Here is a 55,565-nt window from a genome sequence, read left to right as displayed (position 1 = left end):
CACCGCCACGACGCGCGAACAACCAGCTGCCGAGCGCGGCCAGCAATGAACCAGGATGTAACGGGCCGGTGGGCGAGGGGGCAAAACGCCCGCGACGTGTCTGCATGACTTGAATTTAACGCGTTCGCCCCACACTGTGACGGAAATACGAGGAGTCACGTCGACCATGTTGAAGCGCATCACCCTGTTCCTGGCCACCAATCTCGCGGTGATGATCCTGCTCGGGATCGTCATGACCGTGTTCGGGATCAATCCGGCGCGTACCTCCGGCCTGCTGGTGATGGCGGCGATCTTCGGCTTCGGCGGCTCGATCATTTCGCTGTTGATGTCGAAGACGATGGCGAAGTGGAGCACCGGCGCCCAGATCATCGCACAGCCGCGCAACGAGACCGAGCGCTGGCTGGTGCAGACGGTGCAGCGCCACGCCCAGAAGGCGGGCATCGGCATGCCCGATGTCGCCATTTACGACGCGCCGGAAATCAACGCCTTCGCCACCGGTGCCAATCGCAATCACGCCCTGGTCGCGGTGTCGTCCGGCCTGCTCAATTCGATGAACGCCGACGAGGCCGAGGCCGTGCTCGGCCACGAGATCGGCCACGTCGCCAATGGCGACATGGTGACGATGGCGCTACTGCAGGGCGTGCTCAATACCTTCGTGATCGTGCTGGCGCGCGTGGTCGGCCAGGTCGTCGACGGTTATTTGAGCGGCGGTCGCCGCGAGGGCGGTGGCGGCATCGGTTACTGGATCACGGTCAACGTGCTGCAGCTGGTGTTCGGCCTGTTCGCCAGCATCATCGCGATGTGGTTCTCGCGCCATCGCGAATTCCGTGCCGACATCGCCGGCGCCGAGCTGGCGTCGCGCGAAAAGATGATCGCAGCGCTGGAGCGCCTGCAGGCCAACCATGGCGAATCGACCCTGCCCAAGCAGGTCGCGGCGTTCGGCATCTCCGGCAACATGCGCCAAGGCCTTGGCGCGTTGCTGCTGAGCCATCCGCCGCTGCCGGTGCGCATCGAAGCACTGCGCAAGGCGCAGCTCAATCCGAAGGCGCTGCGCGAGGGCGTGGTGGTTTGACGCAACAGCATCGCACGCGCTGGCTTGGCGGGCGTTTACTAAAAGCATCGCCCGGCTTTCCGCCTATCACGGTTGTCTGCAGCCGCCGACACGCCGTGAATACATCCATGTAGGCTCATACGCAGCATCCATGCTGCGTATGGTCGGCGCTACAGACGAACCGCATAGNNAGCAACAACACGCGCGCTCAGTGGGTGGCCAGTCCGGTAAGCGGGCGTTGCGCCGCACGGATGCGGCGCACGAGCCTACATGGACGTATTCACGGCGTTCCGCGCACCGGAGCTGGCTTCCCGCTGAGACAGCGCGTGCTGTGATCAGAAATCGAAGCTGAGATCCGCGCTGGCAGGCGCCAGGAAGTTGCCCTGCACGTATTCGACGCCTGCCAGGAACAGCGTCGTCATGCTGCCGGAATCGTTCACGTCGCAGGCGATCGGCGTGGCGCCGACGGCGCTGCCCGCTGCGGCGAGATCCTTGACCCGTGCCTGTTGCTCCGGTGAACGCGCGTAATCGGTCATGAAGCTGCCATCGAGCTTGATGAAACGCGGCCGCAGGTGCGAGATCAATTGCGCCGAATTCAGGCCGACGCCGAACTGGTCCACGCAGAAGCCGGCGCCGAAGGCCGCGAGCTGCTGGTTGAAGACGGTGGCTTCATTGATCTGGGTCGAGACCTTGGACTCGTTGATCTGCACGATCAGGCGATTGGCCGGGACGCCGTGTTCCTGCAGCACCTGCTGGATGAAGGCCGGCAGCGACGTGTCCTCGATCGACGCGCGGGAAATGCGCACCATGAAGCGCATCTCGCGCTTGGCATTCGCGGCAAGGGTGCGTACGGCCTTGGTGATCACGCCACGGTCGAGGTCGCGGATCAAGCCGTGTTCCTCGGCGATCGGCAGGAAGGCGCTCGGCATCACCACTTCGCCGGTGCCGTTGTCCATGCGCATCAGCACGTCGAAGAACGGCACGTTGTTGCCGTGGAGATTGATGATCGGCTGGTAGTGGAGGACCAGCTGGTCGTTCGCCAACGCGCCGCGGATGCGCTCGATCCAGGCATTGATGCGGTCCTGCTCGGCGCGATCGATGGCGCCGGGATCGTAGAGCTCCATGCGCCCGCCGCCGACGCCTTGCGCGGTCTCGAGCAATTCCTGCGCGCGCGCCAGCACCCGCGGAACCTGTGCGTTGCGTTCGCTCACCTGTACCGCGCCGACGCTGACCGTGACCGTCAGCGAATGATCGCCGGTCTCGAGGATGCGCCCGGCGACTGCGGCGACAATCCTGTTTGCCAACGCCTCGGTATCGGCGTGGCTGGCGCCGCGCGCCAGCACCGCGATGACCTGCTCGCCGAAGCGCGCGGCTTCGACCTGTTCGCCCAATAGTGGTCGCAGGCGTTCTGCCAGCGCCGCCATCAGGGCGTCCGAATTGTTGATGCCCACGCTCTGCAACAAGGTGCCGAAGTGGTCGGGCTGGATCATCAGCAGGCCATGGTGCTCGTGCGCGCTGGCGGAGCGCGCGATGGCCTCCTCCAGCGACTGCAGGAAGGTCGGGCGATTGAGCAGGCCGGTCGCGCCATCCAGGCGGCGCAGGGATTCCAGCTGCTCGATCATCGCCGAATCGACCGTGGCTTCCTTGCGGCGGAAGATGATCTGCAGGCAGGGTTCGCCGTCGTAGGTCGCCGGCGAAAATTCCATCGTGGCCGGGAATTCCTGGCCGTCGGCGCCTTGCGCGGTGAGATGGTGCAGTGGCGGGATCTCGCCACCCTTCGACAGCTGCTTGAGCAGGGCCTTGAACTCGCCGGCGTCCTCGGGCGCGACCATGTCGAGGATCGACATGCCCTCGATCTCGTCGAAGTCGGCATAGCCGAACATCTCGAGATAGGCCTGGTTGGCGCGGATGTGCATGCCTTCGTGGATGTAGGCGATGGGATCGCGCGACGAATCGATCAGCGCGTCGCAGCGGCGCTCGGTTTCGTGCAGGCGCGCATCGAGGTGGCGGAGGTCGCGGCGGGCATTGAGGTCGCGGTATTCGCGCTGGACCGCGCGGCGGACATGGCCTTCGCGATTGCGCAATGCGATGTTGTCGGCGCCGAGGCCGAGCATGGCGGCGAGCCCGGAGTCGTCATGGCCATCGGCGATCAGGATCACCGGCAGGTCGTTGCCGGTCGCGCGTGCGAGCGTCAGCGCCTGCGCGGCCTCGACGGTCTTGCTGGTCGCGGCGGCAAGCACGAGGTCGACCGGCTGGCCGGCGAGCATTTGGCGGTATTCGTCGATGCTGGTGGGACGGTTGGCGCGCACGGCCAGGCCGTCATTGCGCAATCCGGTAACGATGGACTCCGCGTCCTCCATGCGGTCGTCGATGACCAGGACCCGGATCGTGTTGTCTTTCTTCCTTTGCATCCCGCCCTCTGCACCGCGCCTGGGGGAGTGGCGCAGTCGAAGGCAACTATACCCGACGAATCTGAATGGTCATCCGGGAATGCCGGCGAGGTTTGATGCCGGTCACACCAAGGGGCGCTTGCCGGGATCGCCGGCCACTTCGCGCACCAGTTTCGGGACCAGGTAACCGGACAGGCGCGCGGCGAGGTCGCGATGCAGGGCGAGGGCGTCGTCGTCGCCGACTTCGAAATGGGCGGCGCCGCTGACGCGATCGAGCTGGTGCAGGTAATAGGGCAGCACGCCGGCGCGATGGCCGCGTTCGCACAGATCGGCCAGGGCATCCACCGAATCGTTGACGCCCTTCAACAGCACGGCCTGGTTGAGCAGCAGGCAGCCGGCGTCGCGCAATCGCAGGAGCGCGGCATCGACATCGCCATCGAATTCGTTGGCATGGTTGGCATGGATCACCACCGTGACCGGCCACGGCAGGCCGCGCAACCACGCGACCAGGCCATCGTCCACCCGTTCCGGCAGCACGACCGGCAATCGCGTATGGATGCGCAGGCGGCGGACATGGGGAACCTGCTTCAAGGCATCGGTGAGCTCGGCGAGCTTGCCATCGGCCAGCGACAACGGATCGCCACCGGACAGGATGATTTCGTCGATGGAATCGTCGGCCGCGATGATCGCCAGCGCCTCGGCCCACTGGCCGCGCGCGGCGGTTTCGTCCGCATAAGGGAAATGGCGGCGGAAGCAGTAGCGGCAATTGATCGCGCAGCTGCCGGTCGCGACCAGCAGGGCTCGCCCGCGGTATTTGCGGATCACCCCGGCGCCGGCGCGGGCCGCGCTGTCGCCGACGGCGTCCAGCCCGAAGCCGGGAACGACGCGCTCTTCGTCGTCCAGCGGCAGGACCTGGCGCAACAGGGGGTCGTTGGCATCGCCATGGCGCATGCGGGCAACGAAGCCGCGCGGTACCCGCAGGGCGAATTGCGCCGCGGCCGCGGGGGAAACCCGGCTGGCCAATTCCTCCAGCCCGAGCAGGCCCAGCAATTCCATCGGGTCGCGCACGGCATCGCGCCAAAGCTGTTGCCAGCGCGGGGTGGCCTGTCGGGGCGAAATCTGTATGGGAGCGGGGCGAGCAGGTATCATGTCGGGTTTATTCTAACGAGCCCGGTGCCATCGGGCCGCAGCTGAGGAGCACGACCATGGCCACCCTGGGCATGAACGACGTCAAGAACGGCCAGAAGATCCTGGTCAACAACGATCCTTGCGTCATCACCGACACCGAATACGTGAAGCCGGGCAAGGGCCAGGCCTTCACCCGCGTGAAGTACCGCAGCATCAAGTCGGGCCGCGTGGTCGAAATGACCATGAAGGCGACCGACTCGGTGGAGCAGGCCGACGTCGTCGACACCGATATGAACTACATGTATTCGGACGGCGAGTACTGGCACTTCATGGATCCGGAAACCTTCGAGCAGGTCCAGGCCGACATCAACGGCATGGGCGGCGCCGACAAGTGGCTGAAGGGCGAGGAACAGTGCATCGTGACGCTGTGGAATGGCAATCCGATCATGGTGCAGCCGCCGAACTTCGTCGAACTCAAGATCACCGAGACCGATCCCGGCGTGAAGGGCGATACGGCGGGTACCGGCGGCAAGCCGGCCACGCTGGAAACCGGCGCGGTGGTGCGCGTGCCTTTGTTCGTCGGCCAGGAAGAAGTGATCAAGGTCGACACCCGCAGCGGCGAATACGTCAGCCGCGTGAAGTAAGCCTGTCACCACGAAGAGGGATGCATGACGTCGAGCGCAACGCCTGCAACACCCGGAGCCGACATCTTCCCGCATGATCGCGTCGTGTTCTTCTGCGACGCGGTCTTCGCGATCGCCATCACCCTGTTGGCGATCGAACTGAAACTGCCCGGCCATGACGCGACCGATACTGCGGCCGCGATGGAAATCCAGGGCACTTTCATCTCCTACTTCATCAGCTTCATGGTCACCGGCGTGTTCTGGGTCAGCCACATGCTGACCTGGAAATACATCACCAGGGTCAACGGCAAGGTGGTGTGGTCGACGCTGCTGCAGTTGATGTTCGTGGCGCTGATGCCGTTCGCCACCCGTGAATATTCGCTGTCGTTCTCCGGCCATGGTGCCGGGCGCGCGGTGCTGTATGCCTGCGTGCTGACCGCGATTTCGTTCTTCTCGCTGCGCACGCGCCTGCTGGTGGTGAAGCAGGAAGACCTGCGCGACAAGATCGGCGAACAAGGCGTGCGCTGGTTCATCGGGCGCGGCCTGGCTCCGCTGGTCGTGTTCGCGACGACCATTCCGCTGGCTTTCGTCCTGCCGTCCTGGACGATCGGATTCGTGTTCGCCGCGATCTTCCCGTTGCTGGCCGTCGTCCGCCGTCGCATCTTCCGGAACCCGACTCCATGAGCGAAATGCTGTCCTGCGATGTGCTGATCGAAGCCGGCCATGTCGTGCCGATCGAGCCGCATGGCGTGGTGCTGGACGACCATGCGGTCGCGGTGCGCGATGGCGTGATCGTCGACCTGCTGCCGACCGCCGAGGCACGGGCGAAGTACGCGGCGAAGGAAACCGTTTCGCGTCCCGATGCGGTGCTGATGCCGGGCCTGGTCAACGCCCACACCCACAACCCGATGACGCTGCTGCGCGGCATCGCCGACGACCTGCCGCTGATGACCTGGCTGCAGCAGCACATCTGGCCGGCCGAGGGCCGGGTGATGTCGCCGGAATACGTGCGCGACGGCGTGACGCTGGCGATCGCCGAGATGCTGCGTGGCGGCACCACCTGCTGCAACGAGAACTATTTCTTCCCCGACGTGCAGGCGCAGACCTACCACCGCTTCGGGTTCCGCGCGATGGTCGGTTTGCCGGTGATCGATTTCCCGACGGCGTGGGCGAAGACGGACGACGAATATTTCGAGCGCGCCGGCGAAGTGCACGACCAGTGGCGCGACGATCCCTTCATCGGCACCGCGTTCGCGCCACACGCGCCGTACACCGTGAGCGACGCCAGCTTCGAGCGCCTGCGCATGTTGTCCGACCAGCTGGACATCCCGGTGCATCTCCATACCCACGAGACCGCGCAGGAAGTCGAGGATTCGCTGAAACTGCATGGCCAGCGTCCGCTGGCGCGGCTCGATCGCCTTGGCGTGGTCAACGATCGCCTGATCGCCGTGCACATGACGCAGCTGACCGATTCCGAAATCCGCCTATGCGCCGATCGCGGCGTCAGCGTGGTGCATTGCCCGGAATCCAACCTCAAGCTTGCTTCCGGTTTCTGCCCGGTGGAGAAGCTGCATCGCGCCGGCGTGAACGTCGCGATCGGCACCGACGGCGCCGCCAGCAACAACGATCTCGACATGTTCGGCGAAACGCGCACCGCGGCCTTGCTGGCCAAGGCGGTGGCGAACGATGCCGCGGCCTTCGACGCGGCGACCGCGCTGCGCGCGGCGACACTCGGCAGTGCGCGTGCGCTGGGCTGGGGCGACCGCATCGGTTCGATCGAAGCCGGAAAGCAGGCCGACCTGGTGCTGGTCGATCTCTCGCCGATCGAAACCCAGCCGCTGTTCCATGTGCTGTCGCAGCTCGCCTACGCCTGCGGTCGCCAGCAGGTCAGCGATGTCTGGATCGCCGGCCGGCGCAAGCTTGCCGACCGCCAACTGGTCGACATGGATATCGACGCCATCCGTGCCAATGCCCGCCAGTGGCGCGAGCGCATCGGCGCACAGTGAGGGCGAAACGCCGCGTTTGCGAACCATTGGTTCGCGCGGCGTTGAGCGCCCGGCCATGGATGGACGGGCCGGCAGTCGTACCATGGATGGTGATTCCTTGAGGGGTTCATTCGTGACAAACAACGTCCGCCAGTCCGAACTCGACAAATTCGCCGCGCTCGCCAGCCGCTGGTGGGATCCCAACGGCCCGCAGCGCGCGCTGCATGCGCTGAATCCGGTGCGCCTTGCCTATGTCGCCGAACGTGCGAGCCTGCCGGGCGCGCGGGTGCTCGACGTCGGCTGCGGTGGCGGCCTGCTGAGCGAAGCGCTGGCCAAGTCCGGCGCGAACGTCACCGCGCTCGACCTCGCGCCGGAACTGATCCAGGTCGCGAAACTGCACGGCCTTGAGGCGGGCACCAAGGTGGAATACCGCGAACAGTCGGTGGAAGCGCTGGCGGAAGAACAGCCGGGCACGTTCGACGTCATCACCTGCATGGAAATGCTGGAGCACGTACCCGATCCGCAGTCGATCCTCGACGCCTGCGCCACGTTGCTGCGTCCGGGCGGACAGCTGTTCGCATCGACGCTCAACCGCACGCCGGCGGCATTCGGGCTGGCCATCGTCGGCGCCGAATACGTCGCCGGATTGCTGCCCAAGGGCACGCATCAGTATCGCGACTTCATCCGTCCATCCGAACTCGCACGCGGAATGCGCACGGCCGGCCTCGACGTGCGCGACATCAGCGGCATCCTCTACGAGCCGTGGAAACACGCGGCACGACTGACCACGCGCACCGACGTCAACTACCTGATGCAGGCCGGTAAACCGGAATGACCGTGGGCTTCCCCAAGGCAGTGCTGTTCGATCTCGACGGCACCTTGCTCGACAGCGCGCCCGACATGCTGGCGACCGCGAACGCGATGCGTGCCGCGCGCGGCATCGCGGCGATGACGCTCGACGAACTGCGTCCGCATGTTTCGAAAGGGTCGCGGGCGATGATCGGTGCCGCGTTCCCCGGACTCGACGAAGGGGGGCGGCTGGAGCTGGTGCCGGAATTCCTCGAAATCTACGATCGCGAGCTTGGCAGGCACGCGGTGACGTTCCCGGGCGTCGATGATCTGCTCGATGCGCTCGATCGCAACGACGTGCGCTGGGGCATCGTCACCAACAAGCCGGAAGGTCTGGCGAAATCCGCGCTGCAGGCGTCGGGCTGGACGCATCGCAGCGGCGTGTTGATCGGCGGCGATACGCTGGCCGAACGCAAGCCGCATCCCTTGCCGTTGCTGCATGCCGCGGAAGCGATCGGCATGGCTCCGCAGGATTGCATCTACGTCGGCGACGACGAACGCGATATCGAAGCGGCGCGCGCGGCGGGCATGCGTTCCGTGGTCGCGTTGTGGGGATATCGCCTGCCCGGCGACGATCCGGCGGAGTGGGGCGGCGACGTGATGCTGGAGCAGGCCTCCGACCTGCTCGACCCGACGCGCTGGCCATGAGCGATCGCGAGGCACTCGCGGCGACGCTGGATGGCTGGCGCTCACGCTGGCCGGAATGGCAGATCGCCGAAACCTTCATCGCCGAAACCGCGCGCGATGTCGCCGTGGCCTGGTTCATGCTGCTGGGCGAACTCGCCGAAGCGGCCTGGGGTGGCAGCGACCCCACGCCGGGGCTGGCCAAGCTCGGCTGGTGGCAGGAGGAATTGCGCGGCTGGTCCAAGGGCCTGCGTCGCCATCCGCTGGGGCTCGCCCTGCAGAAGCAGCCAGTCGAGTGGTCGGCGTTCGCCGACAGCCTCGGCGTGTTGCGCGATCGCGATCAGGCCCACGCGGATGAATCGGCGGCGGCTACGGCGCTACAGCCGTTCCTCGCGGCGATCGCCGCAGTCGAGCGCCAGTTGTTCGGCGATGCCGCCCGCGACAGCGACCCGTTGCAGCTGTTGCGCACCCTGAAGGTTTCCATCGGGTCGCCGCTGGCGGCGGGCAGGCTGCAACGCGGCGGTCCGCGCCCGCGTCGGCTCTTCGATGCGCTGGCGATGGCCCGTGCAAATGCGGTCCGCAAGGGCGATGCAATCGTTCTCTCGCGCTGGCGCACCCTGGTCTTGGCCTGGCGTGCAGCCCGCGGCCGCTAAAATGGCGCAATGAACTACGAATCACGCAAAACCCCCTTGGCCGACGTCGCCCACGAGACCGCCGCCCACGCGCGCGGGCTGGACTGGGTGGGCATGGAAGGGATCGCCCTGCCGCTGCGCCGCGATGGTGCCACGGTGCCGGCCATGGCCGATGTCTTCGTTGATCTTGTCGCCGGCACCCGCGGCATCCACATGTCGCGCCTCTACCTGCGCCTGCGCGAATCGCTGGCCAATGGCGAGGTCGGTATCGCCCGCGTCCGCGCCTTCCTGCAGGCGTGCATCGATTCACAGCAGGGCCTGAGCACGGCCGCGCGCCTGCGCCTGCGTTTCAGCGCCTTGCTGGAACGTCCGGCTTTGGCCAGCGCCAATGCCGGCTGGCGCGACTATCCGGTCGAAGTGGAAGCGCAGCTCGGCCGCGATGGGCTGCAAGTCGCCTTCACCGTCGATCTCCAGTACTCCAGCACCTGTCCGGCCTCGGCGGCGCTGTCGCGCCAGGTGATCTCCGAACATTTCCTGCAGGCGTTCCCGGATGGCGGCAGTGCCGCCGAGATCGCTGCGTGGCTGGAATCGCCGGCGGGCATGGCGGCGACGCCGCACGCGCAACGCAGCATCGCGCGGGTTCGCGTCGAACTCGCCGAGGATGCCGATGAATTCCCGGTCGCCGCGTTGGTCGATGCCGTCGAACGCGCGCTCGGCACGCCGGTGCAGACTGCGGTCAAGCGCGAGGACGAGCGCGCCTTCGCAGAAGCCAATGCCGCCAACCTGATGTTCTGCGAGGATGCCGCGCGTCGTGTGGCCGCCGCGGTGTCAACGCTGGAGGCATGCCGCCACTATCGCGTGCAAGTCAGCCATCTCGAGAGCCTGCACGCGCACGACGCGGTTGCCGTCGTCAGCGCTTAGCGCGTCCGTTCCAGCACCAGCAGCGGATCGATCTTGGTCTCGAACCAGGTCATGCCCCAGTGCAGGTGCGGCCCGGTCGCGCGTCCGGTCATGCCGACCGCGCCGATGACATCGCCCTGGTGGATCACGTCGCCGGGCTTCACGTCGATCCGCGACATGTGCAGGAAATTGCTGCTGACGCCATGACCGTGATTGATCATCACCGTGCCGCCGGTGAGGAAGAATCCGAATTTGGCCAGCGTCACCACGCCATCGGCGGGCGCGTGGATCGGTGTGCCTTGCTTCGCGGCGATATCCATGCCCGAGTGCGGCGCTTTCGGCGTGCCGTTGAAGATGCGCTGGTTGCCGAAGCGTCCGCTGACACGGCCCTGCACCGGCCAGATGAAGGCCTGCGCGAAGCCGGTGCCGTCGGAATCGCTGCGACGCGCGGCAACGATCTCGGCATTCTCGCGGGCGATGCGCGCGGCGATCGCCGGAGGTGGATTCACGGTGTCATCGGGCACGCCGTTGACGCGCTGGATCGGCCAATCGCGTTTGCTGATGGCGATGTCGACCTTCTGGACATGACCGTCCGGGAAGCGCAGCTCGACCGTCTGCGGACTGCCGGCGTCGCGACCGATGCCGATCACCACGAGTCCCGCGGGCGTCGGGCGCAGGTCGTGGCCGTCGAAACGCGCCTGCGCACCGGCGGGCAGCGTCGCGATCACCAGGCTGCCTGGCTGGACTTCGGAAGGGAAACCGCGCTGGGTGCTGTCGCGTGCGACGATCTGCACGGCCGCGAGCGGCAACGCCATCGCAGTCGCCACCAATGCCAGTACTGCGCGCCGCATCAGCGACCGAACCGCAGGCGCTGGCCGCCGATCGTGCCGATCACGTGGGTGCCATCCCAGACCTGTTGCCCATTGACCCAAGTCGAAGCGATCCGCGAACGGAAGGTCATGCCTTCGAACGGCGACCATCCGCACTTCGACAGCACCGCCTCGCGACGCACCGTATAGGGCGTGTCCTCGACCAGCACGAGGTCGGCGAACTGGCCTTCGCGCAGGAAGCCGCGGTCGATCACTTCGAACAACTGCGCCGGCGCGTGCGCGGTCTTCTGCACCACCTGCGCGCGCGTCAGCAGGCCGTCGTGCACGCGCTCGAGCGCGCACTGCAGCGCGAACTGCGTCAGCGGCAGGCCGCTCGGCGCCTTCATGTAGTTCTGCTGCTTTTCTTCCCAGGTATGCGGCGCGTGGTCGGTGGCGAGCACGTCGATCACGTCGTCGGCGATGGCGCGGATCAATGCGTCGCGATCGCGTGCGTCCTTGATCGCCGGGTTGCACTTGATCAGGTTGCCGAGGCGTTCGTAGTCGTCGCGGGCGAACTGGAGGAAATGCACGCAGGTTTCGGCGGTGATGCGCTTGCGGCTGCCATCGGCGCGGATCAGCGGCCCGCGTTCGAACAGGTCGAGTTCTTCCGCGGTGGAGATGTGCAGCACGTGGAGGCGGGCGTCGTGGCGACGCGCCAGTTCCACTGCCAATCGCGAGGACTTCAGGCAGGCTTCGCGGCTGCGGATATCGGGATGGAAACGCACCGGGATGTCGTCGCCGTACTGCGCGACGTAGCCGGCGAGCGTCTCGTCGATCATCGGCGTGTCTTCGCAGTGGGTGATGATCGGCACCGGCGCGTCGCGGAAGATGCCGTCGAGCACGTCCGGATCGTCGACCAGCATGTTGCCGGTCGATGCGCCCATGAAGACCTTCACGCCGGGCGAGGCCTTGGGGTCGAGCCTGCGGATCTGTTCGAGATTGTCGTTGCTGGCGCCGAAGTAGAAGCCGTAGTTGGCGCGGGCGCGGCCGGCGGCATTGGCGTACTTGGCCTCGAGCGTGGCGTGGTCGAGCGTCGGCGGCCGCGTGTTCGGCATGTCCATGAAGCTGGTGGTGCCACCGGCCACGGACGCGGTCGATTCGGTCGCGATGTCGCCCTTGTGGGTCAGGCCGGGATCGCGGAAGTGGACCTGGGCATCGATCATGCCGGGCATCAGCCAGGCGCCGCGGGCATCGACCACCTGTTCGCCGGGCTTGGCCGCCAGGCTGTCGCCGATCAGGCCGATGCGTTCGCCCTCGATGCGGACGTCGGCGTCGAATTCGCGGCCGTCGCTGACGACACGGGCATTGGTGATGAGGATCGAGGGCATGCTGGGGTCCGGTCAGGCGGGCGGCACGGGATCGTGGCCGCCGGGGTGGAGGGGATGGCAGCGGCCCACGCGCTTGGCAGCCAGCCAGCTGCCGCGGATCGGCCCGTGGATCCGGACCGCCTCCATCGCGTAGGTCGAACAGCTGGGATGGAAGCGGCAGCGTTGGCCGAGCAGGGGGCTGATCAGCAGTTTGTAGGCGCGCAACAGCCCGATCAGCATGCCGGAGACGAGGTCACGCAACAGGTTCACGGGAAATCACCGCATGTCCACGCGATCAGGTGCAGCATCCAGCGCTTGCCGAGGGGGAGTGGGCAGGTTATAACAGCCGGCTTCCCGCGCTCAAGGGATCTCGTAAGGACGTCGAAGTGGCAGTCAAGAAAACCGCAAAAACCCCCGCCAAGCCCGTCAAGAAGGCTGTCGCCAAGAAACCGGCGGCGCCCGCCCCCAAGAAAGCCCCCGTGAGCAAGAAACCGGTCGCCAAGGTGCCGGCCAAGCCCGTTGCCAAGGCCGCCCCGGCGAAGAAGGCTGCACCAGCCAAGGCCGCCGCACCTGCGAAGAAGCCCGCTGCGGCGCCCGCCAAGCCCGTCCCCGCCAAGAAGCCGGCCCCGGCGCCCGTCGCCAAGGCCGCGCCCGTGAAGGCGGCTGCCAAGCCGGCTCCGGCACCTGCCAAGGCCGCTCCGGCCAAGCCGGTTGCCGCGCCCGCGCCGAAGGCGACGCCTGCCAAGCCTGTTCCGACCAAGCCCGCACCGACCAAGGCGGCAGCGAAGTCCGTGGCCGCACCGGCCCCGGTGCCGCCGGCGCCGCGTCCCCCGGTGCCGCGCCCGACCGGCAAGGTCGCGGTCGCGATCACCCCGGTGGTCAAGGCTCCGGTCGTCCGCGGCAAGCTGCGCGTGGTCGAGTACAAGACAGACGACGCCAGCGGTCGCCCGATCCTGCCTGCCGGCTACAAGCCGCAGGCGGACGAGGAGTACATGAGCGCGTTGCAGCTCGAGTACTTCCGCCAGAAGCTGCTGGAACGCCGCGCCGAGCTGGTCGAGGAATCGAAGCAGACCATCGAGAACCTCAAGGAAGAAGTGCGCGATGTCGGCGACGATGCCGAGCGCGCCAGCCGCGAGACCGAGAACGCGCTGGAACTGCGTACCCGCGACCGTTACCGCAAGCTGATCAGCAAGCTCGACAGCACGCTCAAGCGCGTCGACAGCGGCGAATACGGCTACTGCGTCGATACCGGCGAAGAAATCGGCCTCGATCGCCTGGAAGCCCGTCCGCAGGCGGAACGCACCATCGATGCGCAGGAACGCTGGGAACACCTGCAGAAGCAGCAGGGCGATTGATCCTGCTGCGTCCCCGCATCACGAAAAAGCCCCGCCTCGGCGCGGCTTTTTGTTACGCGCCGTCGGCCTCGAAGCCGAACTTGCGATGCGAGCCATCGCAGAACGGCTTGTTCTGGGAATGACCGCAGCGGCATAGCCAGGTTTCGGTGACGCGGTCGATGGTGTGGCCGGTACCGCTGACCACTTCGAGATTGCCAATCACTTTCAGCGGGCCATTGCTCTGCGGTTCGACCGTGAGCTCGCCGTCGCGCGCTGCCAGCGCTTCCGATTTTTTGAGTGGTGGTTCGCCGGTGGCGTGGAAGCCACCTTCGATGTGGCTGTTGTCGCAATAGGGTTTGTGCTTCGACAGGCCGCAACGGCATAGCGTCCGGCGCAGGCCGGCATCCTCGCCGGCGACCTTCAACGGCGCATTGAAGGCGAGCGGCCCGTTCTCGCGCACGCGCACGGTGTTGACGATCGGAGCGGGCTCTTCCTCGCCGCCATCATGGCGCTGGTACTGGATCGCGCCCGACGGGCACATCCGCGCGGTGAGCACCACGTCTTCGACCGACTGCGCATCCGGATGGATCCACTCGCCATCGACATTCGGCACGAAGACGTCGGGGTGGGTGAGGACGCAATTGCGCGAATGGATGCAGCGCGTGCCATCGAAGAGGATGGTGACGTGCTTGCCGCGAACCGTTTCGATGGACATGGTCGACTCCTTCGATATCCGCGCCGAGTCTACCCCTGCGCGCCCCTGCGCAGGCGGCGCTGCAGCCACCAGGCGAACAGCAGGGGAACGCCGGCATTGGCCAGCAGGAAGGGCAGCTCTTCCGTCACCGCGTAGCCGGCACGGGCGACGCCCAGCCACATGTTGTAGGCGCAGACCGCGATCCAGGCGATGGCGAAGGTGACGAAGACGGTGCGCAAGGTGCGGGCATCGCGACGGAACACGAACAACAGCAGCGTGGCCAGCACGATGCCGATGGCGATGATGATCAGCGTGCGCATCCGGTTCTCCTCCCGTCGTCGACGAGTCGTGCCGACGCAGGGACGAGTATGCCTCAGTGGAGGTCGCGCAGATCCAGCTTGCGCAGCTTCGGCGCGCGCCAGGCGGTGATGCCGACCACGCCGAGGGTGACGCAACCGCCGGTGATGATCGCCGGCACCAGTCCGAGCAGGCGCGCCATCACGCCGTCGTAGAACGCGCCGAGTTCGTTCGACGAGCTGATGAAGATGCTGTTGATCGACGAGACGCGGCCGCGCATTTCATCGGGCGTCACCAGCTGCAGGATGGTCGAGCGCAGCACCACCGATACGCCATCGCACATGCCGTAGAGCACCAGCAGCGCGCCCGACAACCACAGGTTGCGCGACAGCGCGAAGGCGATCGTGCACAGCCCGAACCCGGAGACGGCGTACATCAGTACGCGACCGGCATGGCGTTCCAGTGGGTGGCGCGCCAGCCACAGCGCGACCACGATCGATCCCGCTGCAGGCATGCCGCGCATCACCCCGAAAGCTTCGGGACCGGCGTGGAGGATGTCCTTGATGAAGGCCGGCAGCATCGATACCGCGCCGCCGAGCAGCACCGAGAACATATCGAGCGCCATCGCGCCGAGCATGACCTGTTGCGAGAACACGAAGCGCAGGCCTTCGCGGATGCTGGCGAACACCGGTTCGCGCTGCGGTGGCGGTGGCGGTTCGGTCACCGCCAGCGTGAACACCGCGATCGCGGCGACGAGGCCGAGCAGGAACGCCACCAGGTAGGCGATCTCGATGCCGGCCCAGCCGGTGAGGGCACCGCCCAGCGCCGGGCCGAATACCAGTCCGGTCTGGAACACCACGCTGCCGAGGCTGGCGCCGCGCACGAACTGCTCGCGCGGCAGCACGCGCGCGAACAGCGCGTTGTAGACCGGGCCGAGGAAGGAACGCACGATGCCGTTCAGGCCGACGGCGACGTACATCAGGGCGAGGTTGCCGTGCAGCGCCGGGGTGCGCGCGACCAGCAACAGCAGCAGCGGCGTCGCGGCGAGGCCGAGGCAGGCGACCGCGCCGAGCTTGCGTCGCGGCAGGTGGTCGACGAGATACCCGGCGAACGGCGCGACCACGAAGAACGGCAGCACTTCGGCGAGGCCGATCATGCCGAGCGCGAACGGGCTGCGGGTCAGTTCGTAGACATGCCAGCCGACGGTGACCGCGGCGATCTGGTAGCACAGCATCGTGCAGATGCGGTACACCATCAATTGCAGGAAGCCGCGATTGCGCAGGGGCGATGCGGTGGGAGCGGTCGCGGTGTTGTCGTTCACTGGGCCTGCGCTGCGGTGGTCTTGATGAAATCGAGCAGGGCGGCGAGGCCGTTGCTGCGGGTCGGCGACAGATGCTTGGCCAAGCCGATCGTGGAGATGTAGTCCGGCGATGTCGCCAGGATTTCGCTGGCCGGACGTCCCGAATAGACGCGCAGCGCGAGATAGATCAGGCCGGAGACGATCGTCGAATCGCTGATCGCCTGGAAGTCGAGGCGCGCGGCATTGCCGCTGGCGACGATCCATACCTTCGACTGGCAGCCGAGCAGGCGATGTTCTTCGGTCTTCAACGCATCCGGCAGATCAGGGAGCTTGCGGCCGAGATCGATCAGGTACTGGTAGCGTTCGGACCAGTCGCCAAACAGCGAGAATTCGTCGGCGATCGCAGCCTGCGCTTCGGCGGCCGTCGCTTCGAGCGGGAATTGCGATGCGCTCATGCGCGCTTCCAGCGAACGCCCGCGGGCGTATCTTCCAGCAGGATGCCTTCGTTCGCGAGCTGGTCGCGGATGGCGTCAGCGCGGGCGAAATCGCGGGACTTCTTTGCTTCGTTGCGTTCGTCCACCAATTGCTGGATGCGCGCATCGTCGCCGCTGGAGGCGCCACGCGCGAACCACGCCGCGGGATCCTGTTGCAGCAGGCCCAGCGCCAGCCCGGCGCCGAGCAATTCCGACTTCAGGCGCGTGCGATCGTCGCCGCTGGCCTTGCGTGCCTCGCCGGCGATGCGGGCGATCTCGGCAAGCGCCTGCGGCGTGTTGAGATCATCGTCGAGCGCGGCTTCGATGCCGGCAGGAATCACCGGTTGTGCATCGACGTCGGCGAGATCGCGCAGCGTGCCATAGAGGCGATCGAGCGTGCGCACGCTCTGGTCGACCACGGCTTCGCTCCATTCCAGCGGCTGGCGATAGTGGGCGGAGAGCAGGGCGTAACGCAGGGCTTCCGGCGGATGCGCACGCACCAGATCGTGCACCTTCTCGATGTTGCCCAGCGACTTGCTCATCTTGGCGCCGCCGAAGTTGAGCATGCCGTTGTGCATCCACCAGCGTGCGAACGGCTTGCCGCCATGCGCGCATTCGCTCTGCGCGACTTCGTTCTCGTGGTGGGGGAATTGCAGGTCGATGCCGCCGGCGTGGATGTCGATGGTGTCGCCGAGGTGTGCTTCCGCCATCGCCGAGCATTCGATGTGCCAGCCCGGGCGACCGCGCCCCCACGGCGAGTCCCAGCCCGGGAGGTCGTCGGTCGACGGCTTCCACAGCACGAAATCGCCGGGATCGCGCTTGTACGGCGCCACTTCGACGCGCGCGCCGGCCAGCATGTCCTCGGGATCGCGGCGCGACAGCTTGCCGTAGCCGGGGAAGCTCGCCACCGAGAACAGCACGTGGCCTTCGGCGGCGTAGGCGTGGCCATCGGCGATCAGGCGTTCGCACATGGCGATGATCTGCGGGATGTGGTCGGTCGCGGCCGGTTCCATGTCGGGTGCGAACGCGCCGGTCACGCCGAGCGCGGCCATGTCCTCTCGATAGGCTGCGGCGAAACGGTCGGTGATCGCCGAAATCGGCGTGCCCGATTCCTTGGCGGCCGCGTTGATCTTGTCGTCGACGTCGGTGATGTTGCGGGCGTAGCGCAGGTCGCCGAAACGTCGGCGCAGCAGGGACGCCAGGACCCCGAACACCACCGGGCCGCGGGCGTTGCCGATGTGCACGTAGTTGTAGACCGTCGGGCCGCAGACATACATGGTCGGGCCGGAGGGCGATGCGGGCACGAAGGGATCGACCGAGCGGGTCAGGGTGTTGTAGAGATGGAGGCTCATCGGACGGGAAAGCGTGACGAGCCCTGATTTTATGCGATGCGGGGCTCAAAACACCCGCATCAGTTCGATATGGAACTGATCGTAGGAGTAGGCGCCGACCGCCTGGGGGGTATTGGTGCGCAGCAGGCCCGCCTTGAAGTACCAGTCGTTGCGGCTGCGCGGGCTGACCACGTTGGCTTCGATCAGGCGCGACGGCCTCCAGCCGGAATCGGCGTCGCCCTGGCGGCCGTAGCCGACCGCGCCCTGGAGCTGCCAGCGCTTGTAGAAGCGCCGTATCTGCAGCGTCGGAACCGCCTCGGCATACCAGCGCGGCGAGTAGTAGTCGGACAGGTGGGGGTCGCTGCTCTGGAAATAGCGCGTGCGCAACTGCAGGCTGAGGCCCCATTCCGGCTTGAGGACGCGAACGTAGCGGGCGCGCAGGTGCAGGCGGGTGTTGCCGTCGGAAAAATGCTGGGCGCTGACCATTGCAGTGGCGACGTCGCGCTCGTCGAAGGGCAGGTCGTAGGCGGCGCCGACGAACGTATAGGTGTGGTGCGCGGCCAATTCCCGCGGGGACTCGACGACATCGCGTTCCAGGAAATATTCCTGGCGATTGGCGGCATCCTTGAACACGCTGGCCGAGCCGAGCCATGTCCTGCCGTCGCTGCCGAGTTGCCCGTTCCATTTCCAATCGCTGCCACCGGCGAAACGGTAGTACACGCGATCGCTGCTCTGCGCCCTGTTGCCGAGTGGGGAAAAACGCGCCCGTTCGAGGCGCAGGCCCTGGTAGTGCTCGATATCAACGTGTCGGAGATCGAAGTTCACGCCTGTCCGCAGCGAGCCGGAGTGCTCGGAGTCGCGACTGTCGAAGACATCCACGCCGATCGCTTGCTGTGCGCCGACCGGCGCCGCGACGAGAAAGAGCGTGAACAAGATTGCGCGATGATTCATTTGGTGTCCCATTTCTTGCGCAAGCCCATCAGTTCCGCGGCATAGCCCCAGACGCAGACGGGTTGCAGGATGATGCTGTAGAGGAAGACATAAAGCATGACGCTCACGGGTTTGTGGCGCAGCTTGAGGTGCTGGCGTTGCAGCATGCGGTGTTGCACCCGGTAGATGACCCCCGTCCACAGCAATGTCAGCGGAAGGATCAGCAGCGTCCACAGGCTCACCAGCCAGTAGTAGCCGAAGAGTGCCAGGAGGATCCCGGGAACGAAGGCGAAGGTGTAAGTGAGATCCAGCGGCAGGAACAGCAGGTTCCACCAGACGAACAACGTGCTCATCCGTCCCTTGAACAAGAGCCGCCAATGGTGGCGAAAGGCCTCCATCAGGCCGCGCGACCAGCGCTTGCGCTGGCGGGCGAATTGCGCGAACCGGTCCGGCACGTTGGTGAACACCAGGGCGTCTTCGGCGTAACCGATGCGCGCGCCTCGCGCGAGCAGGGCCCAGGACAGCACGATGTCCTCGCCGACGCAGTGGGGCCAGCCGCCGACCTCGAGCAACGCGCTGCGCTCGTACAGGGAGAATGCGCCCTGCGCCACCAGGGTGCCGTGGTACATGCTCTGCATGCGCTTGACGGCCGCGATGCCGAAGAAATAGTCCCATTCCTGCACGCCGGCGATCATGTTGACGGTGGCGTTCCGCGCCAGCACCGCTCCGGCGACCGCGCGTGTTCCTGGCGGATCGCTGATCTTGCGTTCCACGATGTGGCGCAACGCATTGCTGTGCAGCCAGCTGTCGCCGTCGACGGTGACGATCAATTCGTGGCTGGCGATCTCGAGGCCACGATTCAACACGGCCGATTTCCCGGCGTTGGTGGGGTAGTGCTGGATTCGAAAGTGCGCGCGCGGGTTGCCGTAGGCGAGGTCGGTTTCGATGATGCCTCCGGCGACATAGAGCGTGTCGTCGGTCGAGCCATCGTCGAGCACGATGACTTCGTAATCGCCTGGATAGTCCTGTGTCGCCAGGCTGCGCAAGGTGTCGGCGACCGACTGCGACTCGTTGTAGCAGGCGACCAGGATGCTCACCGCTGGATAGCGCGCGGGCATCATGCGCGGCGGTCGCCGGTCCAGTGCGATCGTCGACATCAGGAACATGTTCATGAAGCCGGGAACGTAGGCGATCATCGTGATGATCGTCACCGCAAGCGGGAAGCCGATTTGCCGGGACAAATCGTGCAACCACGGCTGCGATGCCCAGATGCTGAAAAGCATCCAGACGGTTGCGAGCAGAAGCGAGAACAGATATTTGCCGCGCGGGGTGACGTAGAAGAGGGCTCTTCGGCGTGGCAGGAATTCTGCATCGCTCTCGATGAGTCCCGTGCCCCAGCCGTTGGCTCGTATCTGATGCGTATTGAGCGACGATCGGGGGCCGACGAGATCGTCGATGATTTCGATTTTTTTTGGCGCGCGCACGCGCGCCTTCGATGGCCTCGCCACCATTCTGGATCCCCCCCGGGATACAAGTAGGTTGCGAATATGGCCGTGCGTTTGTGAAATGGATGTCGTTCGAAACGACTTTTCTGAAGGGAAATCCGCGAACGAGTCAGGTTCGGAATGCGATGCGCGCATCATGAACATTCATGTGAATGAATTTTTTCGATAAGCGATTGATTTCGATCCAAGCTGTTGCGGGAAATTGTGACGGCTGTTGATTTACACGCGATAGAAGGGGCCATTTTTCAGATTCGAGCCGGTCGAGGGATAATTCGTAGAACATGAATCCTTGGGTCATCGTCTACTCGATCGGGGCCGCGCAAGCGGTCCTGCTGGCATTGGCGCTGCGACATCGACAGGCCAACATGCCTGCCAACCGGTTGCTGGCGGCATGGCTGTTGCTGGTGGGGATCGACCTGGCAACGAAAGCGGTGTTCCTGTCCTCGCCGTCGCCGGAGAAATTCCGCGCATACCTGTTCGTGGCGCAGTTCCCACTGCTGCATGCCACGCTGTTCTATCTGTACGTACGCACCTTGACCACGGCGCGGCCGCTCGGACTGCGCGATGCGCCGCATTTCATCGGATTCGCCGTCGCCCTCGTTTGCTTCGCGCCGGTCATGTTCGCCAGCCACGCGCGTGTCGCGGACCAAATGCAACTGTGGCTGGCCAACCAGGTGCCGCCACCGCCGCGTTGGCACCTCCTGTTCCTCTACGGTTGGAGCCTGGCTTATGTCGCTTCGGCGCTGATCCGTGTCATGCGCTATCGCCGCGACGTGCGCGAACGCCGTTCCGACGTTGATCGCATGTCGCTGCGCTGGCTGGTGGTGGTCGCGCTGGGGCAAGTCGCGATCTGGACCGTTGCCGTGCTGCACGACACCGCGCACTTCTCCGGTGTCGACTATTACCTGATCTACGGAGCCGTCGCGGCTTGGGCGTGCGCGCTCGGCTATTTCAGCCTGATGCAGTCCCCGGTGTCGCCGGAACCCGCGGCGAGCGGCGATCCCGCACCTGCCGCGGAGCCGCCGACGGCTGACGATCCCCGATTGCCCGAGGTCCAGGCCAGGCTCGAACGCCTGATGTCGGAAGAGGCGTTGTACCTGGAGCCGGCGTTGACGATCGCGCAGGTGGCCCGGCGCAGCGGATATCCCGAATACCTGGTGTCGGCGACGATCAACCGCCGCTACGGCTGCACCTTCTGGGATTACATCAACCGCCAGCGCGTCGATGCAGCGCGACGAATGCTTGCCGACCCCGAAGAGTCGCGCACCATTCTCGACATCGCCTATGCCTGCGGGTTCACCTCGAAGTCGACCTTCAATGCCGCCTTCAAGCGTGAGACCGCAAGTACGCCCAGCGCAGCCAGAGCTCGCAGACGGCAAGGTTGATCGACCAGCTTCCCCAGGCGGCGAAGACGTAGACGGCCTCGAAGGGCAATTTCAACGCGCCGGCACCGATCCCCAGGATCAGGCGCAGTGTGACCGCCGCGAAGGTCATGGCCATGGAGCGGGACATCCAGCGGCGATGCCTGACCAGGTCCCCGCGGATGGCGTAGCGAATGCCGTTGGCTGTCGCGCCCAGCCACAGCAAGGCGAGGACAAGGAAACCGGCGCCGGCCGCCCAGCTGCCGAAGGCGTGGAAGGACAGGGAGAGTCCGCCCAGTCCGCCGATCAGGATCGCGGCCGCGGACAACCAGCCGCAGGTCCGATGCACGGCGGGCAGACGCCGTCGTATCCATTCGCTCGCCTGCACGGGTGCCAGCAGTAGCGCCAGTCCGGCACCGAAGAAATGCATCGGCACGTCGATGCCCGACAGCGCGAACTTCCACGCAAACGGGTCGCCCGGATGGAACTCCTTCCGGCCCAGGTAAGTGAAGGCGTAGGCGGCCACCAGCAGGCTGCCGCTGGAAAAGAACAAGAGCCAAGCCCCGTGGGCGATCTTGCGGACGGCGGGTCGTGACATTTCGGGATGACTCCTTCGGATGGGAAGGGCCATGCTCGAGGGGGAGTGCAGGTGCGTCGTCCGAGTCGGCGGATTCGTACGCCTGTGGCGTGGCGATGATCTGCCGCAAACGGAAAAACCGCCTTGCGGCGGTTTCTGCGTACAACTCTCGATTGGTCGGGGAGACAGGATTCGAACCTACGACCTCTACGTCCCGAACGTAGCGCTCTACCAGACTGAGCTACACCCCGATGAGCCGACAAGTTTAACCGGCCATCCCAGGTACGGCAAGTGGGGCAGCCCGGCAGACGGCGTGGCCCGCTAGAATTATCGTTTCCCCTTGTGGAATGGCGTGACCGTGATCAAACCGCGTACCCCGGCCGGCGTGCTGGAACTGTTGCCCCGCGAGCAGGTGGTATTCCAGCGCATGCTGGATGGCATCCGTTCCACTTTCGAATCGTTCGGATTCCTGCCGGTGGAGACCCCGGTGTTCGAACTGTCGGAAGTGCTGCTGACCAAGACCGGCGGCGAAACCGAACGCCAGGTGTATTTCGTGCAATCGACCGGTGCGCTGGGCAAGTTGTCTGAAAGCGGGCAGGACGCAGGCCTGCCGGAAATGGCGCTGCGCTTCGACCTCACGGTGCCGCTGGCGCGTTATGTCGCTGAGCACGAACACGAACTGGTCTTCCCGTTCCGTCGCTACCAGATGCAGCGGGTCTATCGCGGCGAGCGCGCCCAGCGTGGGCGCTTCCGCGAGTTCTACCAGTGCGATATCGACGTGATCGGCAAGGATGCGTTGTCGCCGCGCTATGACGCCGAGATCCCGGCGGTCATCCATGCAGTGTTCGAGAAGCTGGCGATCGGCGAATTCACCATCCAGTTCAACCACCGCAAGTTGCTGCGTGGCTTCTTCGAAGGCCTCGGGATCGAAGGCGAGCGCCAGGACCTGGTGTTGCGCGAACTCGACAAGCTCGACAAGCGCGGCGAGGAAGCGGTGCATGCGACCTTGACCGGCGGCGACTTCGGTCTGTCGGCGGAGACGGCCGATCGCCTGCTGGCGTTCTCGCGCATCCGTTCCACCGGCCATGCCGATGCGTTGGCCAAGCTGGAATCGCTGGGGGCGGGCACGGCACAGTTCGAGGAAGGTCGCCAGGCATTGCGCGACACCCTGGAACAGTTGAAGGCGATGGGCATTCCGGAATCGCGTTACGCGATCAACCTGTCGATCGCGCGTGGCCTCGACTACTACACCGGGATCGTCTACGAGACCACGTTGAACGCGCATCCGCAGATCGGTTCGATCTGCTCGGGCGGACGTTACGAGGATCTCGCCAGCCACTACACCAAGTCGAAGTTGCCGGGCGTCGGCATTTCGATCGGGTTGTCGCGGTTGTTCTGGCAATTGCGCGAGGCCGGCCTGTTGCCGACGCCCGAGAACGGCGTGGACGTGCTGGTCGCCTTGCTCGACGACGACGGCTTCGCCGATGCGTTGGCGCTGTCGCAGCGTTTGCGCGTGGCTGGCTGGAAGGTCGAGACGCAGATGGAATCGCGCAAGATCGCCAAGCAGTTCCAGTACGCCGACAAGGCCGGCATTCGCGTGGTGGTCCTGCGTGGCGACAGCGAACGCGCCAACGACCAGGTCACGCTGAAGGATCTGCGCAGCGGCGAACAGCAGACGGTGGCGATGGCGCAACTGGAACCGGCATTGCAGGCGATCCTGGGAGAGAAGGCATGATCCACCTCGATGGTCATTCGCTGACGCGCGCGCAGCTGGTCGCGATCGCGCGCGGCGCACAGGTCGAACTCGATCCGGCGGCGTTGCTGAAGGTCGAGCGTGCCGCGAATTTCCTCGCCGAACAGGTCGCCCGCGAGGAGCCGATCTACGGCGTCTCCACCGGCTTCGGCAGCAATGCCGACAAGCTGCTCGGCGCGCACCCGTTGCGCGACGAGTTGCCGGATGCGAAATCGTCCGGCCGCTCGCTGCACGCCGAGCTGCAGGACAACCTGATCACCACCCATGCCGTGTGCGTGGGCGAACCGTTCGCGCCGGACGTGGTGCGGGCGATGCTCGGCATCCGCATCAACACGTTGTTGCGCGGTCATTCCGGCATCCGCGTGCAGACCCTGCAGGCGCTTGCGGCGATGCTCAATGCCGGCGTGGTGCCGGTGGTGCCGCAGCTGGGATCGGTCGGCGCTTCGGGCGATCTCGCGCCGCTGTCGCATCTCGCCATCGTCCTGCTCGGCGGCGGCGAAGCGTTCTTCGATGGCGAACGCATGTCGGGCAGCGATGCGCTCAGGCGTGCCGGACTCGTGCCGGTGAGGCTGAGCTACAAGGAAGGCCTGGCGCTGAACAATGGCACCGCGCAGATGCTGGCGACCGGCGTGCTGGCGCTGGACGAACTGGAATACCTGCTCGATACCGCCGATCTTGCCGCGGCGATGACCATCGATGCCTTTGCCGGCCGCCTTGGGGCATTTGCGGAAGAAGTGCATGCCTTGCGTCCGCATCCGGGCCAGGTGCAGGTCGCGAAGAACCTGCGCACCCTGCTGAAGGGTTCGACCCTGGCCGACATTCCCTATCACCTGGTCCCGCGTCATCGCAGCTGGCTGCCCCAGAGCTGGGACACGCCGGAATCGCAGGCGCTCAGTTTCGACATCGGCTGGGAATGGGTGCCGAACACCCAGCGCCACGGCCGCGAAAAGTTCTACCAGCGTTTCAAGCCGTTCCGTGGCGGCAAGAAGCACCAGCCGCAGGACAGCTACAGTTTGCGTTGCATCCCGCAGGTGCATGGCGCGGTGCGCGATGCGGTGGCGCACGCCGCGCGCGTGCTCGAGATCGAACTCAACGCGGTGACCGACAACCCGTTGATCTTCCCCGATCGCGAAGCGCAGTACGTGGAAGAGCAGGTGATCTCGGCCGGCCATTTCCACGGCATGCCGCTGGCGCTGGCCATGAGCGCGGTGAAGGCGGCGATCCCGGTGCTGGCCTCGATCAGCGAGCGCCGCATCAACAAGCTGGTCGACCCCGCGACCAACGATGGCTTGCCGGCCTTCCTGATCGGCAACGAGGACGCGACCGAATCCGGTTTCATGATCATCCAGTACACCGCGGCAGCGATCGTCAACGATCTCGCCAGTCGTGCAATGCCGGCATCCGTGTACTCGGTGCCGACCAGCGCGAATGCCGAGGACCATGTGTCGATGGGCGCCAACGAGGCACGCCACGTGCTGGCGATGTGCGGCGATCTCGGCAAGGTGCTGGGACTGGAGCTGATGACCGCCGCGCAGGCGCTCGACTTGCGCCGCGACATGATCAATGCCGCCCGCGATCTCGCCGATCGTGCCGATGCCGCCATGTTCGCGCGCAAGGTGCAGGGCGCACCGCTGTCGGGTGACGCCGCGCAGGCGGGTTTCATCGCCGAGGTGGATGCGCTGCGGGTCGAGCTGTCGGATGCCGACGCCTTCCACCCGGGCGATGCCGTCAAGCGCGCACATGCCGCGGTGCGCGGGGAGATCGCCTTCCTCGAGCGCGACCGCGCGCTCGACGGTGATGTCCGTCGGGCGGTGGAGCTGGTGGCACAGCGCCGGGTCGATGCCGGGCTGCGCAGCAGGGCTGTCGCGGCCTGAACCCCTGATCTGACCGATTCCTGAGCAGGGCCGCGAGGCCCTTGACGCGCTGGCGCATTCACGGTTTAATGTATTAACACGCTAATACGTTAATGCGATGAAGCAGCGCGAAATCACCGTTCTTCCCTACGACGCGGAAACCGCGATCTCGGCGCTGGCCGAGGCCCTGAATGCCTGCAAGTCGGCGCAGGAGGTCCGGGCCTTCCTCGTCGACCTGTGCACGCCGGCCGAGCTGGAGGCGTTGTCCGACCGCTGGAAGGTCGTGCCGCACCTGTTGCTGGGCGAGCCCTACCGTGAAGTCCACGAACGTACGGCCGTCAGCGTCACCACCATCGGCCGGGTCGCGCGCACGCTCGAGCGCGGATCCGGCGGTTATGCCACTGCAGCGCGGCGCCTGCGCCTGCCCGAAACCTCCGGAGCACGATCATGAGCCCGCCCATCCAGATGACCCCGGTGCGCGACCGCCTGCGGGTCGCCATCCAGAAGAATGGACGCCTCAGCGATCCGGCACGGGCGTTGCTGTCGTCGTGCGGACTGTCCTGGCGCGAGAGCCCGGACAAGCTGTTCTGCTACGGCGAAAGCGCGCCGGTCGACCTGTTGCTGGTGCGTGATGACGACATCCCCGGCCTGATCGCCAGCGGCCTGTGCGATCTCGGCGTCGTCGGTCGCAATGTGCTCGACGAGCAGATGAGCGAGCAGCGCGGCAAGGGCCGCGAGGCCAGCGTCCGCGAGATGCGTGCGCTTGGTTTCGGTGGTTGCCGCCTGTCGATCGCGGTACCGAACGAGTGGGAATGGAGCGGGCCGGCGCTGCTGGCCGGCAAGCGTCTCGCCACGTCGTATCCGGCGCTGCTGCGCGATTGGCTGGCGCTCAATGGCGTCGAGGCCGATATCGTCGAGTTGTCGGGATCGGTGGAAATCGCGCCGCGCCTGGGCCAGGCCGATGCGATCTGCGACCTGGTGTCGAGCGGAGCGACGCTCGCGGCGAACCAGCTCAAGGCGGTCGAGGACATCCTGCAATCGGAGGCGGTGATCGCCGGCCCCGTGCGCGATTTCGATCCCGCGCTTGCCGGCATCGCCGACATGTTGCTGCGCCGCCTCGACGGCGTGATGAAGATCCGCGACAGCAAGTTGCTGATGTTCCAGGCGCCGCGCGCTGCGCTGGACGAGGTGCTGCCGCTGTTGCCCGATGCGGAGCCGCCGACGATGTACCCCGTCGATGGCGACGGCATGCTGGCGCTGCAAGCCCTGTGCCACGGCGTGGTGACCTGGCAGCGACTGGAAGAACTCAAGCGTGCCGGTGCACGCGGATTGATGGTATTGCCCGTGGAGCGGATGCTGGCATGAACAGGATCGATTGGAATGCATTGGATGCCGCTGCGCGCGAGGAAGTGCTGCAACGCCCGACGCGCGCGTCTTCCGCGCTCGTGCGCGGAGACGTGCAGAGCATTCTTGAAGACGTCGCGGCGCGTGGCGATGACGCCCTGCGCGTGCTGACCGCCCATTACGATGGTGTCGAACTGAAGCGCTTCGAAGTCGATGCCGCCGAATTCGCCGCGGCGGAGTTGCAGGTCTCGAAGGAGCTGCGTGACGCGATCGAGGAAGCCGCGGGTCGGATCGAAGCCTTCCACCGCGCCGGTATGCCGCAGCCGTATCGTGTCGAAACCGCGAACGGCGTTGTCTGCGAACGCGTGTCGCGACCGATCAATCCGGTCGGACTGTACGTGCCGGCGGGCAGCGCGCCGCTGCCGTCGACGGCATTGATGCTGACGATTCCGGCGATGCTCGCGGGATGTCCGGACATCGTGCTGTGCACGCCACCGCGCAAGGATGGCAGCGCCGATCCCGCAGTGCTGGTCGCGGCGCGTCGCGTGCCCAACGTGCGGGTGTTCAAGCTCGGCGGCGCGCAGGCGATCGCGGCGATGACCTTCGGAACGGCGACGATCCCGCGTTGCGACAAACTGTTCGGGCCCGGCAATGCCTATGTCGACGAGGCCAAGCGCCAGGCCTCGCAGCGCAGCGATGGCCCCGCGATCGACATGCCGGCCGGTCCGTCGGAGGTGCTGGTGATCGCCGATGCCGGTGCCAATCCGCGCTTCATCGCCGCCGACCTGTTGTCGCAGGCCGAACACGGCCCGGATTCGCAGGTGCTGCTGCTGTCGGATTCTCCAGAGCTGCTCGATGCGGTCGCGGTGGCGATCGACGATGAACTTCCGAAGCTGCCGCGCGCCGAAATCGCTCGCAAGGCGTTGCGGGCCTCGCGCCTGATCCAGGTCCGCGATCCCGCGCAGGCGATCGCGATCAGCAATCTCTATGCGCCCGAGCACTTGATCCTGTCGCTGCGCGATCCGCGCGCCTGGCTCGACCAGGTGACGTCGGCGGGCACGGTCTTCATGGGCGACTGGACGCCGGAATCGTTGGGGGATTACTGCAGCGGCAGCAACCATGTCCTGCCGACCGGTGGCGCGGCGCGTGCCTGGAGCGGCCTGAGCGTCGGCAGCTTCATGAAATCCTTGAGCGTGCAGACCGCCAGCCGCGACGGCTTGCGCACCATCGGTCCCTGCGCGGTGACGTTGGCGAATGCCGAAGGCTTGCAGGCGCACGCGCTCGCGGTCACCGTGCGCATGGCGGAACCGGCATGAGCACGGCAGCCAATCTGTTGCGCGCGGACCTGCGCGAATTCGCCGGCTACAAATCGGCGCGCAGCGATCGCATCATCGGCGATGTCTGGTTGAACGCCAACGAATCGGCGTGGGCGAACGATAGCGACGCCGCTGGCGCCTGCCGTCGCTACCCGGAGCCGCAGCCACAGCTGTTGTGCCAGCGCCTGGCGGAACTGTATGGCATGACGGCCGATCGCCTGCTGGTGGGACGCGGCAGCGACGAAGCCATCGACGTGCTCGTGCGCGCGTTCTGCGCGCCGGGGCAGGGCGCGATCGTCACCGCGCCGCCGGTCTTCGGCATGTATGCGGTCTGCGCGCGCCTGCACGGTGTCCGCGTGGTCGAAGTGCCGCTGGTGGATACAGCCGCCGGACTGGTCACCGACATCGATGCCATGGCGGATACCGCAGTGGCTCAGGCGGCCTCGCTGGTCTTCGTCTGCTCGCCGGGCAATCCGTCGGGCGAGTCGGTGGATGCGGCGACGATCGTGCGACTGCTGCGGCGCTTGCAGGGGCGCGCGATCGTGGTCGTCGACGAGGCCTATGTCGAATATGCGTCGCAGCCTTCGCTGGTGCCGCTGATCGCCGAATACGACAATCTGGTCGTCCTGCGCACCTTGTCGAAGGCGCACGCGCTGGCATCGGCTCGCATCGGCGTGGCGATCGCCCAGCCGGAACTGATCGCGATGATCCGCCGTTGCCAGGCACCGTACCCGCTGCCGGGTCCGGCGGTTGCGCAGGCGCTGCAGGCGCTGGAACCCGCCGCGCTCGCTGCCACCGCCGCGCATGTCGAGGAGGCGAAGGCGGAGCGCGCGCGCGTCCAGGCTGCGCTCGCGGCGATGCCGGGCGTTCGCCGCGTCTATCCCTCCGCCGGCAACTTCCTGCTGGTACGCTTCGACGATGCCGAAGGCGCGTACCGCGCACTGCTGTCGTCCGGCGTGGTGGTGCGCGACATGCGCGCGATGCCGCAGCTGGACGATGCCTTGCGCATCACCATCGGCCGCCCCGAAGACAATCAACGCATGCTGGCCGCTCTGCGTCCGGCGAAGGACCTTGCCGCATGAGCCAGCCCATCCTGTTCGTCGATCGCGACGGCACCCTGATCGAAGAACCTTCCGATTTCCAGATCGACCGCTACGAGAAGCTGCGCTTCGTCGAGGGCGTGATTCCGGCGATGCTGGAGTTGCGCGACGCCGGCTACGAGTTCGTGATGGTGACCAACCAGAACGGATTGGGCACGCCGTCCTTTCCGCAGGCCGATTTCGACGCGCCGCACGCGCTGATGATGCAGGTGCTGGAAAGCCAGGGCATCCGCTTCCGTGAAGTGCTGATCGATCCCAGCTTCGCCCACGATCCGTTGCCCACGCGCAAGCCGGCGGTCGGCCTGGTGATGCACTACCTGCGCGAACGCAGCTTCGATCCGCAGCGCAGTGCGATGATCGGCGACCGCGATACCGACATCCAGTTCGCGCAGAACATGGGCATCCGCGGGTTCAAGCTGAAATCGCCGCAGTTTGGCGAGGGCCTGGCGTGGTCGCAGATTCCTGCCGCGGTGCTCGGTGGCACGCGTACGGCGACGGTCGAGCGTTCGACCAACGAAACAAAGATCGTCGCCAGTGTGGATCTCGACGCCGCCGGGCCGCAGAAGATCCAGACCGGCATCGGCTTCTTCGACCATATGCTGGAACAGCTCGGCAAACACGGTGGTTTCGCGTTGACAGTCGATTGCGAGGGCGATCTCCACGTCGACGAGCACCACACCGTCGAGGATTGCGCGTTGGCGATCGGCCAGGCCCTGAAGCAGGCGCTGGGCGACAAGCGCGGGATCGGTCGTTACGGATTCACCCTGCCGATGGACGACGCGCTGGCAACCGCGGCGCTCGATCTTTCCGGGCGCGCGTATTTCGTCTTCGATGGCGAATTCGAGCGCGAGCAGGTTGGCGAATTGTCGACGGAACTGGTCCCGCACTTCTTCCGTTCGCTGTGCGATGCCGCCGGCATCAACCTGCACCTGTCAGTGGAGGGCGAGAACGACCACCACATGATCGAAGCCTGTTTCAAGGTCGTCGGGCGCGCGCTGCGCCAGGCGATCTGTCGCGACGGCGCCGAACTGCCGAGCACCAAAGGCCAGCTGTGACCCGAATCGCGCTCATCGATGCCGGCGGCGCCAATCTCGGTTCCGTGCGGGATGCGTTGGAGCGGCTGGGGGCGCAGGTCGCGGTCGTGCGCGATGGCGATGGCCTGCGCGACGCCGAGCGGGTGATCCTGCCCGGCGTCGGCGCGGCGGAGCCGGGAATGCGTCTGTTGCGCGAACGCGGATTCGTCGAAGTCCTGCGCGCATCAAGACAGCCGTTGCTGGGCGTCTGCCTCGGCATGCAACTGCTGTTCGAGGGTTCCGAGGAAGGCGACGTCGAATGCCTGGGGCTGATTCCCGGACGGATTTTCAGGTTGCAGGAAGCGCCGGGCGTGCGCGTGCCGCACATGGGCTGGAACACCTTGCAAACGGTGCAGGACAGTCCGTTGATGGCGGGCATTGACGATGCATCCAGCGTGTATTTCGTCCACAGCTATGCCGCGCCGGTGACTGCCGACTGCATCGCCGGCTGCGAGCATGGCCAGCCTTTCGCCGCGATCGTGCAGCGCGGGCATGTGTGTGGCGCGCAATTCCATCCCGAACGTTCGGGCACGATCGGCGCGCGTCTGCTTTCCAATTTCCTTGCGTGGTCGCCATGAGTTTCACCGTCTATCCCGCCATCGACGTTCGCGATGGCCGCGTGGTGCGCCTGCGCCAGGGCGATTACGCGCAGGAAACCCGCTACGGCGACGATCCGCTGGCGCTGGCGACGCGCTATTCCGAAGCCGGGGCGAAATGGCTGCACCTGGTCGATCTCGATGCCGCGCGTGCCGGCGGCTATACGCTGGCGCCCTTGCTGCGAACGATCAGCGATCGCACCAGTCTCCATGTGCAGACGGGCGGAGGCGTGCGCGACGAGGCGGGTGTCGAAGCCATCCTCGAAGCAGGCGCGCAGCGCGTGGTGGTCGGGTCATTGGCGGTGCGTGAGCCGGAACTGGTGAAGGGATGGCTGCGCACGTTTGGCGCAGAACACCTGACCATCGCGCTGGATACGCGCCAGGACGATGATGGCGAATGGCGATTGCCGGTGCACGGCTGGACGGAATCATCCGGGCAGACCTTGTTCGATCTTGCGGCGGATTACGCCGACGCGGGACTGCAGCATCTCCTGTGCACCGACATCAGCCGCGATGGCATGCTGAGCGGCCCGAGCCTCGGGCTGTACGGCGAATTGTGTCGTCGTTTCCCGCAGTTGGAGGTACAGGCCAGTGGCGGCATCCGCGACGCCGCCGACGTCGCCGCGGCGCGCAAGGCCGGCTGTGCCGGTGCGGTGCTTGGCAAGTCCTTGCTGGATGGCCGCCTGTCGCTGGAGGATGCCCTGCGATGCTGAGCCGACGCATCATTCCCTGCCTGGACGTCCGCGATGGTCGCGTGGTCAAGGGCGTGCGCTTCCGCGATCACGTCGACATGGGAGACATCGTCGAGCTGGCGCAGCGCTATCGCGACGAAGGCGCCGACGAGCTGGTGTTCTACGACATCACCGCCAGCCCGCAGGGCCGCAGCGTCGATCGCGACTGGGTGCGCCGGGTTTCGCGCACCATCGACATCCCGTTCTGCGTGGCGGGCGGGATCCGCAGCGTCGACGATGCCCACGCCGTGCTCAATGCCGGCGCCGACAAGGTCTCGATCAATACCCCGGCCCTGGAACGTCCCGAATTGATCGGCGAGATCGCCGACGCTTTCGGCGTGCAGTGCGTGGTGGTCGGGATCGATTCACAGCGCGACGGCGATGGCGAATGGCGGGTGCGCAGCCATACCGGCGATCCCGCGCAGACGCGGGCATTGCCGCGACGCACGCTCGATTGGGTGGTGGAAGCGCAACAGCGCGGCGCCGGCGAGATCGTGCTCAACTGCATGGACAGCGATGGCGTGCGCAATGGCTATGACATCGCCCAACTGTGCGAAGTGCGCAAACTGGCAACGGTGCCGCTGATCGCTTCGGGCGGCGCCGGCACGATCGACCATTTCGAGATGGCGTTCCTCGATGCCGACGTCGATGGCGCGCTCGCCGCCAGCGTGTTCCACTCCGGTGCGGTGCGCATTCCCCAACTCAAGCGCGAACTCTTCGCGCGCGGCATTGCAATGAGGCTGCCATGACGACCCCTGGTTTTGACATCGAATCCCTGGGCTGGGCGAAATCCCCGGATGGCCTGCTGCCGGCGATCGTGCAGGACGCCGACACCCTGCGCGTGCTGATGCTCGGTTACGTGAATCGCGAATCCCTGGCGCGGACGCTGGCATCCGGTCACGTGACGTTCTTCAGCCGCAGCCGCGGCAACTTGTGGACCAAGGGCGAAAGCTCCGGCCATTTCCTCGATCTGGTCTCGCTGGAATCCGATTGCGACAACGACACCGTGCTGGTGATGGCGCGTCCCCATGGCCCGACCTGCCATCTCGGCCGCACCAGTTGTTTTGCGGATGCGCCTGGCGATGGATTGGCGGAGCTCGATCGCCTGATCGCGACCCGCGAGTCCGAACGTCCCGAAGGCAGTTACACCACCCGGCTCTTCGAAGGCGGGGTCCGCCGGATCGCGCAGAAGGTGGGCGAGGAGGGCGTCGAAACCGCGTTGGCGGCCGTGGCCCAGGGCGATGCCGAGTTGCTGGGCGAAAGCGCCGATCTGCTGTACCACTTGCTGGTGCTGCTGCGTTCGCGCGGGCTTGGGCTGGCCGATGCGCTCAAGGTGCTGGAGCAGCGCGCGCGTTGAGCGGCGGTTGAACGGTCATCCGGCTGGCGGATAATCGCCGGATGCGCACATCGACTTCCAAGTTCTGCCTGCTGGCCGTTGCCGGCCTGTTCGCCACCCCGTTGCTGCACGCGGCGACGATGCAAGGTCGCGTCTGTCTCGATCCAGGCACGGCTGCATCGTGTCCCGCCAGCGCGAAGGGCGTCGCTGACGTCGCCATCTCCAACGGTCGCCAGATCGTTCGCAGCGATGCCGATGGGCGCTACAGCATTGAAGTCGAGGATGGGGATACCGTGTTCGCGATCAAGCCGGCGGCGATGGCGTTCGCCAATCGCGCCAACGGCCTGCCGCGCTTCTGGCAGCACTACGCGCCGAACGGCTCGCCCAAGCTGAAATACGGCGGGATCGCACTGTCGTCGTCCCTGCGGTTCGATGTCGCGCTGCGACCGCTGGGCAAGGTGCCGGGCGCGCTCGACATGCTGGTGTTCGGAGACCCGCAACCGAAATCCGTGAAGGATGTCGGCTACTACGACCGCGACATCGTCGCGTCGCTGGTCGGACACACCAATACGCGCCTGGGCATTTCGCTTGGCGACATCGCCAACGACGATCTTTCGTTGTATCCGGCGATCAACGCCGTCACCACGCGCCTGCACCAGCCGTGGCTGCACGTGCCGGGCAACCACGACATGGATATCGATGCCGCCGGCGATGCCCACGCACTCGATTCCTTTCGCAACGTCTTCGGTCCCGACACGTACGCCTGGCAGGAACCGCAGGCCAATTTCATCGTCCTCGACGACGTGGTGATGACGCCGGGCAAGGCACCCGGTTACATCGGCGGCTTCCGCGACGACCAGTTCGCCTTCCTCGAGTCGGTGCTGCCGACGCTCGATCGCAACCGACTGCTGGTGCTGTCGATGCACATTCCGCTGTTTGAGCCAGCCGGAAAGGACACGTTTCGCGATGCCGACCGCGAGCGCCTGTTCGCGCTGATCAAGGATTTCCCGCAGGTGCTGGTGCTGAGTGCGCATTCGCACGCGCAGCAACACTGGTTCCACGACGCATCGACCGGCTGGCATGGCGCGCAACCGCTGCACGAATACAACGTCGGCGCCGCCTGCGGTGCGTTCTGGTCGGGGGTGAAGGATGCTGCCGGCATTCCTGCATCGACCATGTCCGACGGCACGCCGAACGGTTACGCGACGCTGCACATCGAGGCCGATGGCCACTATGCGCTGGCCTACCATCCGGCGCGCGATCCCGCCGATACCCAGATCGGCCTGCATGCGCCGAAGGTGCTGCGCAAGGGCGCGTATCCGGCCTGGGGCGTTTACGCCAACATGTGGATGGGCATGGCCGATACGAAGATCGAGTATCGCGTCGACAACGGTCCATGGAAGCCGATGACGCGCGTCAACCAACCCGATCCGGCGTTGCTCGCCGAGAACATGCGCGACGACGAGGCTTCGCGCCTGCGTGGCTACGATCGCTCCCCCGAGGCGACGCCGTCGCCGCATCTGTGGCGTGGTGCCTTGCCGACCGATCTTGCCGTCGGCGAACACCGCATCGAAGTGCGGGCACGGGATCGCTGGCGCGGCGAGGTCAGCGCGACGACGCGCTATCGCCTGGAAGACGCGAAGCCCTGAGGCTCAGCCACGCACCGACCAGCAGCAACGCGATCGCGACGGCCTGGATCCAGTGCGGTTGCGCGCGACCGCTGACGACCAGCAGCAAGGTCGACAGCAGCGGCGCGAGGTAGGACAGTCCGCCCAGAAGGGCGATGTCGCCGCGTTTGGTGCCACCGTCCCAGAGCCAGAACGCCGCGCCGACCGGACCGATGCCCATCGCGATCATCGCCAGCCATTGCGCAGTGGCAATAGTGCGCGACGGTTCGAACATGAGATGCGCGAACACACCGAGGATCGCCACGCCGATGCATGCGGGCACGATCGCGGTGCTCGGCACATGCGCAAAGCGGCGATTGAGCACCGAATATCCAGCCCAGACCAGCGCGGCGGCGATCGCTGCGAGATAGCCGGAGCTTGCGGCGGGATCGACGTGGATGCCGCGGCCACCGGTGACCAGCAAGGCTGCGGCACACAAACCGAGTGCGGCACCGACGATGTTGCCGCTACGCAGGTGGACGCCGGGCAGCAAACCGGAGAACAGCACGATCAGCAGCGGCCAGAGATAGTTGAGCAGGTTGGCTTCGACCGGCGGCGCGTGTTTGAGCGAAAAGAAATACAGGGCGTGGTAGCCGAAGAGGCCGGCCGTCGACAACGCCAGCGCAGGCAGCGGCGCCCGCATCGACTGCAGGCCGCGCTTGCCCTGGCGCAGGACGTGCAACAAACCGACGATTCCGCCGCAGGCGAAGCTGATCGCCAGGACGAGGAAGGGCGGCAGATCACCGGTCAGTGTCGTCAGCAGGGCCAGCGACGACCACAGCAGGATCGCGACGAGGCCGCCCAGCGTGGCCTTGCGATCAATCGTGACCGACATGCAGGCGCTTCTGCTCAGCGTGGATCGATCGCGGCGAAACTCTCGACGCGGGCATGGCCATGCGTGGCGTCGCCGCTGCGCGGTTGCGGGTAGTCCTCGCGACGATCGAGCAGCACCGTGCGCATGCCAGCTTCGCGCGCGGCATCGAGTTCCTCGACGACGTCGGACAGGAAGACGATGTCCTGCGCTGGGCGGTCGAGGCGTTCGACGATGCGGCGATAGCTGTCGGCATCGCGCTTGTGGCCGACTTCGGTGTCGAAATAGTTCGAGAACAGCGGCGTCAGGTCGCCGGCATCGGAATGGCTGAACAGCAGTTTCTGCGCCGGCACCGACCCCGAGGAATACACCGCCAACGGATGTCCGGCGGCATGCCATGCGCGCAGTGCCGGCGCCACGTCCGGGTACAGCGGCGCGGTGAAATCGCCGCGGGCATAGCCGGCGTTCCAGATTATGCCCTGCAGCGCCTTGAGCGCGGTGTGCTTGCGATCCTCGTCGATCCAGCCCTGCAGCGTCTCGACGATCATCGCGTCCTGGCACATGGCCCCGTGTTCGGCTGCGACCTGGTCGAGCAGGGCGCGCACTTCCGGATCGTTGCCATGCGCGGCGACGAAGGCGGGCAGGCGTTCGCGCGCATAGGGGAACAGCACGTCCTTGACGAAGGAAATCGAGGACGTGGTGCCCTCGATGTCGGTGAGAATGACCGATCTCATTTGCCAGGCGCCTTGATGTATTCGCTGCGACGGAAACGCAGCGCCGACCAGTCTTCGTCGATCGCGACCATCCGCACCGTGTCGAATCCGGCATCGCGCAGCACCGTCCAGCCGGAATCGCGATTGAATTCGCAGCGATAGCGCTTCGAGCTGCCCTTGGGATAGGCGATCCACAGTTGCGCATCGCCATCTGCGGCTTTCGTCAATGCACGGCTGGCCTTGTCCAGTTCGTCCTGCGTCACGGCGAACGCCAACGCCCAGGCGATCTTGCCGCGCGCGTCGCGCTTGATCTCGACGCCATCGAGCGCGGCGAGCTCCGGCTCGAAACTCTCGGGCGCATTCAACACGTGGATGCGCTGCAGCGTCCCGAGGTTGAGTTTCTTGAACAGGGGCGTCACGGTTCAGTGCTTCTCGTAGCGCGGGAATTTCTGCGCGATGTCGCTGCCGGTGAAATAACCGATCCAGCCATCGGGTTCGGTGAAGAACCGGATCGCCACGAATTCTGGCGCTTCGCCCATGTCGAACCAGTGCGTGGTGCCATCGGGCACGGCGATCAGGTCGCCCTGTTCGCACAGGATCTCGTAGACCTTGTCGTCGACGTGCAGGGTGAACAGTCCCGATCCGGCGACGAAGAAGCGCACTTCGTCTTCCTTGTGGTAATGCTCTTCGAGAAATTTCGCGCGCATCTCGGCGCGGTTGGGATTGTCCGGCGCGATGCTCACCACGTCGACCGAGCGGAAGCCGTTGGCGTCGACCAGGCGATCGATGTCGGCGCGGTAGGCATCCATGATCGTTTCGGGCGAATCACCCGCTTTTACTGGTGCAGTCGCCTGCCACTGCTCGAAATCGACCTTGATCGGTTTCAGCAGGCGCGCGATCCCGGCGTGGTCGTGGCTCTCTTCCAGCACCGTCTCCGGCGCATCGGCAGCGAAAATCCGCAGTCGGCTCATCGTCTCGTCCTCAAGCGCGCAGTCGGCGCATTTCCAGCTCGCAGCCGAGCATGAACTCGAACGCGTCCAGGTGGCGACGGGCTTCGGCGATGTCATGGCCCCAGGCATAGAGGCCGTGGCCGGCGATGAGATAGCCCCAGGTGTTCGGCTTGGTCAGTACCGCGTCGACGCTTGCGGTCAGTTCGTCCATGTCCTGCGAATTCGGCACCACCGGCAGGTCGAATTCGGTCTCGTGGGTGGTGTGGCCACGCAGCGCCTTGAACAATTCGTAGCCATGCAGCGGCACGCGGCCTTGGGCTTCGTACAGCAAGCCGGCGATGGTCTGGGTCGGCGAATGGGTATGCAGCACCGCGCCGACTTCGGGGAAGCGGCGGTACAGGTGCGTATGCAGCGCCGCTTCCGCCGACGGGCGATGGTGGGTCGCGACCGGTTCGTTGGCCATGTTGACCACCATGATGTCGGCCTCGGTCAGGCGCCCCTTGTCCTTGCCGGAAATGGTGATGGCGGCGTGTTCCGGCCCCATGCGGATCGAGAAGTTGCCGGCCGTGGCCGGGGTGAACCCCTTGGCCGCCAGCTCGCGGGTATGAGTGATGATCTGGGCGGCGCAGCCGGCGTACAGGTTATGGTCGAAGGCGGGCGTATTCATGCCCCCAGTGTAGCGATTGCGGGTGTCATTCCAAATGACGATTCCGTCGATCGAAATGGCGTTCAGTCGGGTTTGCGCTGCTGCCCGTAGTGCTTGAACTTCTCCAGCACCTGCGCCATTTCCTCCGGCGGCAGGTTGCGGGTGGGGCCGAGCGTGCGCGCCAGCATGTACTGGCGGGCAAGGTTCTCGACTTCCTCGGCCAGCGCATAGGCGTCGGCCAGGGTCTTGCCGGTGGTCACCTGCCCATGGTTCGCCATCAGGCAGGCGCGCAGGCCGCCAGCCAGCGCATGGAGGACGTTGTCCGACAACTCGCCTGTGCCGAAGGTGGCGTAATTGGCGCAGGGAATGCGGTCGCCGCCGGCCACCGCCACCATGTAGTGGAAGGCGGGGATGCCTTCGCCCAGGCAGGCCAGTGCGGTGGCGTGGGTGGAATGGACGTGGACCACCGCATTGGTGTCCGGGAAGGCGCGGAGGATGTCACAGTGGAAGCGCCATTCGCTGGACGGGAGCAGCTGTCCCGGCGGGCAGCTGCCATCGAGGTCGAGATAGACGATGTCCTCGGGCAGCAGGCGGTCATAGGCGCGGCCGGTCGGGGTGATCAGCAGGCCGTCGCCCCAGCGCAGGCTGGCATTGCCCGACTTGTTCAGCGACAGGCCGCTGGCGTTCATCGCCCGGCAGTGGTCGATCAATGATTGCCGGGCGGCGCGCTCGTGGTCGTGCATGACGCGGATCTCAGCTTTGCTTGTGCTGCTTGCTGTGGCGGTAGCCGTAGAGGAAATAGATCAGCAGGCCGATCACCGTCCACGCGATCATCAGCGCCCAGTTGTGCGCAGTCATGGTCGACAGCAGAATCAGGCAGCTGACGACGCCGGCGATGCAGATCGGCCATGCGCCCTTGATCCGGAACGGACGCGGCAGGTCGGGCGCGGTACGACGCAGCACCAGCACGCCGATGCACACGGCCGCGAAGGCGATCAGCGTGCCCATTGAGGTCAGGTCGCCCAGAATGTCGAGCGGGAAGATCGCCGCCAGCAGCGCGATGCCGATGCCGGTGATCACGGTGTTGATGTGCGGCGTCTTGTACTTGTCGTGGATGCGGGTGAAGACCGGCGGCAGCAGGCCGTCGCGCGCCATGATCATGAAGATGCGCGGCTGGCCGATGATCATCACCAGCACCACCGACGACAGTCCGATCAGTGCGCCGATCTCGACCACGATGCGCAGCCAGCCCAGTTGCGGATGCGCGGCGACCGCGGTCACGACGGGCTCATCCGTGCCAAGCATGGTGAAGGGCACCAGGCCGGTCATCACCGCCGCCATGCCGATGTAGAGCACGGTGCAGATCGCCAGCGACAGCAGCATGCCGATCGGCATGTCGCGCTGCGGGTTGCGCGATTCCTGCGCCGCGACCGACACCGCCTCGAAGCCGATGTAGGCGAAGAACACCATCGCCGCGCCGCGCAGAACGCCGTCGAAGCCGAACTTGCCGTGGCCCTGCGGCTCGGGGATGAAGGGATGCCAGTTCGCCGTATCGATATAGCGCCAGCCGGCGATGATGACGAGGATGATCAGGCCGCTCTTGAGCGCGACCATCGCGGTATTCATCGCCGACGACTTGCGGATGCCGACGTAGCACAGCCAGGTCAGCGCCAGCACGATGCCGGCGGCGGGCAGGTTGGCGATCGCGCCGGTGGGTTTGAGCTTGGCGTCGAGCGGCGCGTTGACCAGTGCGGCCGGCAGGTGGATGCCGAAATGATCGAGCAGGCTGAGGAAATAGCCGGTCCAGCTCACCGCGACCGCCGATGCCGAGACGCCGTATTCGAGGATCAGCATCCAGCCGATGAACCACGCCGCCAGTTCGCCCAGCGTCGCGTAGGTATAGGTGTAGGCGCTGCCGGAGACCGGCACCATCGCCGCGAATTCGGCGTAGGCCAGCGCGCAGAAGGTGCAGCACAACGCCGCCAGCACGAACGACAGCATGATCGCCGGACCGGCATGCTGGGCCGCAGCCTGGCCGGTGATCACGAAGATGCCGCCGCCGATCACCGCGCCGATGCCGAGTGCGGTCAGGCCCCAGGGGCCGAGTGCGCGATGCAGGTCCATCTTCTGCGCGTCGCTGGTGACGGCCGTCGGGTGTTTGGTGGCGAACAGTTGCTTCATGTCATGCGTCCGGAAAGTTCTTGTCGTCCTGAATGCAGAAGGCCGGCAACAAGGCCGGCCTTCGTGCGTGCCGCGCGATTACTGTGCGTTTTCGCGGGCGAGGTGGCTGCGCTTGCTGCCGTAGAGCGCGTAGAGGATCAGCCCGGCAATGCCCCAGCCCACGAAGAACTTCAGGGCAAACGAAGACAGATTGGTGAACAGGATCACGCAGCCAAGGGCCGCCAGCGGGCAGATGATCCAGGGCAACGGCATGCGGAAGGGGCGTGCGCGATTCGGCTGGGTCTTCCGCAATACCAATACGCCGATGGATACCATCGCGAACGCCAGCAAGGTGCCGGAGTTGGAGGTATCAGCCAGTTTGCCGACCGGCAGCAGGGCTGCGCAGCCAGCAACCACGATGCCGGTAAGGATCGTGATGACATGCGGAGTGTGGAACTTCGGATGCACCTTCGACAGCACGTCGGGCAGCAGGCCGTCGCGTGACATCGTGAAGAAGATGCGGGTCTGGCCGAACATCATCATCAGGATCACGGAGGGCAGGGCAAGACCAGCAGCAATGCCGATCCATTTGCCAGCTCCCGGCCAGCCGATCACGCGCAGCACGTGAGCCAAAGGCTCCTTGCTGCAGACCAGCGCGTTCGAACCAACGCAAGCAGCTGCTTGCGCAGGGCTGCCGGGATCGAGCGCGACGCCATTCGGGCCGAACATTGGCTGTGAGCCAACTGAACCCACCGCTCCATATCCGACCAGCAGATAGAAGATGGTGCAGACCACCAGCGAACCGATCAGGCCGATCGGAATGTTGCGGTTGGGGTTCTTGGTTTCTTCCGCAGCGGTTGAAACGGCGTCGAAGCCGACATAGGCGAAGAAGATCGAGGCCGCCGCCCCCAGCACGCCCATACCGTTTGCGCCAACCCAACCAGTTGGCAGGAAGGGATGGAAGTTCTCGCTCTTGGCAGCCGGGACCGCGATGGCGATGAAGGCGGTGAGCGCGATGATCTTGATGGCCACCAGCACGGCATTGACCTTGGCGCTCTTGGAGGTGCCGATGATCAGCAGCACCGTGACCACGAAGGCGATCAGGAAGGCCAGCAGGTTGAACACACCACCCGACATCGGGCCAGCCTGCAGCGCAGCGGGCAGGGCCAATGCGCCGGGTTGCACGAGTCCGAACAGGTCGGTGTTCTTCAGCAAGCCGTTCACATAACCCGACCAGCCCACGCACACCGTCGCCGCGCCGATGCCGTATTCCAGGCCGAGCGCCCAGCCGACGATCCACGCGACTAGCTCACCGAACACGCCGTAGCTGTAGGTGTATGCCGAACCCGAGACCGGGATCATCGAGGCGATTTCGGAATAGGCGAGGGCCGCCAGTCCGCACACGATCGCCGCGATCACGAAGGCGACCATCATGCCGGGGCCGGCCTTCTGGCCTGCTTCGGCGGTCAGCACGAAGATGCCGGTGCCGATCACGGCACCGATGCCGAGCAAGGTGAGTTGGATCGGTCCGAGTTGGCGCTTCAGCGCCTTCTTTTCCGCGGTCTCGAGAATCTTGTCGAGCGGCTTGACGCGCCAAAAAAGCATTCGTGCTTCCCCCTGCTTGGGTTGGTTCGGTGGTGGATGGCGACACCGGGTCGCCACAAAACTGACCGACCTTAACCGCATTTCACATGGCGGCACAAGCGCCGTCCGGCATGGTAGGACGCTTGCCTGCACGTCTGTTGCGATGCACCATGCAGTGATGACGACGCCACTCGCCGATGCCTTGCGCATTCATGCCCGTCGCTTTCCGGAGCAATCCGGATTGGCCGACGACTACCTGAAACTCATTGAGGAAGGTGAACATGCCTTCGTCCGCGAGCGTCTGAACGGTCATTTCACCGGTTCGGCATGGCTGGTCAGTCGCGATGGCCGGCGCGCGCTGTTGACCCATCACCGCAAGCTCGATCGCTGGTTGCAACTCGGTGGCCACGCCGATGGCGACATGGACCTGCGCACGGTCGCGTTGAAGGAGGCGGAGGAGGAATCCGGCCTGACCGGCTTGACTGTCGACGACGACATCTTCGATCTCGACAAGCACTGGATTCCCGAACGCGGCGACGTGCCCGGGCACTGGCATTACGACGCGCGTTACGTCGTGCGCGCCGGCGACAACGAAGCCTTTGTCGTCAGCGACGAATCGAATGCATTGGCCTGGCGCGAGATCGCGGAGATCGCCGCCGATCCCTCGGCGGACGAATCCTTGCGACGCATGGCGCAGCGCTGGCTAGAACAGCACGCGGGTGCGTAGCGTCCCCGGAATCGCCGACAGTTCGCTGCGCAGATCGTTCGACTGCAGCGAGTCCACGCCGACATCGATCACCACGTAACCCAGCTGCGGATCGGTGCGCAGGTACTGGCCATCGATGTTGATGCCGCGCTTGCCGAAGATGTCGTTGATCGCCGAAAGCACGCCCGGCACGTTGCGATGGATGTGCAGCAAGCGATGGCTGCCGGCGTGTTCGGGCAGGCTCACTTCCGGGAAATTCACCGCCGACAGCGTGCTGCCGTTGTCGCTGTAACGCAGCAGCTTGGCCGCGACTTCCAGTCCGATATTGTCCTGCGCTTCCAGCGTGCTGCCGCCGATGTGCGGCGTCAGGATCACGTTGTCGATTCCGCACAAGGGCGATTCGAAACGGTCGCCGTTGCTTTCCGGTTCTTGCGGAAACACGTCGACCGCGGCGCCACCGACATGGCCGGCGCGCAGGGCATCGGCGAGGGCGTCGATGTCGACCACGGTGCCGCGCGATGCATTGACCAGATGCGCACCCGGCTTCATCCGCGCCAGTTGCGCAGCGCCGAACATCAGCTTGGTTGCCGGCGTTTCCGGGACGTGCAGGCTGACCACGTCGGAACGTTGCAGCAGGTCGTCGAGATCGGCGGCAGGGCGTGCATTGCCGAGCGCGAGCTTGGTTTCGATGTCGTGGAACAGCACCTGCATGCCCAATGCCTCGGCAAGCAGGCCGAGCTGGGTACCGATGTGGCCGTAGCCGATGATGCCCAGCGTCTTGCCGCGCGCTTCATGGCTGCCGGTCGCCGACTTGCTCCAGCCGTTGCGATGGCATTGCATGTTCCGTGCGGGAACGCCGCGGAACATCATGATGATCTCGGCGATGACCAGCTCGGCCACGCTGCGGGTATTGGAATAGGGCGCGTTGAACACCGGCACGCCCATGGACTTGGCGGCGTTGAGGTCGATCTGGTTGGTGCCGATGCAGAAGGCGCCGACGGCCATCAGCTTGCGGGCTTCGGCCAGCACTTCCGAGGTCAATTGCGTGCGCGAACGCAGGCCGACGATGTGCGCCTCGGCGATCCGGCGTTTCAGCTCGTCTTCCGGCAGCGCTTTCGCGTGCTCCTCGATGCGGGTATAGCCGGCGGAACGAAAGGCTTCGGCAGCACGCGGGCTGACGCCTTCCAGCAGCAGGACCTGGATATCCTGGCGAGGGAACGAGGTTTGTTGTGCCATGCAGCATCATGGCACATGAATGGCGTTTGCGGGCACCGACCGCGGGTGGCAGGCTGGCCCCATGAATGCGAATCTTTTGGACGATCTGCGCACCGCCGCGCCACGGCTGTCACTGCTGGTCGAGGCCGCCGATCTCGAGCATTACGGTCGCGACTGGACCCGGCGCTGGACGCCGGCGCCATTGGGCGTCGCCTTGCCGACCACGGTGGAAGAGATCGCCACCATCGTGCGTTGGGCACGCGCCCACGTGGTCGCGCTGGTGCCTTCGGGGGGACGTACCGGGCTGTCGGGTGGCGCGGTCGCCGCCAATGACGAACTGGTGCTGAGCCTGGAGAAGATGCGCGCGCAGCTGGCCTTCGATCCGGTCGATCGCCTGCTCACCGTGCAGGCGGGGATGGCGCTGGAAACGCTGCAGGGCATCGCCGACGGATACGGGCTGCAATACCCGGTCGATTTCGCCGCGCGCGGCAGCGCCAGCATCGGCGGCAACGTGGCGACCAATGCCGGCGGCATCCAGGTGCTGCGCCATGGCAATACCCGCGAATGGATCGCCGGGCTCACCGTGGTCGACGGTCGTGGCGAAGTGCTGCGGCTCAACCGCGGGCTGGTGAAGAATTCCAGCGGCTACGACCTGCGCCACCTGTTCGTGGCGTCGGAAGGCACGCTCGGGATCATCGCGGAAGTGACGGTGCGCCTGGCCGACCGCGATCCTCCGGCATCGACCGTGCTGTTCGCGCTGCCGTCGTTCGCGGCGATCATGCCGGTGTTCGCGGCCTTGCGCGGTCGCCTGCGCCTGCAATCGTTCGAATTTTTCGATGGCCGCGCGCTGAAGCATGTGCTGCATGCCGGCGCCACACCGCCATTTGCGGAAACGCATCCGTACTACGCGATCGCCGATGTCGACGCCGATGAAGCGGGGCTGCTGGACGTGTTCGAGACCTGCGTGGGCGAAGGCTGGATCGCGGATGGCGTGATCGCCGCCAGCGATGCCCAGGCCGAGGCGTTGTGGCGCTTGCGCGAGGGCATCACCGAATCGCTGGCGCCGCACACGCCGTACAAGAACGACGTGGTGGTGCGATCGTCAAGGATGCCGGCCTTCCTCGCCGAGGCGCAGTCGTTGATCGGCGAGGCCTACCCGGAATTCGAAGTGGCGTGGTTCGGCCATATCGGCGACGGCAACCTGCACATCAACATCCTCAAGCCGGCGGCGTTGCCGCAGGCCGAATTCGTCGCCGCCTGCGAACGCGCGACCAAGCTGCTGTCGGAATGCCTGCAGCGCCACGAGGGCAGCATTTCCGCCGAGCACGGCATCGGCCTGGTGAAGAAGCCCTACCTGCAGCAGACGCGCAGCGATGCGGAAATCGCCGCGATGCGTGGCATCAAGGCGGTATTCGATCCGGACGGGATCATGAATCCCGGCAAGGTGTTCGATTAGCGCGGGACGTTCGCCAGTCGCGCGTCGAGCCGTGCGCGGATCTCCGGCCACTCGCCGGCGATGATCGAGTAGGTATGGGTATCGCGCAGGCTGTCGTCCTTGTGGCGCTTGTGAGCGCGCAGGATGCCGTCGCGATGTGCGCCCAGGCGCTCGATCGCCGCCTGTGAACGCAGGTTGAGGTGGCTGGTGTGGAAATACACCGACTGCGCAGCGAGTGTGTCGAAGGCATGGCCGAGCATCAGCCGCTTGTTGGCGGTGTTGACGTGGGTGCGCCAAACCGATGTCGCGTGGAAGGTGTAGCCGATGGCCAGTGTCGGCACCGACAGGTCGATGTCGTAGAAACGCGTGCTGCCGACGACGCGGCCATCGGCGACGATGGCGAACGGCAGTTCGCGGCCGGCATCGCGCATCGCCAACGCCTTCTCGACCCAGGCTTCGATGCCATCGCGACCGGGGACATTGACGTAGTTCAGGGCGCCGATATCGCCGTCTTCGACGGCATCCTTCAGCGCTTCCATGTGGTCTCGCGCAAGCGGTTCCAGCGTGACGCCCCAACCGCGCAATGTGACCGGCGCGATGTCGCTCATTTCAACTTGCTCGTATCCATTTCGATGCCAGCCGGACGTTCTGCCAGCAGGATTCCGGGGATCGGATCCTGGCCCTCGTACTTGCGCACCAGTTTCTTCCAGGTCGCGGCATCGGCGCCGGGGCACAGCGATTTCGCCATGTTCTTGCCGGTCGCGCGCGTGCCCGCATCGCCGGTATTCGCATCTTTCTGGAAGTGCATGCACATGCGGTGCTTGAGTATGTAACTGCGCACGTCCGCGGGCAGGTCCTGGGTCCCCTTGCCGGGTTCGTTCGCGGCCGGCTGCTGCATCACCGACGACGGCACCGATTGCGGCGCGGCAACGACCGATCCCGCCGCCAGCAGCAACGCGGACGCCAACAAGGCACGCACCAGCAATGCGCGAAGATCAGTCCGCGCGGCCACCGAACTCACCCGTGGTGGTGTTGACCCACACGCGTTCGCCGTTGGCGATGTATTCCGGGACTTGGATTTCGATGCCGGTGTTGAGGCGCGCCGGCTTCGGACGCTTGGTCGCGGTGCCGCCCTTGAGTTCCGGCGGCGTTTCCACGACTTCCAGGATCACCGATGTCGGCAGTTGCAGGCCGACCGGCGCTTCGTCGATCACCTGCACGTAGCAGCCGGTCAGGCCGTCGGTGATGTAGCCGGCGCCGTCACCGACGACATCGGCGTCGAGTTGGTAGGGCGTGAAATCCTCGTCGTCCATGAAGACGAAGGCATCGCCATCCTTGTACGAGAACGTGGCCTGGCGGCGGGCGAGTTCGACTTCCTTCAACTCGTCTTCCGCGCCGACGCTGAGGTCGAGCTTGTTGCCGCCCGGCACGCTGTACATGGTGAACCGGTATTTGACGTTGCCGCCGCGGCCCTGCGGCGAGCTGCGTTCGATGTCGCGGATCTGCCAGGCGCCACCGTTGTGTTCGATGACGTTGCCTTTCTTGATGTCGTAAGCCTTCATAAAGTCACTTCGGTGCGAGGCGGGTGGCGCCATCCAGACGGATGGTTTCGCCGTTGAGGTAAGGGGTGCGCAGGATGTACGCGACAAGGTCGGCGTATTCGCCGGGCTGGCCGAGGCGCGACGGGAACGGAATCGAGGCTTCCAGCGAAGTCTTCACCTCGGGCGGCATGCCGTCGACCATCGGCGTCCAGAACACGCCCGGTGCGATCGTCATCACGCGGATGCCGAAGCGGGCCAGTTCGCGCGCCATCGGCAAGGTCATGCCGACCACGCCGCCCTTGGATGCGGAGTAGGCGGCCTGGCCGATCTGGCCTTCGTAGGCCGCGACCGACGCGGTGTTGATGATCGCGCCACGCTCGCCGTCGACGCCGGCTTCGTTGTGCTGCATCAGGTCGGCGCAGGCCTTGGCGACGTTGAAGCTGCCGACCAGGTTCACCATGACCGTCGTCTGGAACTGCGACAGCGCCATCGGGCCGGTCTTGCCGAGCATGCGACCGGCGCCGAGGATGCCGGCGCAGTTGATGCAGGCGTTCAATCCGCCGAGGAATTCCTTCGCCTTGGCCACATTGGCGGCGACATCGGCCTCGCTGGTGACGTCGGTCTTGATGAAAATCGCCTTGTCCGCGCCCAGTTCGCCGACGGCGGCAGCGCCTTTCTCGTCATTGACGTCGAACAGCGCGACCTTGGCGCCAGCGGCGACCAGATGCTGTGCGGTGGCGAAACCGAGTCCGGAAGCGCCACCGGTGATGACGGCGCGCACTTGGGCGAGTTGCATGGGAAATCCTGCGGAACTGGAAAACGGCAATTCTAGCGTGCGCGGCCGGTTTCCCGCCGTCCGCACTCAGGGCCGGCGGTAGATCCGGCCGTCCTTCATCACCAGCACCGGATGCGCGGTCGCGGCGATGTCGCTGGCGGGATCGCCCTGGAAAGCGACGAGATCGGCGCGCAACCCGGGGGCGATGCGACCGAAGCTGTCGTCCTTGCCGAGGATGCGGGCGGCGCCATCGGTGGTGGCGTGCAACACCTGCGGTGCGGGCATGCCGAGCTTCGCCATCCACGCCAGTTCGCGGGCGTTGTCGCCATGGCGGAACACGCCGACATCGCTGCCGTTGCCGATGCGCACGCCGGCCTCGCGGGCGCGACGGAAGGCCTGCTGCGATTCCAGCATTCTTGCCGTGGGTTGCGATTGGCCGGGCACGTAGTGGTTGAAGTAGGTCTCGGTGGATTCGACCGCGGTCAACGTGGGGATGTAGGCCACGCCGCGATCGTGCATGCGCTTGAAGGTGTCGACGCTGCCGCCGTAGCCATGCTCGATGGTGTCGACGCCGGCGTCGATCGCCATGCGCATGCCGGCGTCGGTCGAGGCGTGTGCCGACACCGGACGCCCGGCGACATGCGCGGCATCGACCAGCGCCTTGAGTTCGGCCGCGGTGAACGTCGTTTGCGAGACGCCGCCCGGTCCCCAGCGATAGTCGGTATAGACCTTGATCCAGTCGGCGCCGTGGCCGGCCTGTTCGCGGACGGCGGCGATCACGTTGTCGACCCCGCTGACTTCCTGCGCGCCGGTCGGCAGGTCGATGTCGTCGCGGAATCCGCGCGGCCCCGGCCCATAACTGCCGGTGGCGACGATCGCGCGCGTCGCGATGAACAACCGTGGCCCGGGAATGGTGCCGTCATCGATGGCCTTGCGGATCGACACATCCGCGTAGCCCGCGCCTTCGGTGCCGAGATCGCGCAGGGTGGTGAAGCCGGCCATCAACGTGTCGCGGGCGTGGTTGGCTGCTTCCAGCACGCGATAGGGCACCGCTTCCTTCAGCACCTGGTCGTTCCACGACGTCTCGTTGTAGGGATGCAGCAGGACGTGCGAGTGCAGGTCGATCAGGCCCGGCGTCAGCGTGGTGCCCGGAAGATCGATGCGTTGCGTATCTGCAGGAACAGCGACGGTCGCAGCGGGACCGACCGCGGTGATCTTGCCGTCGCGCACCAGCACCACCCAGCCGGCATGGCTGGCATCGCCGTCGGCGGTCCACACGCGGTCGGGGACCAGCAGGATCGAAGCCTGTGCCGGTTCGGCTGCCGACACGGAGATCGGCAGCAACGCGATCAGCAAGGCGGCGAACCATTTGCGCATCACAACTCCCGCGAATAGAAGATGTCGCAGCCGCCGTGGCCGGTCGCGCCCATCGAGGCGTCGATGCGCCTGAAGCCGCTGCGCTCGTACAGTCGCATCGCTGCGTCCATCCCGGTCAGCGTTTCCAGATAGCACTGACGGAATCCCGCACTGCGTGCGGCGTCGAGGCAGATCGTCATCATCGCGGCGCCCGCGCCGAGTCCGCGCGCTTCCGGCAGGAAATACATCTTGCGCAGTTCGCACACCGCCGGGTCGCCGCCGACAAGAGGCGCCATGCCACCGCCGCCGATCACTTCGCCACCGCGTTCCACCACGAAATAGGCGTGGCGCGGTTCGGCATAGGCGCGCGACATCCAGTCGACTTCGGGATCGTTGATCGCGAAGCCGCTGCCGCAGGCGCCGAATTCCGGCATCACCACGCGGATGATGCGCGCCATCGCGGCATCGTCCCTGGCTTCGATCGGACGGATATGCCAGCTCATCCCTTGGCAGCGTCGTTCTTGATGACGGCAGCCTTGCCGGCGCGGCTGTTGTTGTCGTGGCCGAGTATGCCGGCCAGCCAGCGCCCGGTCTCTGCGAGTTTCAGCAAGTCGACGCCGGTTTCGATGCCAAGTCCCTGCAACATGTAGACGACATCCTCGCTGGCGACGTTGCCGGTCGCGCCCGGTGCGTACGGGCAACCGCCAGTACCGGCGACCGAGGAATCGACCACGGCGATGCCTTCCTCGAGGCAGGCGAGGATATTGGCCAGGGCCTGGCCCCAGGTGTCGTGGAAATGCACGGCGAGCGCGGCCACCGGAACTTCCCCTGCCACCGCCTGCACCATCGCCCGCGCCTTGGCCGGGGTGCCGACGCCGATGGTGTCGCCGAGCGAAACCTCGTAGCAGCCGAGTTCGTGCAAGGCCTTGGCGACGCGCACCACGTCGGAGAGCGGCACTTCGCCCTGGAACGGGCAGCCGAGCACGGTGGACACGTAACCGCGCACGGCGACGCCGTCCGCTTTCGCCGCATCCATCACCGGGCGAAAACGTTCGATCGATTCGTCGATGCCGGCATTGATGTTCTTGCGATTGAAGGCTTCGGAGGCCGCGGTGAACACCGCGATCTCCTCGACGCCGACCTGGCGCGCGCGTTCGTAGCCCTGCAGGTTCGGCACCAGCACCGGATAGCGCACGCCCGGCTTGCGATGGAGTCCGGAATAGACCTCGACGGCATCGGCCATCTGCGGCACCCATTTCGGGCTGACGAAGGCAGTGGCTTCGATGCTCTTCAAGCCGCAATCGGCGAGACGTTCGATCAACGCGATCTTGTCGGCGGTCGAAACGAAGGTCTTCTCGTTCTGCAGTCCGTCGCGGGCGCCGACTTCGACGATGCGGACCTGGCCCGGCATGCTCATGCGCTTGGCTCCAGCAGGATCAATGCGGCGTCGGCCTCGACGAAATCGCCTTCGCGCACGCGCACTTCCGCGATCTTGCCGGCGCGCGGCGCCTTCAATGCCAGTTCCATCTTCATCGCTTCCATCACCATCACCACCTGTCCGGCCTCGACGCTGTCGCCGACCGCGCTCTTGGCCTGCACGATTCGTCCCGGCATCGGCGCGATCACGCGATCGCCGCTGGCGCCGCTGCCTTCGTCGGCGTGGCGATAGAGCGAAGCGCGACGCAGGTGCAGGCGACGCGCACCATCGTGGAGCAGCACGCGCTCGCCATCGCCCGAGACCTGCACGCGACGCTGGCCGTCGCCAATGCGACCGCTCAGCCAGCCGTCCTGCAGGCGCAGGCCGCGCAGCTCGGTGACGTGTTCGCCTTCGCGGACGTCGTAATCGCCGCCATGACCGCGGATCGACAGGCGCAGGTCTTCGTTGCCGGAGACCAGATGCAGTGGCGTCCAGCCTGCACCATCAAGGCGCCAGCCGTCGCCGGTCGACCACGGCGATGCGGCATCGATGGTTTCGGAAGACATGCGCATCGTGGTCGCGGCCAGCGCGTGCAAGGTATGGGTTTCTTCGTCGGAACGCGATGTCGCGCCGATGAATTCGTCGAGATGGCGATCGAGATAGCCGGTGTCGATATCGCCGGCGACCACGATCGGATGGCGCACCAGGCGTTCGAGGAATTCGATGTTCGACTTCGGGCCTTCGATCTCGCACCGCGCCAGTGCTTCGCGCAGGCGGGCGAGGGCGCGCGGACGGTCGCTGTCGCGCACGATCAGCTTGGCGATCATCGGGTCGTAGAAGATCGACACGGTATCGCCTTCGACCACGCCGGAATCGATGCGGACTTTCGAAGATGTTTCGGGCAGGCGCAGGCGCACCAGCTTGCCCGAGCCGGGCAGGAAGCCGGCGTCGGGATCTTCCGCGTACAGGCGCACTTCCATCGCGTGGCCGTTCGACCAGATCGCGTCCTGCGGGAGCGGCAAGGGCTCGCCGGCGGCGACGCGCAGCTGCCACTCGACCAGGTCAAGCGCCGTGACCATTTCGGTCACCGGATGCTCCACCTGCAGGCGGGTATTGATCTCCATGAAATAGAAACTGCCGTCCTGGCCGACGATGAATTCGACCGTGCCGGCGTTCTGGTAATCGATGGCGCGTCCGGCGGCGATCGCGGCGGCGCCCATCGCTGCGCGCAGTTCCGGCGTCACGAAGGGCGAGGGCGATTCCTCGATCACCTTCTGGTAGCGGCGCTGCGCCGAGCACTCGCGTTCGTTGAGATGGATGATCTGGCCGTGGCTGTCGCCGAAGATCTGGAATTCGATGTGGCGCGGGCGCTCGATATAGCGCTCCAGCAACACGCGATCGCGACCGAAGGCGTTCTTCGCCTCGCGCTGGCAGCTTTCCAGATGCGGCAGGAATTCCAGTGGCGCGTGGACGATGCGCATGCCCTTGCCGCCGCCGCCGTGCGCGGCCTTGATCATCAGCGGATAGCCGATGCGGTCGGCTTCCTGCTGCAGGATTTCCGGCGACTGGTCCTCGCCGGTATAACCGGGCACCACGGGCACATTGGCGGCCTGCATCAATTCCTTGGCGCCGGCCTTGCTGCCCATCTTGCGCATCGATGCCGCGCGCGGCCCGACGAACACCAGTCCCGCCGCTTCCACCGCGTCGGCGAAATCGGCGTTCTCGGAGAGAAATCCGTAACCGGGATGGATCGCTTGCGCGCCGGATTTCTTCGCCGCCTCGATGATCGCGTCGCCGCGCAGATAGCTGTCCTGCGGGCGCGAACCGCCGATATGGTACGCGGCGTCGGCGAGGCGCACGTGCTGCGTATCGGCGTCGGCATCGGAATACACGGCGATGGCGCGGATGCCCATCCGGCGACATGTACGGATGATGCGGCAGGCGATTTCGCCGCGATTGGCGATCAGAAGTGAATCGAACATCAGTGGGCAGCCTTCATTGAGCAATCCAGTTCGGTTTGCGTTTGTCGAGGAAGGCGCCGAGGCCTTCCTGCCCCTCGGGCGAAACGCGCAGGCGGGCGATCAGGGCGGCATTGTCGGCGTCGTGGCGCGATCCGTCGGCGTGCGCCACAACATCGCGCACCAATGACTTCGCCGACGCGGTGGCGATCGGGCCGGCTTTCAGCAACAGGTCGATCTGGCGATCGACCGCGGCATCCAGCGCGTCGGCCGCGACGACCTGGTGCAGCAATCCGATCCGCAGCGCTTCGGCGGCGTCGAAGATTTCCGCGGTGGCGAACCAGCGTCGTGCCTGGCGTGGGCCGATCGCATTGATGACGTAAGGCGAGATCACCGCCGGCAGCAGCCCCAGCTTGCTCTCGGTCAATCCGAATTTCGCTTCCGGTACGCCGATGGCGATGTCGCAGCAGGCGACCAGCCCGACGCCGCCGCCAAACGCGGCGCCTTGCACGCGGGCGATGGTCGGCTTCGGCAGTTCGTCCAGCGTGCGCATCAGGCCGGCCAACGCCAGCGCGTCGGTGCGGTTCTCCGCTTCCGACATCTTCGCCATCCCGCGCATCCAGTTGAGATCGGCGCCGGCGGAGTAGGAGACGCCCTCGGCTTCCAGCACCACCACGCGCACGCTGGCGTCGTCGCCCAGGCGCCGCAATTCGGCGGTCAGGGTGGCGATCAGGCCATCGTCGAAGGCGTTGTGCACCTCGGGGCGGTTCAGTCGCAGCCGTGCGACCGCGCCGGCTTGCCTGACCTGCAACGTCTCCACCATCGACCCATCTCCAATCGGTTGGCTGAATGATAGCGGGAGCGCCCTTCGGAGCCCTGTTCATTCTGCTATTATGAGAATGATTCCTATTTGGAACTGTGCTTGAAACTGGTCGATCTGCCGCGCGACGTACGCGCCCGTGTTGTTACCGTGCATGGTGTCGCCGTGCATGGCAACGGGGACGATCGTTCCGCCGATGTCGTGGCGCGCCGCCTGCGCGAACTCGGATTCGTGTCCGGGGAGCCGGTGCGTGTCTCCGGCTTCGGTCCGTTCGGGCGCGACCCGCTGCTGGTGCGCATCGGCACCTCGAGTTTCGCCCTGCGTCGCAGCGAAGCCGCGCGCGTCGAAGTCGAGCACGTGCATGTCGATGTGGAGCAGGCATCGTGAGCGCCGCCATGCTCCGCTGCGCGCTGATCGGCAATCCCAATTGCGGCAAGACCGCGTTGTTCAACCAGCTCACCGGCAGCCGTCAGAAGGTCGCCAACTACGCCGGCGTCACCGTCGAACGCAAGGAAGGCCAGCTGCGCCTGCCGGACGGACGCCACGCCGTGTTGCTGGATCTCCCCGGTGCCTACAGCCTGACGCCGGCCAGCCTCGACGAGGCGATCGCGCGCGACGTCTGTCGCGGCTTCTATCCCGGTGAGCCGATTCCCGACCTGCTGGTCTGCGTGGTCAGTGCCACCAACCTGCGCCTGCACCTGCGCTTCGCGCTGGAAGTGCGCCAGCTTGGGCGGCCGATGGTCATCGCGCTCAACCAGATGGACGCGGCGGAAAAGCGCGGCATCGAGATCGATGTCGCTGCGCTCTCGCGCGAACTCGGCGTGCCGGTGATCCCGACCGTTGCGGTGAAATCCGGTGGTGGCGACAAATTGCTCGAACGCATCGCGCAGGCCGTGCCGGTCGCGGTCGATGCCGCGCCGCTCGATGACGACGGCCTGCACGCGGAAGCGCGGCGCCTGATGGATGTCGCGGTACGGATGCCGGAACGCATCTCGCGCCTCGACCAGCGCCTCGACGGTTGGCTGCTCAATCCGGCGCTGGGGCTGGCGATCCTCGCGGTGGTGATGTTCGCGATGTTCCAGGCGGTCTATGCCTGGGCCGAGCCACTGAAGGACGGCATCGACGCCGGCATGAAATGGCTGGGCGCGCAGGCGGGCACGTACATGGCGGACGGGCCGCTGCGCAGCCTCGTCGTCGACGGCATCATCGCCGGCACCGGCAGCGTGCTGGTGTTCCTGCCGCAGATCCTGATCCTGTTCTTCTTCATCCTGTCGCTGGAAGAGTCCGGCTACCTGCCGCGCGCGGCCTTCCTGCTCGATCGCCTGATGCATCGCGCCGGGTTGTCCGGACGCAGTTTCATCCCGCTGCTGTCGAGCTTCGCCTGCGCGGTGCCCGGGATCATGGCGACGCGCTCGATCCAGGACCCACGCGATCGTCTCGCGACGATCCTGGTCGCGCCGCTGATGACCTGTTCGGCGCGCCTGCCGGTGTACACGCTGCTGATCGGCGCCTTCATTCCGCATCGAACCGTCGGCGGCATGTTCAACCTGCAGGGACTGGTGCTGTTCGCGCTCTATGCCGCCGGCATCCTCAGCGCATTGCTCGTGGCGTGGGTGATGAAGCGCTGGCGCCGCGATTCCGGCGATCACATGCTGCTGCTGGAATTGCCGTCTTACCGTGTGCCGACCTTGCGCGATCTCGCCATTGGCCTGTGGGAACGCGCGGTGATCTTCCTCAAGCGCGTCGGCGGCATCATCCTCGCGATGACCATCCTGCTGTGGTTCCTGCTGAACTTCCCGGGCGCGCCGGCGGGCGCCACCGGTCCGGCGATCGATTACAGCTTTGCCGGTCGCATCGGCCATATGCTGGCGGCGGTATTCGCGCCGCTCGGGTTCAACTGGCAGATTTCGATCGCGCTGATTCCCGGCCTGGCCGCGCGCGAAGTGATGGTGTCGTCGCTGGCCACCGTCTACGCGGTGGCTGCGCAGAACGATGAGGCCAGCCTGCACGCATTGGCGCCCTTGATCACGCAGCAGTGGTCGCTGGCGACCGCGCTGTCGTTGCTGGTCTGGTACATCTACGCGCCGCAATGCATCTCGACGCTGGCGACGATCCGTCGCGAAACGCATTCGTGGAAGCAGACGGCGCTCGCCGCTGGATATCTGTTCGCAATGGCGTACGGCGCGTCGTTCGTGACCTATCAGGTCGCCAAGGCGTTGGGGGCAGGCTGATGCCGATCGCCCTGCAATATGCGGTGATCGCGCTGCTGGTAGTGCTCAGCGCTGCATTCGTGTGGAGAACGCGCTTCCCGGCGTCGTGGCGACGAATGCGCGTGGCGGTGGCAATTCGGCTATTGCGCGAAGGGCGGCCGTCGTGGATGCGATCGATCGGTCGCCGGGTCGCGCCTGCATCGGCGCTGGCGTCCGGCGAATGCGGTGGCTGCGACGGCTGTAAATAAAGCAACGGCACGCGCTGGTGGCGTGGGTCGCCACTCCGCTGCGCGGTACGCCGTGAATACGTCCATGTAGGCTCATGCGCCGCATCCATGC

At 65.9% G+C, this 55,565-nt stretch carries 59 protein-coding genes and 1 tRNA gene (1 of these 60 running past the window's edge); 27 read left to right on the top strand and 33 right to left on the bottom strand.

Annotated features, from left to right (window positions below; translation table 11 throughout):
* Positions 1-106 carry the start of a tRNA glutamyl-Q(34) synthetase GluQRS gene (gluQRS, locus tag ABE093_RS12635; RefSeq protein ID WP_430761266.1) on the bottom strand. It extends 764 nt beyond the left edge of the window, so 106 of the gene's 870 nt are visible here — the first part of the coding sequence; its start codon is at positions 104-106; its stop codon lies beyond the left edge, outside the window.
* Positions 107-166: 60 nt separating this feature from the next.
* On the opposite strand from gluQRS, the gene htpX reads away from it, so the two are divergent.
* Complete coding sequence (gene htpX, locus ABE093_RS12630) at positions 167-1,072, top strand: protease HtpX (protein WP_430761265.1); 906 nt, start codon at positions 167-169, stop codon at positions 1,070-1,072.
* Positions 1,073-1,386: 314 nt separating this feature from the next.
* On the opposite strand, the gene ABE093_RS12625 is transcribed toward htpX, so the two are convergent.
* Positions 1,387-3,462 carry an EAL domain-containing protein gene (locus ABE093_RS12625; RefSeq protein WP_430761264.1) on the bottom strand — a complete coding sequence of 692 codons (2,076 nt, stop codon included), beginning with the start codon at positions 3,460-3,462 and terminating at the stop codon, positions 1,387-1,389.
* A 102-nt stretch (positions 3,463-3,564) separates the two neighbouring features.
* Positions 3,565-4,590 carry an EF-P beta-lysylation protein EpmB gene (gene epmB / locus ABE093_RS12620; protein WP_430761263.1) on the bottom strand — a complete coding sequence of 342 codons (1,026 nt, stop codon included), beginning with the start codon at positions 4,588-4,590 and terminating at the stop codon, positions 3,565-3,567.
* 56 nt (positions 4,591-4,646) lie between these two features.
* Between epmB and efp the strand changes: the two genes are divergently transcribed.
* The 7 genes from efp to folE2 all read left to right on the top strand — a co-directional run bounded on the left by efp (position 4,647) and on the right by folE2 (position 10,203).
* Positions 4,647-5,213: an elongation factor P gene (gene efp / locus ABE093_RS12615; protein WP_430761262.1), complete on the top strand. Its 567-nt coding sequence runs from the start codon at positions 4,647-4,649 to the stop codon at positions 5,211-5,213.
* A 24-nt stretch (positions 5,214-5,237) separates the two neighbouring features.
* Complete coding sequence (locus tag ABE093_RS12610; protein ID WP_430761261.1) at positions 5,238-5,876, top strand: TMEM175 family protein; 639 nt, start codon at positions 5,238-5,240, stop codon at positions 5,874-5,876.
* Positions 5,873-7,198: a TRZ/ATZ family hydrolase gene (locus tag ABE093_RS12605; RefSeq protein WP_430761260.1), complete on the top strand. Its 1,326-nt coding sequence runs from the start codon at positions 5,873-5,875 to the stop codon at positions 7,196-7,198. Before ABE093_RS12610 ends, ABE093_RS12605 begins: the two co-directional genes overlap by 4 nt.
* 82 nt (positions 7,199-7,280) lie before the next feature.
* Entirely contained in the window at positions 7,281-8,012 is a 732-nt protein-coding gene (gene ubiG / locus ABE093_RS12600; protein WP_430761259.1) for a bifunctional 2-polyprenyl-6-hydroxyphenol methylase/3-demethylubiquinol 3-O-methyltransferase UbiG, read from the top strand.
* Positions 8,009-8,674, top strand: a complete 666-nt coding sequence (gene gph / locus ABE093_RS12595; RefSeq protein ID WP_430761258.1) for a phosphoglycolate phosphatase — start codon at positions 8,009-8,011, stop codon at positions 8,672-8,674. Before ubiG ends, gph begins: the two co-directional genes overlap by 4 nt.
* Positions 8,671-9,303, top strand: coding sequence for a hypothetical protein (locus ABE093_RS12590; RefSeq protein ID WP_430761257.1), 633 nt, complete (start codon positions 8,671-8,673; stop codon positions 9,301-9,303). The genes gph and ABE093_RS12590 overlap by 4 nt, the downstream gene beginning before the upstream one ends.
* Before the next feature lie 9 nt (positions 9,304-9,312).
* The gene (folE2, locus tag ABE093_RS12585; RefSeq protein WP_430761256.1) at positions 9,313-10,203 is read left to right on the top strand and encodes a GTP cyclohydrolase FolE2; all 891 of its coding nucleotides are present in this window, start codon (positions 9,313-9,315) and stop codon (positions 10,201-10,203) included.
* Here the strand turns inward: folE2 and ABE093_RS12580 are convergent.
* Genes ABE093_RS12580 through yidD form a run of 3 tightly spaced genes read right to left on the bottom strand, consistent with a single transcriptional unit; the run spans position 10,200 to position 12,598 of the window.
* Positions 10,200-11,033 (bottom strand): M23 family metallopeptidase, encoded by an 834-nt coding sequence (locus tag ABE093_RS12580; protein WP_430761255.1) that lies wholly within the window; start codon positions 11,031-11,033, stop codon positions 10,200-10,202. The two genes, folE2 and ABE093_RS12580, sit on opposite strands and share 4 nt — an antisense overlap.
* Entirely contained in the window at positions 11,033-12,379 is a 1,347-nt protein-coding gene (locus ABE093_RS12575; protein WP_430761254.1) for a dihydroorotase, read from the bottom strand. Before ABE093_RS12575 ends, ABE093_RS12580 begins: the two co-directional genes overlap by 1 nt.
* Positions 12,380-12,391: 12 nt before the next feature.
* On the bottom strand, positions 12,392-12,598 hold the full coding sequence (gene yidD, locus ABE093_RS12570; protein WP_430761290.1) for a membrane protein insertion efficiency factor YidD: 207 nt from the start codon (positions 12,596-12,598) through the stop codon (positions 12,392-12,394).
* Positions 12,599-12,744: 146 nt separating this feature from the next.
* On the opposite strand from yidD, the gene dksA reads away from it, so the two are divergent.
* Positions 12,745-13,713: an RNA polymerase-binding protein DksA gene (gene dksA / locus ABE093_RS12565; protein WP_430761253.1), complete on the top strand. Its 969-nt coding sequence runs from the start codon at positions 12,745-12,747 to the stop codon at positions 13,711-13,713.
* 52 nt (positions 13,714-13,765) lie between these two features.
* On the opposite strand, the gene ABE093_RS12560 is transcribed toward dksA, so the two are convergent.
* Genes ABE093_RS12560 through ABE093_RS12530 form a run of 7 tightly spaced genes read right to left on the bottom strand, consistent with a single transcriptional unit; the run spans position 13,766 to position 20,228 of the window.
* Positions 13,766-14,407 carry a CDGSH iron-sulfur domain-containing protein gene (locus ABE093_RS12560; RefSeq protein WP_430761252.1) on the bottom strand — a complete coding sequence of 214 codons (642 nt, stop codon included), beginning with the start codon at positions 14,405-14,407 and terminating at the stop codon, positions 13,766-13,768.
* Between the two features lie 29 nt (positions 14,408-14,436).
* On the bottom strand, positions 14,437-14,706 hold the full coding sequence (locus ABE093_RS12555) for a hypothetical protein (protein ID WP_430761251.1): 270 nt from the start codon (positions 14,704-14,706) through the stop codon (positions 14,437-14,439).
* A gap of 53 nt (positions 14,707-14,759) precedes the next feature.
* Positions 14,760-16,004 (bottom strand): MFS transporter, encoded by a 1,245-nt coding sequence (locus ABE093_RS12550; RefSeq protein WP_430761250.1) that lies wholly within the window; start codon positions 16,002-16,004, stop codon positions 14,760-14,762.
* On the bottom strand, positions 16,001-16,438 hold the full coding sequence (locus ABE093_RS12545) for a SufE family protein (RefSeq protein WP_430761249.1): 438 nt from the start codon (positions 16,436-16,438) through the stop codon (positions 16,001-16,003). The genes ABE093_RS12550 and ABE093_RS12545 overlap by 4 nt, the downstream gene beginning before the upstream one ends.
* Positions 16,435-17,808, bottom strand: coding sequence for a cysteine--tRNA ligase (gene cysS / locus ABE093_RS12540; RefSeq protein WP_430761248.1), 1,374 nt, complete (start codon positions 17,806-17,808; stop codon positions 16,435-16,437). The genes ABE093_RS12545 and cysS overlap by 4 nt, the downstream gene beginning before the upstream one ends.
* 45 nt (positions 17,809-17,853) lie before the next feature.
* Complete coding sequence (locus ABE093_RS12535) at positions 17,854-18,720, bottom strand: hypothetical protein (RefSeq protein ID WP_430761247.1); 867 nt, start codon at positions 18,718-18,720, stop codon at positions 17,854-17,856.
* A 14-nt stretch (positions 18,721-18,734) separates the two neighbouring features.
* Positions 18,735-20,228 carry a glycosyltransferase gene (locus tag ABE093_RS12530; RefSeq protein WP_430761246.1) on the bottom strand — a complete coding sequence of 498 codons (1,494 nt, stop codon included), beginning with the start codon at positions 20,226-20,228 and terminating at the stop codon, positions 18,735-18,737.
* A 275-nt stretch (positions 20,229-20,503) separates the two neighbouring features.
* Here ABE093_RS12530 and ABE093_RS12525 point away from each other — a divergent pair, with 275 nt between their 5' ends.
* Complete coding sequence (locus tag ABE093_RS12525; protein ID WP_430761245.1) at positions 20,504-21,607, top strand: helix-turn-helix domain-containing protein; 1,104 nt, start codon at positions 20,504-20,506, stop codon at positions 21,605-21,607.
* On the opposite strand, the gene ABE093_RS12520 is transcribed toward ABE093_RS12525, so the two are convergent.
* Positions 21,549-22,181 (bottom strand): DUF2306 domain-containing protein, encoded by a 633-nt coding sequence (locus tag ABE093_RS12520; protein WP_430761244.1) that lies wholly within the window; start codon positions 22,179-22,181, stop codon positions 21,549-21,551. The genes ABE093_RS12525 and ABE093_RS12520 overlap by 59 nt on opposite strands.
* A gap of 153 nt (positions 22,182-22,334) precedes the next feature.
* Positions 22,335-22,411, bottom strand: a tRNA-Pro gene (locus ABE093_RS12515).
* A 107-nt stretch (positions 22,412-22,518) separates the two neighbouring features.
* Here ABE093_RS12515 and hisS point away from each other — a divergent pair.
* The 12 genes from hisS to ABE093_RS12455 all read left to right on the top strand — a co-directional run bounded on the left by hisS (position 22,519) and on the right by ABE093_RS12455 (position 34,911).
* Positions 22,519-23,895, top strand: coding sequence for a histidine--tRNA ligase (hisS, locus tag ABE093_RS12510; protein WP_430761243.1), 1,377 nt, complete (start codon positions 22,519-22,521; stop codon positions 23,893-23,895).
* Positions 23,892-25,787, top strand: a complete 1,896-nt coding sequence (locus tag ABE093_RS12505) for an HAL/PAL/TAL family ammonia-lyase (RefSeq protein ID WP_430761242.1) — start codon at positions 23,892-23,894, stop codon at positions 25,785-25,787. The genes hisS and ABE093_RS12505 overlap by 4 nt, the downstream gene beginning before the upstream one ends.
* Before the next feature lie 97 nt (positions 25,788-25,884).
* On the top strand, positions 25,885-26,217 hold the full coding sequence (locus ABE093_RS12500) for a YerC/YecD family TrpR-related protein (protein ID WP_430761241.1): 333 nt from the start codon (positions 25,885-25,887) through the stop codon (positions 26,215-26,217).
* Positions 26,214-27,131, top strand: coding sequence for an ATP phosphoribosyltransferase (gene hisG / locus ABE093_RS12495; protein WP_430761240.1), 918 nt, complete (start codon positions 26,214-26,216; stop codon positions 27,129-27,131). The genes ABE093_RS12500 and hisG overlap by 4 nt, the downstream gene beginning before the upstream one ends.
* Complete coding sequence (gene hisD, locus ABE093_RS12490; RefSeq protein WP_430761239.1) at positions 27,128-28,426, top strand: histidinol dehydrogenase; 1,299 nt, start codon at positions 27,128-27,130, stop codon at positions 28,424-28,426. Before hisG ends, hisD begins: the two co-directional genes overlap by 4 nt.
* On the top strand, positions 28,423-29,508 hold the full coding sequence (gene hisC, locus ABE093_RS12485; RefSeq protein WP_430761238.1) for a histidinol-phosphate transaminase: 1,086 nt from the start codon (positions 28,423-28,425) through the stop codon (positions 29,506-29,508). Before hisD ends, hisC begins: the two co-directional genes overlap by 4 nt.
* On the top strand, positions 29,505-30,581 hold the full coding sequence (gene hisB / locus ABE093_RS12480) for a bifunctional histidinol-phosphatase/imidazoleglycerol-phosphate dehydratase HisB (protein ID WP_430761237.1): 1,077 nt from the start codon (positions 29,505-29,507) through the stop codon (positions 30,579-30,581). The genes hisC and hisB overlap by 4 nt, the downstream gene beginning before the upstream one ends.
* Positions 30,578-31,177: an imidazole glycerol phosphate synthase subunit HisH gene (gene hisH / locus ABE093_RS12475; RefSeq protein ID WP_430761236.1), complete on the top strand. Its 600-nt coding sequence runs from the start codon at positions 30,578-30,580 to the stop codon at positions 31,175-31,177. Before hisB ends, hisH begins: the two co-directional genes overlap by 4 nt.
* On the top strand, positions 31,174-31,908 hold the full coding sequence (hisA, locus tag ABE093_RS12470; protein ID WP_430761235.1) for a 1-(5-phosphoribosyl)-5-[(5-phosphoribosylamino)methylideneamino]imidazole-4-carboxamide isomerase: 735 nt from the start codon (positions 31,174-31,176) through the stop codon (positions 31,906-31,908). Before hisH ends, hisA begins: the two co-directional genes overlap by 4 nt.
* Positions 31,902-32,675, top strand: a complete 774-nt coding sequence (gene hisF / locus ABE093_RS12465; RefSeq protein ID WP_430761234.1) for an imidazole glycerol phosphate synthase subunit HisF — start codon at positions 31,902-31,904, stop codon at positions 32,673-32,675. The genes hisA and hisF overlap by 7 nt, the downstream gene beginning before the upstream one ends.
* Positions 32,672-33,283: a bifunctional phosphoribosyl-AMP cyclohydrolase/phosphoribosyl-ATP diphosphatase HisIE gene (gene hisIE, locus ABE093_RS12460; protein ID WP_430761233.1), complete on the top strand. Its 612-nt coding sequence runs from the start codon at positions 32,672-32,674 to the stop codon at positions 33,281-33,283. The genes hisF and hisIE overlap by 4 nt, the downstream gene beginning before the upstream one ends.
* A 41-nt stretch (positions 33,284-33,324) precedes the next feature.
* Positions 33,325-34,911, top strand: coding sequence for a calcineurin-like phosphoesterase C-terminal domain-containing protein (locus ABE093_RS12455; RefSeq protein WP_430761232.1), 1,587 nt, complete (start codon positions 33,325-33,327; stop codon positions 34,909-34,911).
* Here the strand turns inward: ABE093_RS12455 and yddG are convergent.
* From yddG to ABE093_RS12415, 8 genes are all read right to left on the bottom strand, one after another.
* Positions 34,868-35,764: an aromatic amino acid exporter YddG gene (gene yddG, locus ABE093_RS12450; RefSeq protein ID WP_430761231.1), complete on the bottom strand. Its 897-nt coding sequence runs from the start codon at positions 35,762-35,764 to the stop codon at positions 34,868-34,870. The genes ABE093_RS12455 and yddG overlap by 44 nt on opposite strands.
* Positions 35,765-35,778: 14 nt before the next feature.
* Positions 35,779-36,474, bottom strand: a complete 696-nt coding sequence (mtnC, locus tag ABE093_RS12445; protein WP_430761230.1) for an acireductone synthase — start codon at positions 36,472-36,474, stop codon at positions 35,779-35,781.
* Positions 36,471-36,872: a hypothetical protein gene (locus ABE093_RS12440; protein ID WP_430761229.1), complete on the bottom strand. Its 402-nt coding sequence runs from the start codon at positions 36,870-36,872 to the stop codon at positions 36,471-36,473. The genes mtnC and ABE093_RS12440 overlap by 4 nt, the downstream gene beginning before the upstream one ends.
* 3 nt (positions 36,873-36,875) lie before the next feature.
* Positions 36,876-37,424 carry a 1,2-dihydroxy-3-keto-5-methylthiopentene dioxygenase gene (locus ABE093_RS12435; RefSeq protein WP_430761228.1) on the bottom strand — a complete coding sequence of 183 codons (549 nt, stop codon included), beginning with the start codon at positions 37,422-37,424 and terminating at the stop codon, positions 36,876-36,878.
* A 10-nt stretch (positions 37,425-37,434) separates the two neighbouring features.
* Positions 37,435-38,070, bottom strand: coding sequence for a methylthioribulose 1-phosphate dehydratase (locus ABE093_RS12430; protein WP_430761227.1), 636 nt, complete (start codon positions 38,068-38,070; stop codon positions 37,435-37,437).
* A gap of 62 nt (positions 38,071-38,132) precedes the next feature.
* The gene (locus ABE093_RS12425) at positions 38,133-38,792 is read right to left on the bottom strand and encodes a class II aldolase/adducin family protein (protein ID WP_430761226.1); all 660 of its coding nucleotides are present in this window, start codon (positions 38,790-38,792) and stop codon (positions 38,133-38,135) included.
* Positions 38,793-38,802: 10 nt separating this feature from the next.
* Complete coding sequence (locus ABE093_RS12420; RefSeq protein ID WP_430761225.1) at positions 38,803-40,230, bottom strand: amino acid permease; 1,428 nt, start codon at positions 40,228-40,230, stop codon at positions 38,803-38,805.
* Between the two features lie 78 nt (positions 40,231-40,308).
* Entirely contained in the window at positions 40,309-41,814 is a 1,506-nt protein-coding gene (locus ABE093_RS12415; protein WP_430761224.1) for an amino acid permease, read from the bottom strand.
* Between the two features lie 157 nt (positions 41,815-41,971).
* Here ABE093_RS12415 and ABE093_RS12410 point away from each other — a divergent pair, with 157 nt between their 5' ends.
* Positions 41,972-42,520: an NUDIX hydrolase gene (locus ABE093_RS12410; RefSeq protein ID WP_430761223.1), complete on the top strand. Its 549-nt coding sequence runs from the start codon at positions 41,972-41,974 to the stop codon at positions 42,518-42,520.
* On the opposite strand, the gene serA is transcribed toward ABE093_RS12410, so the two are convergent.
* On the bottom strand, positions 42,497-43,735 hold the full coding sequence (gene serA, locus ABE093_RS12405) for a phosphoglycerate dehydrogenase (RefSeq protein WP_430761222.1): 1,239 nt from the start codon (positions 43,733-43,735) through the stop codon (positions 42,497-42,499). The genes ABE093_RS12410 and serA overlap by 24 nt on opposite strands.
* 61 nt (positions 43,736-43,796) lie before the next feature.
* Here serA and ABE093_RS12400 point away from each other — a divergent pair, with 61 nt between their 5' ends.
* A complete protein-coding gene (locus ABE093_RS12400; RefSeq protein WP_430761221.1) occupies positions 43,797-45,170 on the top strand; it encodes an FAD-binding oxidoreductase in 1,374 nt (457 codons plus the stop codon).
* Here ABE093_RS12400 and ABE093_RS12395 read toward each other — a convergent pair.
* From ABE093_RS12395 to ABE093_RS12355, 9 genes are all read right to left on the bottom strand, one after another.
* On the bottom strand, positions 45,167-45,757 hold the full coding sequence (locus tag ABE093_RS12395; RefSeq protein ID WP_430761220.1) for a GNAT family N-acetyltransferase: 591 nt from the start codon (positions 45,755-45,757) through the stop codon (positions 45,167-45,169). The genes ABE093_RS12400 and ABE093_RS12395 overlap by 4 nt on opposite strands.
* Positions 45,754-46,161 carry a hypothetical protein gene (locus ABE093_RS12390; RefSeq protein WP_430761219.1) on the bottom strand — a complete coding sequence of 136 codons (408 nt, stop codon included), beginning with the start codon at positions 46,159-46,161 and terminating at the stop codon, positions 45,754-45,756. The genes ABE093_RS12395 and ABE093_RS12390 overlap by 4 nt, the downstream gene beginning before the upstream one ends.
* Positions 46,145-46,711: an elongation factor P-like protein EfpL gene (gene efpL, locus ABE093_RS12385; RefSeq protein WP_430761218.1), complete on the bottom strand. Its 567-nt coding sequence runs from the start codon at positions 46,709-46,711 to the stop codon at positions 46,145-46,147. The genes ABE093_RS12390 and efpL overlap by 17 nt, the downstream gene beginning before the upstream one ends.
* 4 nt (positions 46,712-46,715) lie before the next feature.
* The gene (locus tag ABE093_RS12380; RefSeq protein WP_430761217.1) at positions 46,716-47,486 is read right to left on the bottom strand and encodes an SDR family NAD(P)-dependent oxidoreductase; all 771 of its coding nucleotides are present in this window, start codon (positions 47,484-47,486) and stop codon (positions 46,716-46,718) included.
* A gap of 66 nt (positions 47,487-47,552) precedes the next feature.
* Entirely contained in the window at positions 47,553-48,842 is a 1,290-nt protein-coding gene (locus ABE093_RS12375; RefSeq protein ID WP_430761216.1) for an amidohydrolase family protein, read from the bottom strand.
* Entirely contained in the window at positions 48,842-49,324 is a 483-nt protein-coding gene (locus ABE093_RS12370) for a GNAT family N-acetyltransferase (RefSeq protein ID WP_430761215.1), read from the bottom strand. Before ABE093_RS12370 ends, ABE093_RS12375 begins: the two co-directional genes overlap by 1 nt.
* On the bottom strand, positions 49,321-50,232 hold the full coding sequence (locus ABE093_RS12365; RefSeq protein WP_430761289.1) for a hydroxymethylglutaryl-CoA lyase: 912 nt from the start codon (positions 50,230-50,232) through the stop codon (positions 49,321-49,323). Before ABE093_RS12365 ends, ABE093_RS12370 begins: the two co-directional genes overlap by 4 nt.
* Positions 50,233-50,234: 2 nt before the next feature.
* Positions 50,235-52,220 (bottom strand): acetyl/propionyl/methylcrotonyl-CoA carboxylase subunit alpha, encoded by a 1,986-nt coding sequence (locus ABE093_RS12360; RefSeq protein WP_430761214.1) that lies wholly within the window; start codon positions 52,218-52,220, stop codon positions 50,235-50,237.
* A gap of 13 nt (positions 52,221-52,233) precedes the next feature.
* Complete coding sequence (locus ABE093_RS12355; RefSeq protein WP_430761213.1) at positions 52,234-53,019, bottom strand: enoyl-CoA hydratase-related protein; 786 nt, start codon at positions 53,017-53,019, stop codon at positions 52,234-52,236.
* A 99-nt stretch (positions 53,020-53,118) separates the two neighbouring features.
* On the opposite strand from ABE093_RS12355, the gene ABE093_RS12350 reads away from it, so the two are divergent.
* From ABE093_RS12350 to ABE093_RS12340, 3 genes are read left to right on the top strand one after another with little or no spacing between them, the layout of a single operon-like run.
* Positions 53,119-53,403: a FeoA family protein gene (locus tag ABE093_RS12350; RefSeq protein WP_430761212.1), complete on the top strand. Its 285-nt coding sequence runs from the start codon at positions 53,119-53,121 to the stop codon at positions 53,401-53,403.
* A gap of 8 nt (positions 53,404-53,411) precedes the next feature.
* Complete coding sequence (gene feoB, locus ABE093_RS12345; RefSeq protein WP_430761288.1) at positions 53,412-55,247, top strand: ferrous iron transport protein B; 1,836 nt, start codon at positions 53,412-53,414, stop codon at positions 55,245-55,247.
* Positions 55,247-55,474 carry a DUF6587 family protein gene (locus tag ABE093_RS12340; RefSeq protein WP_430761211.1) on the top strand — a complete coding sequence of 76 codons (228 nt, stop codon included), beginning with the start codon at positions 55,247-55,249 and terminating at the stop codon, positions 55,472-55,474. Before feoB ends, ABE093_RS12340 begins: the two co-directional genes overlap by 1 nt.
* Positions 55,475-55,565: the final 91 nt, after the last annotated feature.

The organism is Solilutibacter silvestris, assembly GCF_050574925.1.
GTDB classification, from domain to species: Bacteria; Pseudomonadota; Gammaproteobacteria; order Xanthomonadales; family Xanthomonadaceae; genus Solilutibacter; species Solilutibacter silvestris_A.
This window is presented reverse-complemented; position numbering and strand designations above follow the sequence as displayed.

Coding starts and splice junctions, on each gene's coding strand:
- htpX (WP_430761265.1), top strand. CDS start 167: ATGTTGAAGCGCATCACCCTGTTCCTGGCCACCAATCTCGCGGTGATG.
- ABE093_RS12625 (WP_430761264.1), bottom strand. CDS start 3,462: ATGCAAAGGAAGAAAGACAACACGATCCGGGTCCTGGTCATCGACGAC.
- epmB (WP_430761263.1), bottom strand. CDS start 4,590: ATGATACCTGCTCGCCCCGCTCCCATACAGATTTCGCCCCGACAGGCC.
- efp (WP_430761262.1), top strand. CDS start 4,647: ATGGCCACCCTGGGCATGAACGACGTCAAGAACGGCCAGAAGATCCTG.
- ABE093_RS12610 (WP_430761261.1), top strand. CDS start 5,238: ATGACGTCGAGCGCAACGCCTGCAACACCCGGAGCCGACATCTTCCCG.
- ABE093_RS12605 (WP_430761260.1), top strand. CDS start 5,873: ATGAGCGAAATGCTGTCCTGCGATGTGCTGATCGAAGCCGGCCATGTC.
- ubiG (WP_430761259.1), top strand. CDS start 7,281: ATGGATGGTGATTCCTTGAGGGGTTCATTCGTGACAAACAACGTCCGC.
- gph (WP_430761258.1), top strand. CDS start 8,009: ATGACCGTGGGCTTCCCCAAGGCAGTGCTGTTCGATCTCGACGGCACC.
- ABE093_RS12590 (WP_430761257.1), top strand. CDS start 8,671: ATGAGCGATCGCGAGGCACTCGCGGCGACGCTGGATGGCTGGCGCTCA.
- folE2 (WP_430761256.1), top strand. CDS start 9,313: ATGAACTACGAATCACGCAAAACCCCCTTGGCCGACGTCGCCCACGAG.
- ABE093_RS12580 (WP_430761255.1), bottom strand. CDS start 11,033: ATGCGGCGCGCAGTACTGGCATTGGTGGCGACTGCGATGGCGTTGCCG.
- ABE093_RS12575 (WP_430761254.1), bottom strand. CDS start 12,379: ATGCCCTCGATCCTCATCACCAATGCCCGTGTCGTCAGCGACGGCCGC.
- yidD (WP_430761290.1), bottom strand. CDS start 12,598: ATGCTGATCGGGCTGTTGCGCGCCTACAAACTGCTGATCAGCCCCCTG.
- ABE093_RS12560 (WP_430761252.1), bottom strand. CDS start 14,407: ATGTCCATCGAAACGGTTCGCGGCAAGCACGTCACCATCCTCTTCGAT.
- ABE093_RS12555 (WP_430761251.1), bottom strand. CDS start 14,706: ATGCGCACGCTGATCATCATCGCCATCGGCATCGTGCTGGCCACGCTG.
- ABE093_RS12545 (WP_430761249.1), bottom strand. CDS start 16,438: ATGAGCGCATCGCAATTCCCGCTCGAAGCGACGGCCGCCGAAGCGCAG.
- cysS (WP_430761248.1), bottom strand. CDS start 17,808: ATGAGCCTCCATCTCTACAACACCCTGACCCGCTCGGTCGATCCCTTC.
- ABE093_RS12530 (WP_430761246.1), bottom strand. CDS start 20,228: ATGGTGGCGAGGCCATCGAAGGCGCGCGTGCGCGCGCCAAAAAAAATC.
- ABE093_RS12525 (WP_430761245.1), top strand. CDS start 20,504: ATGAATCCTTGGGTCATCGTCTACTCGATCGGGGCCGCGCAAGCGGTC.
- ABE093_RS12520 (WP_430761244.1), bottom strand. CDS start 22,181: ATGTCACGACCCGCCGTCCGCAAGATCGCCCACGGGGCTTGGCTCTTG.
- ABE093_RS12505 (WP_430761242.1), top strand. CDS start 23,892: ATGATCCACCTCGATGGTCATTCGCTGACGCGCGCGCAGCTGGTCGCG.
- ABE093_RS12500 (WP_430761241.1), top strand. CDS start 25,885: ATGAAGCAGCGCGAAATCACCGTTCTTCCCTACGACGCGGAAACCGCG.
- hisG (WP_430761240.1), top strand. CDS start 26,214: ATGAGCCCGCCCATCCAGATGACCCCGGTGCGCGACCGCCTGCGGGTC.
- hisD (WP_430761239.1), top strand. CDS start 27,128: ATGAACAGGATCGATTGGAATGCATTGGATGCCGCTGCGCGCGAGGAA.
- hisC (WP_430761238.1), top strand. CDS start 28,423: ATGAGCACGGCAGCCAATCTGTTGCGCGCGGACCTGCGCGAATTCGCC.
- hisB (WP_430761237.1), top strand. CDS start 29,505: ATGAGCCAGCCCATCCTGTTCGTCGATCGCGACGGCACCCTGATCGAA.
- hisA (WP_430761235.1), top strand. CDS start 31,174: ATGAGTTTCACCGTCTATCCCGCCATCGACGTTCGCGATGGCCGCGTG.
- hisF (WP_430761234.1), top strand. CDS start 31,902: ATGCTGAGCCGACGCATCATTCCCTGCCTGGACGTCCGCGATGGTCGC.
- hisIE (WP_430761233.1), top strand. CDS start 32,672: ATGACGACCCCTGGTTTTGACATCGAATCCCTGGGCTGGGCGAAATCC.
- ABE093_RS12455 (WP_430761232.1), top strand. CDS start 33,325: ATGCGCACATCGACTTCCAAGTTCTGCCTGCTGGCCGTTGCCGGCCTG.
- yddG (WP_430761231.1), bottom strand. CDS start 35,764: ATGTCGGTCACGATTGATCGCAAGGCCACGCTGGGCGGCCTCGTCGCG.
- mtnC (WP_430761230.1), bottom strand. CDS start 36,474: ATGAGATCGGTCATTCTCACCGACATCGAGGGCACCACGTCCTCGATT.
- ABE093_RS12435 (WP_430761228.1), bottom strand. CDS start 37,424: ATGAGCCGACTGCGGATTTTCGCTGCCGATGCGCCGGAGACGGTGCTG.
- ABE093_RS12430 (WP_430761227.1), bottom strand. CDS start 38,070: ATGAATACGCCCGCCTTCGACCATAACCTGTACGCCGGCTGCGCCGCC.
- ABE093_RS12425 (WP_430761226.1), bottom strand. CDS start 38,792: ATGCACGACCACGAGCGCGCCGCCCGGCAATCATTGATCGACCACTGC.
- ABE093_RS12420 (WP_430761225.1), bottom strand. CDS start 40,230: ATGAAGCAACTGTTCGCCACCAAACACCCGACGGCCGTCACCAGCGAC.
- ABE093_RS12415 (WP_430761224.1), bottom strand. CDS start 41,814: ATGCTTTTTTGGCGCGTCAAGCCGCTCGACAAGATTCTCGAGACCGCG.
- ABE093_RS12410 (WP_430761223.1), top strand. CDS start 41,972: ATGACGACGCCACTCGCCGATGCCTTGCGCATTCATGCCCGTCGCTTT.
- serA (WP_430761222.1), bottom strand. CDS start 43,735: ATGGCACAACAAACCTCGTTCCCTCGCCAGGATATCCAGGTCCTGCTG.
- ABE093_RS12400 (WP_430761221.1), top strand. CDS start 43,797: ATGAATGCGAATCTTTTGGACGATCTGCGCACCGCCGCGCCACGGCTG.
- ABE093_RS12395 (WP_430761220.1), bottom strand. CDS start 45,757: ATGAGCGACATCGCGCCGGTCACATTGCGCGGTTGGGGCGTCACGCTG.
- efpL (WP_430761218.1), bottom strand. CDS start 46,711: ATGAAGGCTTACGACATCAAGAAAGGCAACGTCATCGAACACAACGGT.
- ABE093_RS12380 (WP_430761217.1), bottom strand. CDS start 47,486: ATGCAACTCGCCCAAGTGCGCGCCGTCATCACCGGTGGCGCTTCCGGA.
- ABE093_RS12375 (WP_430761216.1), bottom strand. CDS start 48,842: ATGCGCAAATGGTTCGCCGCCTTGCTGATCGCGTTGCTGCCGATCTCC.
- ABE093_RS12370 (WP_430761215.1), bottom strand. CDS start 49,324: ATGAGCTGGCATATCCGTCCGATCGAAGCCAGGGACGATGCCGCGATG.
- ABE093_RS12365 (WP_430761289.1), bottom strand. CDS start 50,232: ATGCCGGGCCAGGTCCGCATCGTCGAAGTCGGCGCCCGCGACGGACTG.
- ABE093_RS12360 (WP_430761214.1), bottom strand. CDS start 52,220: ATGTTCGATTCACTTCTGATCGCCAATCGCGGCGAAATCGCCTGCCGC.
- ABE093_RS12355 (WP_430761213.1), bottom strand. CDS start 53,019: ATGGTGGAGACGTTGCAGGTCAGGCAAGCCGGCGCGGTCGCACGGCTG.
- feoB (WP_430761288.1), top strand. CDS start 53,412: ATGCTCCGCTGCGCGCTGATCGGCAATCCCAATTGCGGCAAGACCGCG.
- ABE093_RS12340 (WP_430761211.1), top strand. CDS start 55,247: ATGCCGATCGCCCTGCAATATGCGGTGATCGCGCTGCTGGTAGTGCTC.